Raw genomic sequence first — 54,981 nt, 5'->3', positions numbered from 1 at the left:
AGGCTGGGCTGGCAGCAGTTCGGCTAGGTGCCGACAGGCTCGGCCGTACGGGGGCGCAGCGCGGTGGCGGCCAGCGCCACGAAGGCGGCCAGCAGCGCCGGTACGCCCAGCGCCCGCGGCAGCCCGGACAGCTCCGCGAGCCCCCCGATGAGCACGGGCCCGGACAGGAACCCCAGATAGCCGATGCTCGCCACCCGCGCGAGGGCCCGCCCCGCGAACGCCGGATCACGGTGCCCGGCGGCGGAGAACACCTGCGGCACGATGCACGACAACCCCGCCCCGAAGCACCCGAACCCGGCCACGCCCGCAACCGGATGCCCGACCGTCAGCGCCAGTCCCAGCCCGGCGGTGGCCAGCAGCCCGCACCCGCGCACCAGCGCCACCGGCCCGAAGCGGACCGCCAGCCGGTCCCCGGCCAGGCGCCCGGCCGTCATCATGATGGAGAACGCGGCATAGCCCGCCGCCGCGAACCCCGCGGACGCGGCCAGGTCCTCTCGCAGGTAGACCGAGCTCCAGTCGGCCGCCGCCCCCTCACCCACCAGGCAGCAGAAGGCCAGCACGCCGAGGAAGAGGACCCCCTTGGGCAGCCCCGGCCGTACCCCGTCCTCCGAGGTCACCGGCGCGGGCCGGGAGCGCAGCGCCCAGGACGCCGCCCACGCGGCCAGCAGCGCGACCACCACGCCCACTGACAGGAACGTGGCGGCGGGGGAGAGCGCCAGATGCGCGAACAGCCCTCCGGCGGCCGCGCCCGCGAACCCGCCGATGCTGAACACCGCGTGGAACGACGACATGATCGGCCGCCCCCACGCCCGCTCCACCTCCACCGCGTTGGCGTTCATCGAGACGTCCAGCACCCCGTGGACCACGCCGAACCCGAACAGCGCGGCGGCCAGCGCGCCCAGGTTCACGGCGTAGGCGGGCAGGACGAGCACCACCCCCTGCAGCAGCGCGGCGGGGATCATGACGCGGCTGCTGCCGTAGCGGTCGACCAGGCGGCCGACCGCCTGCATGCCCACCACCGCCCCGGCGGCGATGGCCAGCAGCGCCAGGCTCAGCCGCCCGTCGCTCAGCCCGAGGTCCTGCTTGATGGCCGGTATCCGGGCCGTCCAGGTGCCGATGGCGGCCCCGGCGAGGAAGAACAGCAGGTAGACGGCGACCCGGGCGCGGTTCACCGGGCTTCCTGGACGAGACGGACGGTGACCCCGGCGGCGAGCAGGGCGTCGTGCTGTTCGCGCGGGATGCCGGCGTCGGTCACCACCACGTCGAGCCGCGAGATCGGGCAGACCGCGCCGAACGCCGTCCTGGCGAACTTGCCCGAGTCGCACGCCACGATCACCCGCCTGGCCGCGGCGATGGCGGCCTGCTTGACGGCCACCTCCGGCAGGTCGTGGGCGGTCAGCCCGTGCTCGGCCGAAAGGCCGCAGCAGCCGATCACCGCCGTGTCGAAGCGCAGGGCCTTGATGGAGGTCTCGGTCAGGGGGCCCATGAAGTTCAGCTCACCTTGGCGTACCTCTCCGCCGGGAAGCACCAGCCGTACGCGCGGCGCCGCGGTCAGCAGCGACACCGACTGGAGCGCCAGCGGGAGCACGGTCACCCGGCGGTCCAGCAGCGCGCGCGCCACCTCCAGCGCGGTCGTGCCGCCGTCGAGCAGCACCGCCTCGCCGTCGGCGATCAGCCCGGCCACCTCGGCGCCGATCCGCTGCTTGGCGTCGACCGCCTCGTGCTCCCGCACGCCGAACGGCGGCTCCTCGCCGCGCAGCAGCAGCGACAGCGCGCCGCCCCGGACCCTGCGCACCACCCCCTGCTGGGCCAGTTCGTCCAGGTCGCGGCGGATGGTCATCTCCGACACGCCGTGCTCGGCGGCCAGCTCGGCGACCGAGACGCTGTCGTGGGTGCGAAGGGTGTTCATGATGGCCAGCAAACGTTCCATGTGTTCATACAAACATGACTCATGTGCGCAATACAATGGGGGCATGCGCGCCAGCCGTCTGCTCTCCCTTCTGCTGCTCCTTCAGGCGCGCGGCCGGATGACCGCCACCGACCTGGCCGCGGAGCTGGAGGTGTCGGTCAGGACCGTCTATCGCGACGTCGAGGCGCTGTCGGCCGCCGGGGTCCCGGTCTACGCCGACCGCGGCCCGGCGGGCGGCTACCAGTTGCTCGACGGCTACCGCACCCGGCTGACCGGGCTGACGGCCGAGGAGGCGTCGTCGCTGTTCCTGGCCGGGCTGCCGGGGCCCGCGGCCGAGCTGGGGCTGTCCGAGGTGGTGGCGAGCGCGGAGCTGAAGCTGCTGGCCGCGCTGCCGCCCGAGCCGCGCTCGCACGCCTCGCGGATGCGCGAGCGCTTCCTGATGGACGTGCCCGGCTGGTACCGCGACGCCGACGACGTGCCGCACCTCAGCGAGGTGGCCGAGGGGGTGTGGACGCAGCGGCGGCTGCGGATGACCTACCGGCGCTGGGGCAAGCAGGAGGTCGAGCGGGTGGTGAACCCGTACGGGCTCGTGCTCAAAGGCGGCTCGTGGTACATGGTCGCCGCCCCCGCCGGAGCGACGCCGCGTACGTACCGGGTCGCGCGCATCCTGGCGCTGGAGACCCTGCCGGGCGGCTTCGACCGGCCCGAGGGCTTCGACCTCGGCGGCTTCTGGCGCGACTATTCACGCGAGTTCCGCGAGCGCATGTACACCGCCGAGGCCGTCATCAAGATCGCCCCCGGCACGGACAGCCTGCTCGCCTACACGATGGGCAACGACGTCGTCGCGGCCGCGCTGGCCGAGGGTGTCGAGCCCGACGCCGAGGGCTGGCGCACGCTCACCGTTCCGATCGAGTCGATCACGCACGCCCGGTGGCTGCTGCTTCGGCTCGGGGCGAGCGTCGAGGTGCTGGGACCGCCCGAGCTGCGCGCGCTGATGGCCGAGGCCGTCGCGGAGCTCGGAAAAATCTACGGCTAAATCCGGGCGATTCTGCCACGATGCCCCGCATGTATCTCATCGCATTCATTGGCGCGTGCATCCTGGTGGCGATGGTTCCCGGGGTCAGCACCGCGATCATCCTCAGACAGACGCTGCGGGCCGGGCGCGGCTCCGGCCTGGCCGCCACCCTGGGCAACGAGACCGGCATCCTGATGTGGGGGCTGGCCGCCGCGTTCGGCCTGTCGGCGCTGGTGCTGGCCTCGCAGGTGGCCTACGACGTGATGCGCGTCACGGGCGCGGTCCTGCTGGTCGTGATGGGGGCGCAGTCGCTCTGGCAGGCGCGCAAGGGTTCGCCGCCGGTCGAGGGGGTCGCGGTCAGTGGCCGGCGCAGGTCGTACCTGGCCGGGTTCGGGACCTGCCTGGCCAACCCGAAGGCGGCGGTGTTCGCGATGTCGTTCCTGCCGCAGTTCGTACCGCGGGGGCAGGATGTCCCGCTCACCCTCGTCACGCTCGCCGTCGTCTGGGTGCTCGTGGACCTGCTCTGGTACGGCCTGCTCATCTGGACCGTCGCCAAGGCCAAGGCGTTCCTCGGCCGCCCGGTCGTCAGGCGGCGGCTGGAGCAGATCTCCGGTGTCGTCCTCATCGGGCTCGGCCTGAGGCTCGTCCTGGACTCGCGATGAGCGGCCGCTGGACTACGTTGGGGGGATGACGAACGACCTGGCGACCCTGATGCGGCAGGCGCAGGACGAGGATCCGCTGCGAGCCCTGCAGGCGACCACCGCGTTGCGGCACGAGCTCGAACGCATGGAGGCGGTCCAGGTACGCCGGGCCAGAGTGGCCGGGCTGCCGTGGGCGCAGATCGCTCATGCGATCGGGGTGAGCAAACAGGCCGTGCACAAGAAGTACGGCCGGGGCTAGCCTGCGGCGAGCGCTCGGGTGCCGGAGCTCGGTCGTCAGCGCTCGCGCCACTCGGCGAGCAGCCGGGGCAGCCCTCGCTCCACGAACGCGAAGTAGTCGCGCATCCTGGCCAGGTTCGCGCCGGCGGTGGTGTCGTCGCCGCCGACCGCCTCGACCGCGGCCGACGCCTCGTCGGTGATCTGCCGGAAGATCGGCATCTTGGCCAGCGTGAGCTCATACCAGGCGTCGTCGGGCAGGCGGTAGACGTCACGGCGGGAGCCGGGCACCGGCTCCCGTACCACCAGGTGCATCTGCGTGAGCAGGCGCACCGCGCCGGAGATGGCGGCCGGACTGACGCCGAGCCGCTCGCCGAGCTCGGCGGCGGTCAGCGTCCGCTCCTCGGCCGCCATCATCGTGAACAGCACGCGCGCGGCCATGGGCGGCAGCCCCCAGTCGGAGAAGATCCGCGCCATCCGCTCGACCGCGTGGCGCACGGCCTCCTCGTCACGAGTCACAGGCGGGATTCTACGGGCTTCACAAACGCGCGAAACTCTCGGCGAACCATCTCAGCGCGATCTGCCAGGAATAGCCCCGGCGGATGCGCCCGGCCACGTCCGGCGGGAGCGTGTCGAGGCCGCGGTGCTCCAGCAGCACCTCGGTGCCGCCGTCGACCGCCGAGAACGCCACCTCGATCTCCATCTCGCCCTGGTCGTTGATCAGGTCGGCCCAGACCAGGCGCCGTGGCGGCTCCCAGACGAGGATCCGGCCGGTGTCGACGTGACCGCCATCGGACCACAGCTCGCGCAGGTAGCCACCCTCGAACCGGATGCCGACCGCGCGTGACGGGTCGACCCAGCTGTGGGGGCCGCGTACGTACCAGCCGTCGATCTCGTCGGTGAAGACCCGGAACGCGGTGGCCTGATCGACGGGGACGATGACGGCGGCCTGGACGGAGTTCATGGGGCAGTGCGTTCCACGTGGTCCTTGAACGAGCCGAGCTGCTCGGCCCAGAACGCCTGCACCTGGTCGAGCCACGCCTGAAGGGCGGTGAACGGCTCCTGGCGCAGCGTGTAGAGGCGCAGCCGGGCATCCTCGCCGCCCGCCTCCGCCTGGACCAGCCCGCCGGCCCGCAGCACTCGCAGATGCCTGCTCAGTGCGGGCGCGCTCATCTGGACGGCCTGCGCCAGCTCCCCGGCGGGGCGTGGGCCGGCGCGCAGCAGGTCGATCACCTTGCGCCGGGTGGGGTCGGCGAGGGCGGCCAACGTGGCATCCAGATCGTTGCTGTTCGCGTTAATTATTGCTCGCTTTCGTTATATGGTGATACTTAACGATAGCGGCAAATATTACGGAGGTCTGCACGTGGCTGTAGAGCTGGGTTACTACACGCTGTCCGTCGAGGACCTGGATCGGGCCGCCGCCTTCTACGGTGCGCTGTTCGGGTGGGAGTTCCGGCGCGAGCACGAAACGTACCTGCACGTGACGAACACCGCGGTGCCGATGGGCCTCACCGCCACCGGCCCCTCGTCGCAGCCGAACATGTACTACAGCGTCGGCGACGTCGACGTCGTGATCAAGCGGGTGCACGAACTCGGCGGCACGACGGGGGAGATCATCGAGAGCAAGTCGGGGCGAGGCTGCGCCTGCACCGACGACCAGGGCACGGAGATCAGCATCTGGCAGCCCGCACGCGGCTTCTGAGTGGTCCGGTCGGTCAGTCGGGCGCCTTCACCGTGGCGATACCGAGCGTGCTGGTCATCGGGAGGATTCCCGCCTCGAAGACGGCGCCCAGGACCGGCTGGATGAGCTGGGCCAGCCGGTCGGCGCGCTGCTCGCCGAACTGCCGCCACGGCTCGGCGGCCAGGACGTCGGTCATCCGCTCGACCTGGTCGCGCAGCTCCCGGCCCGCGTCGGTGGCCTGGCCGGCGGCGTCGACCAGGCCGCGCCCGGCCAGCCGATCCTGCGCGGCGGCCCAATCGTCCTCGCTCCAGCCGCGCCCGGCGAAGTTGGCCGCCGGGGCGGCGCCGATCGCGGCGAAGGAGACCAGCGACTCGCACGGGTCCAGCTCCGCCGCCTGGAGCGCCACCAGGTGGCCGTCGCCGCGGTGCTCGCGCAGCAGGGTGGCGGCGTGCCAGAGCACCAGGTGCGGCTCGTCCGGCCAGGGCAGGTCCAGGTTGGCGGCGGCGAGCGGCCGTCCGGCCACCGTCACGCTCTCGGCCGCCTGCCTGGCCAGCTCCGCGGCCTCGGCGATCTGTCCTGCCTTGTCACCGAGCAGCGCCCGATAGGTGCGGTCAACGGCCCGGTGGCGAGCCTCCAGTACCTGCTCAGGGGTGGCGGTGTCCCAGACGGCCGGAACGTGTTCGGCGATCGTCTGAGGGCTGAAGCTGTAGTAGGTGGCGAAGGCCAGGTTCGTGCCCGCGTGGCCCAGCGGCGCGGTGCGGTAGGCGAAGTAGCTCGGCCAGCGCGACTCCACGTCATAGCCGATCGCCGCGGCTTCCTCGAAGGCCTGGGGGGAGAAGTACAGCGCCGCGTGGATCGGCTCCAACTGGTGCCACATGCGGCGGGCGACTCTGCCATCGATGGACATGCCAATTCCTCACTGTCTAGGTAAGCTATGACAGTGACGATAGACTCCTGGCGCATCACTGGTCAATCCCAAATAGACAGTTATGTTGGCCGGTGGGTGGAGCTCGCCGTCCTCCTGGTGAACGAACTGGCCGTGGGTGAGGTGCGCGGGCGCGACCTCGCGCCGCCGGCCGACGGGGCTTCGCGCCGCGCCGCCGTGCTCGGCGCCACGGCCCGCCTCGACCGGCCGCCCGCCGGATCCCTGATCGCCGCCGACGCCGACCGCCTGGCGGAGGTGGCCGCCGAGCTGCGGCCCGTGTTCGGCGGCGGCCCCGATTCCGTCGTTTCGCTCAACGCGCTGCTGGTGCGGCACGCGGCCGTCGCCAACCTGCACGGGGAGCCGCCCATCCTGACCTTCCACCAGCCGGACGCCTCGCTGGTCGACGCCTGGGCCGCCGACGCCGGCACCGCGCTGGCCATGGTGATCGGGGTGGGGCAGGGGGTTCGGCTCCGGTCGTGCGAGGCGGACGGGTGCGCGCTGGTCTTCTTCGACATGACGCGGAACACCTCGCGGCGCTTCTGCGGGCTGTCGTGCCAGAACCGCGCCAAGGCCAGCGCGTACCGTGCCCGGCGGCGGGCCTGAGCTCGGCGGTGCTCTATCGGCGGCCGAGGGCGAGGGGCAGCACGATGTGGTCCACGAGCCGCCGGGCCAGCTCGTGGTCGACGGGCTCACCGCTGACCAGTGCCCGGAAGAACAGCACCGCCGGGCCCACCTGCCACAGCAGGTCGGTGTCGGCGCTGCGCGACAGCTCGCCCCTGGCCCAGGCCCGCTCGAACACCTCCAGCGTCAACCGGCGGCGGCCGGCGATGTAGTTCTGCTGCACCGCGCGGGCCAGGTCGGCGTTGTGCAGGATCTCGCCGACCAGCCCGGCGACGACGTCACCCAGCCGGGCCAGCTCGCCCACCAGCGACTCCATCAGCGCGAGCAGATCGCTCCGCAACTCACCCGTGTCGGGGACGACCGGCTGGTCGGAGACGGCATTGACGAACGCCGCCACCACCAGCTCCGCCTTGGACGGCCAGCGCCGGTAGACGGTGTGCTTGCCCGCCTTCGCGCGTGCGGCGACCGCGTCGATGGTCAGCCGGTCGTAGCCGGTTTCGCGCAGCACATCGAGCACGACGCCGAGTAACTCGGCCTCGCGCGCCGGCCCGCCCCGTAAGGGCGTAACGGACATGACTCCCAGAGTAGGCGTCAGCGCTGCCAGACTGTCAGGTCCATGGTGATGTAGTCACTGGCCCCTCCGGATACCTTCGTCACCTTGACGAGACCGATCGTGTTCTCGGCGAAGACGCACACCAGTCGGCCCTTGGCCTGGTCGACGGCGTAGTACCCCAGGTACTTGGTGTTGTCGACGCACGCCTTGTAAGTGCCGGTCTGTCCGGTTTCGAGCACGGCCATCTTCTCCGCCTCGAGGCCGACGGCGCTGTAGCTGACGTCATCGTCGTTGCCCTCCCTCGGGTGGGTGGGGTCGTCGGTGAAGTTGACCGAGTAGTAGATGGTCACATCGATGCCCTTGTACGTGCCGAGCAGCGTGCCCGCCTTCGCCCCGGCCACCGAGCCCTCGGTCGCCGTGCCTGCGGGGCTCGGCGTGGTCTGCGCGGTCTCGGTCTCGGGGGAGGCATCGGTGGTGGGCCTGCTCGCGGGCGCCTGTTCGGTGACCGTGACGGTCGCGGCGGGCTTGGCGATCGGGGTGCCGACGGCGGGGCCCTGGTCGAGCAGCACGGCTGTGGCCGCGCCCGCGATCAGCGCGGCGCCCGCGGCGGCGCCCGCCACGACACCCAACCCGAACGTCCTGCGTGAGCGGGCCGGGGGAGGAGAGGGCGGGGCCGCGTAGCCGGGCAGGGAGTGCGTGAGCTCCGGTGGCAGCCACTCCGGCCCCGTCTGCCCGTACCGTTCGAGCTCGGTCACCAGGGCGCGGGGCGTCGGCCGGTGCGCCGGATCCTTGGCCAGGCAGCGGGCGATCACCTCGCGCAACTCCGGCGGGCAGCCGTCGAGCTGAGGCTCGTCATGCACCACCCGGTAGAGCACCGCCGGGTCAGGGCCCTCTCCGAACGGTGTGCGGCCGGTCGCCGCGAACAGCGCCAGACCGCCGAGCGCGAACATGTCGACCGGCGGCGCGGCCGGGTGCCCGAGCGCCTGCTCGGGAGCCATGAACAGCGGCGTGCCGATGCGGATGCCGGTGCCGGTCAGCGGGGTCGCGTCGACGGCCTTGGCGATGCCGAAGTCGATGACGCGGGGGCCGTCGGGGGACAGCAGCACGTTCGACGGTTTGAGATCGCGGTGGACCACCTGGACGGCATGGATGGCCTGGAGCGCCTCGGCCACCCCGCAGACCATGGTCAGCACCGTGCGGGGAGGGAGCGGGCCGTGCCGGCCGACGGCCTTGTCGAGTGAGGGCCCGGGCACGTAGGCGGTGGCCAGCCAGGGCGTCTGGGACCGGGGATCGGCGTCGACGACGGGCGCGGTGTAGAGACTCTGCACCCGCTCGACCGCGGCGACCTCCTGCTGGAAGCGCCGCCGGAACTCCGGATCCCCGGTGAACTCGGCGCGGATCACCTTGATGGCCAGGCGCCTGCCGCTCTGGGTGCGGGCGAGGTAGACCTGCCCCATTCCGCCCGCTCCCAGCCGCGCCACCAGGCGGTAGCCGCCGATCTCGGGAGGGTCCTCAGGGGCGAGTGGTGTGAAGGGGGGATTCACCACCGCACTTTACCATGGTAGTAAATCTACAATGTAAAGGAGCGCGGATTGCCAACACATCTTCGCGAAGAACTCTTTGCGAAGATATGTTGGCAATCTATGGTGAGGGCATGACGTCAGTCGTAGTCCTCGATGCCAAGGGCCTGCGCGCCCTCGCCCACCCGGTGCGGGTGGAGCTCGTCCAACTGCTGCGTAAGTACGGCCCCTCGACGGCCACCCGCCTGGCCGAGCGCCTCAGCGTCAACTCCGGTACGGCCAGCTACCACCTGCGCAGGCTGGCGGCGGCGGGCTTCGTCGAGGAGGACACCGAACGCGGAAACGCCCGCGAGCGGTGGTGGCGTTCTGTGCACCAGGTGACCCGGCTGGCCGACAGCGAACTGGCCAGGCAGGAGCCCGAGGCCGTGCTGACATACCTGCGGTCTGTGGCGGCCGCGCACAGCCTGCTGACACAGCGCGCGCTGAACGAACTGCAGACCATGCCCCGGCCCTGGTACGACGAGCTGGACATCAGCCACTGGGCGCTGCGCCTCACCCTGGAGGAGGCCGGACGGCTGCACGAAGAGCTGCGGGCCGTGGTCGACCGCTACCGGCGCGACGGCCCCGAGGACGCGTCCGCCGAGGGCGCCGAGCGGGTGTCGCTGGTCATGCACCTGCTGCCGGAACCGGACGCATCGGAGCCGGACGTATCCGAATCGGACCTGCCATGACCGGCCGTCCTGTGACCGGCGTCCTGTGATCGGCCGTCCTGTGACCGGGCGGTCCTTACGCCCGCTGGCCGGGGTGCTGGCGGCCTTGGCCATGTCATTGACCGGCACTCGGGTGTCGGCCATCGCGTTGCCGTGGTTCGTGCTCGTCACGACCGGCAGCGCCACCATGACCGGGCTCGTGGCCTTCTGCGAGATGGCGCCGTATGTCCTGGTCAAGCTCTTCCTGGGGCCGCTGGCCGACCACCTGGGGCCGCGCCGGGTCTCGTGGGCCTCCGATGTGGTGAGCGCCGCCGGAGCCGGGGCCGTGGCTCTGCTGCACGCTCTCGGTCTGCTGGCCTTCCCGGTGTTGCTCGGGCTGGTGGCGCTGATCGGCGCGGCTCGTGGGCCCGGGGACCTGGCCAAGGAGATCATGGTGCCGGAGGCGGCCGAGCGCGGCCGGATCCCACTGGAGCGGGCCGCAGCGCTGTCGGGCGTGACGGAACGGCTGGCCGCCACCGTGGGTCCGGCGATGGGCGGGGCGCTGGTGGCACTGGCCGGCCCACTGGCGGGCCTGGCGGCCAGCGGGGCCTGCTTCGCGCTCGGCTCCGCCGTCATCGTGTGGGCACTGCCACGCGCCCGTACACCAGACGCGGGTCGCCCGGCCCCTGCCCGGGCGTCAACCGAGGGCCCACTTGCCGCCCAGACGTCACCCAAAACCGTTCAGGCGTCGGCCAAAGGCGCGGTCACCGTTCAGGCGTCACCCCAAGGCGCGGTCCCCGTTCAGGCGTCGGCCGAGGGTGTGGTCCCTCTCCAGACGGCGGACCATGGCCCGGGTCGCGATTCAGCGGGTGGTGCGGGGGAGCGGGCCGGCTACTGGCGGCGTTTCGCCGAGGGGATCGGGTTTCTGCGTGGCGAGCCGATACTGCTGGCCCTCGCCCTCATGGTCGCCGTGACGAACCTGCTGGACGCGGCGTTCGCCCAGGTGCTGGTGCCGGTGTGGGCCAGGGAGTCCGGCCACGGCCCGGCCGTGATCGGGCTGAACAGCAGCGTGATGGGGCTGGCGGCGGTCGGCGGGAGCCTGGTGGCCGCCGCGGTGGCGCATCGGATGCGGCGGCGGGTGGTGTTCTTCGTGGCCTTTCTGCTGGCGGGCCCGCCGCGGTTCCTGGTCCTGGCGATGGACGCGCCGGTGTGGGTGATCGTGATCGTGTTCGCGATGAGCGGGCTCAGCGGAGGGCTCATCAACCCGATTCTGGGCGCGATCTTCTTCGAGCGGGTGCCGCGACGGCTGCTCGGCCGGGTCAACGCGCTGACGGACTCGCTGGCGTGGGCCGGGATTCCGGTGGGCGGTCTCATCGCCGGTGCGGCGGTGGCCGCCGCCGGGTTGTCGCCGGTGCTGGTCGCATGCGGGGCGACCTACTTCCTCACCATCGGGCTGACCGGGTTGCGCAGGGAATGGCGGGAAATGGACCGGTCGCGTGGCGGGGGATCGCCTGCGGTGTCGGCGTCAGTGGACCGGTCGCGTGGCGAGGAATCGCCTGCAGTGTCGGCGTCAATGGATCGGTCGCGTGGCGAGGGCCCGCCTGCGGCGTCGGCGTCAATGGACCAGCCGGGCCGTGTGGAACCACCACCGCTGCGAGCACGGCCGCGAGGGGCGGATCGCTCAGGTGGTGCTGCGGGCGGGCAGCATGGCGGCGATCTCGCCGGCCAGGGTCGGATCGGCCGCGAACGCCTCGAGGATGGCCAGCCGTAACGCCAGATCGTCGCCGGAGTGGGCCGCCACCTGCTCGATCGCCCTCCTGGAGCCGGCGTCACCCCGCCCGAAGATCCGCTGCAGGATGCGGGTCCCGCGGGCGACGTTCGACCCGGCCGCGAGCTCGTTGGTCTTGGCGAGTACGGCACCGCCATAGGCGCCGATCGCCTCAGTGACATAGGGCATGACGTCGTCCGCGATGTCCACGGATACCTCCATGGGGACCTGCCGGGGGATGAAGGCGATGCTAGCCCCGAGAGCTTGTCCGGCGAGCACTAATCTGTGGACGTGTCCTCCTACCTCACCCTCAGCGCCGCCATCGAGCACGAGACGGAGGCCCGCCGCTCCCGCTTCGTCTGCGCGGTCGCCCAGGCGAGGACACCCGCGGAAGCCTCGGCCTTCATCGCCGAACGCCGCCACCTGCACCCGAACGCCTCCCACAACTGCACGGCCTACGTCATCGGCGACGACCGCAAGGGCGACGACGACGGCGAACCAGGCGGCACAGCAGGCACGCCGATGCTCCAGGCGCTCACGGGAAGAGGCTTCAACGACGTGGTAGCGGTGGTGACCCGCTACTTCGGCGGCATCCTCCTGGGCGCCGGCGGCCTGGTGCGCGCCTACAGCTCAGCGGTAACGGAAACCCTGGACCAAGCTGAACCAACCAGGATGATCCCGGCAACCCTCATCGAAGTAACAGTCGCCCACGACCAGGCAGGCCGCATAGAGAACGACCTGAGGGCATCAAAACACCCGATAAAGGACGTGTCCTATGGCAGCAAGGTCGTCTTCACGGTAGCGGTGTCAGACGACGAGACGGCGACCTTCACAGACTGGCTGGCAACCCTCACGGCAGGCAGAGCCCAGGTGACTCCGGGCAACAGAATCCACGTGGAAGGCTAAGAACACGGCCGTAACGGCGCCCGACCCCGTGCGGGCTCAGCGACCGTGTCCCTGGAGGCCCTCAGCCACGTACGGCGACTGGGCCCTCCCGTGCTGTGCCGTAAACACAAAAAGGTTTCTCAAGCGCATGCGGCCGTGTCCCTGGAGGCCCTCAGCCATGTACGGCGACTGGGCCCTCCCGTGCTTGCCGTAACGTAAAAAATCATCCCTCCAGCGCATACTGCATGACGCGAAACTTCGCTTGCGCCTCGGCGAGTTCGGAGGCCGGGTCGGAGTCGCCCATGATGCCGCCGCCCGCGAACAGCCGGGCCCGGCGGCCGCGGACGATCCCCGACCGCAGCGCGATCCCCCACTCGCCGTCCCCGTGAGCGTCGATCCACCCGACGGGCCCCGCGTACCCCGCGCGATCCATCCCCTCCAGCTCCCGGATCACCTTGATGGCGGTGTCGGTGGGCGTGCCGCCCACCGCCGCGGTCGGGTGCATGGCGGCGACCACGTCGAGCACCGACGCGCCGTCTGCCAGGCGACCCGTGACGTGACTGGCCAGATGCTGGACGTTGGGCAGCGTGAGCAGTTCGGGCTCGTCGGGGGTCTGCAGCGACGAGCACAGCGGGGCGAGCGTCTCGCGTACGGACGCGATGGCGCACTCGTGCTCGTGCCGGTCCTTGGCCGAGGCGAGCAGCGCGGCGCCGCGCGCCAGGTCGTCGGCCGGGCCGCTGCCGCGCGGCGTGGTGCCGGCCAGGACGAGCGACTCGATCTCCTGGCCGGTGCGCCGGATGAGCAGCTCGGGGGTGGCGCCGACGAGGCCGGCGACGGAGAAGGTGTAGCACTCGGGATAGCGGTGCGCCAGGCGGCTGAGCAGCAGGCGTACGTCGATGGGATGCTCGGCCGTGGCGAGCAGGTCCCGGGCCAGGACGACCTTCTCCAGCTCGCCGTCGCGGATGCGCCGCGCGGCCTGGGCCACGACGTGCTCCCATTCGGGGGCGGACAGGCTGCCGTCGCCGTAGCTGATGCGGCCCGGATCGCGGATCGGGGTGAGGGGTTCGAGGCGCGCGTCGCCGATGGTGGTGAGCCAGGCGTGGCCGTTGCGCCGGGCGAGTACGGCCTGCGGGACGACGAGGACGGAGCCGGCGGCGTTCTCGTCGAAGGTGAAGGAGCCGAAGGCGACGGGCCCGACCCCGGGCGTGCCGGCGGGCCCGTCGAGGTAGGTGTCCATGCGGGCGTCGCCGAAGAGTTCGCCGAGCCACCGCCGGGCCCAGGCGAACCGGCCGGGACCTGCGGGAACATTCACACGAGCGGCCTCACCCCAGCCGACGAGTCCTTCGCCGTGCCTGATCCAGGCATAAGGGGCGGGGGTCCGGGGCAGGGAGGCCAGCAAGTTACCGGGGTCACCTATGGGGGTGGTGCGAACCGGTAGCGGGCGGGTGGTTCCGAGCGCGACACTCACCCAAGACACTCTATGCGGGAACTGAACACGTTCGACTGGGACCCCCGTGAATGACCGGTTACGGTCAACGAACCCAGAAAAAGTGGGAACTCGCATGATATTCGGAGTGGCCGCATCCGATCCGGCCTGTCAAGCGGCGATATGAACACGGTCCTGAGATGGCAGATGTTGCCTTGACGACATAGTCGGCCTCCTCGCCCATCCCTACCTTGGGCCGCATGATCACTCGTCTCGCGCCCGTCTGCGTCGCTGCGCTCGTTCTTCTCGGTTCCGGTACGGCCCAGGCCGCCTCGGCGGAGCCTGTCCCCGAGGTCATGGCGGCGTTGGGCGATTCGGTCTCGGCCGGGTTCAACGCGTGCGGCTGGTACGTCTCCTGCACCTCCCGCTCCTGGTCGGCGGGCGACAACGCCCAGGTGACCAGCCACTACCTGCGGCTGGCCGGGCTGAGCAGGTCGATCCTGGGGCACAACCGCAACTTCGCGGTGCCCGGGTCCACGAGCGCGGACCTGCTGGGGCAGGTGAGGCAGGCGGTGGAGGCCAAAGCGAGTTATGTCACAATCCTCATCGGCGCCCAGGACGCCTGCAAGCCGGCGGAGAAGGACATGACGCCCGTGCAGGTCTACCGGCAGCGGCTCGACGCGGCTCTGGCGGAGTTGCGGGCCGGGATGCCGGGCGTCCGGGTGTTCGTCGCCAGCATTCCGGACCTGCGCCGGTTGTGGCAGGTCGGCAAGGGCAACCCGCTGGCGCGCTCGTTCTGGACGCTCGGCCACATCTGCCCCACGATGCTCGCCTCTCCGTCGTCGATGAAGGCCGCGGACGTGGCGCGGCGGGCCCGGGTGCGGGCGCGGGTGATGGCCTACAACCACGAGGCCGCCGAGGCGTGCGCGACGCTGGGTCCCGCGTGCCGTACGGACGGGGGCGCGGTGTTCGCCTACCCTTTCACGCTCGGCCACATCAGCAAGTGGGACTACTTCCACCCGAACGCCGACGGGCAGCGGGCCCTGGCCGCGCTGACGTTCAAGAACGGGTTCGAGTGGATGGACGTGCGCTGAGCGGCGGCGGTCAGCGGCACTGGGCGAGCATGGTGTTCTTGTCCTCGCGGGTGACGGGCAGGCCGTACTTACCCGCGACCTGGGCGAAGCGGGTGACGTAGGCGCAGCGGATGCGGTGTTGCGGCGGCAGCCAGCCGGCCGGCCCCGAGCCGTCCTTCTGCTCGTTTGCGGCGCCGTCGACGGGCAGGAGGTTGAGCGGGTCGTTGGCGAAGTCGAGGCGCTTGGCCATCGACCAGCGCGGCGTGCCCATCCGCCAGCCGTAGGCGAGCGGGATGACGTGGTCGACCTGGATCTCGTCGGCGTGTTCCTTGCGCCAGTCGATGGTCCTGCCGGTGTAGGGGTCGGTCAGTCGCAGGGAGACGACCTCGCAGCGGGAGCCCTGGCGATACTTGACGTCGAGGCCGTCACGGGCGAGCAGGTCGTCGCGGGTGCGGCAGCCGTTGCGGGCGTACGGGACGTCGGTGGCGGTGTCGGCCCAGTTGTCGCCGTATCTGGTCCGCTCATAACCTGTCTTGGGGCCGCGGTCCTTCACCCGGAGTCCCTTGATGAGGGTGCGGGCGCTGACTTTGTCGGTGTCTTTGGTGATGGGGGCGAGTCCTGGCAGGGTTCCGCTGGTGTTGTTCAGGGGGCTGGCCGCGGTGGCCGGGCTGCTCTTGGTGCCGCCGATGAAGGAGACGACCAGGACACCCCCCGCCAGCAGGGCGATCGTGTCCTTTGCGCTCAAGTACGCCTCCGAGATCTTGGGCACAGGTTCTCTAGAGATCAATTCCCGACATTGTGGTGTTTGACACGGTGAGAGGTTTGAGACGGCAGAGGGAGGGATCTATGACGGACGGTGCTGTTGATCCGGATGTGGATCTCCACGTCCCCGGGCAGCGGGCGGAGCTGTCGTGGGGCGTGCTCGGGGTCATCGCGGCCGGAGGCGCGCTGGGGGCGCTGGCCCGGTACGGGGTGCAGAGCGCGCTGCCCGCCTCGCCTGCCGGGTTCCCGTGGGCGACGTTCTGGGTGAACGTCTCCGGATGCCTGCTGATCGGGGTGCTCATGGTGGTGATCACCGAGGTACGGCGGGCGCATCGGCTGGTGCGGCCGTTCCTCGGGGTCGGGATCCTGGGCGGGTTCACGACGTTCTCCACTTATGTGGTGGATGTGCAGCGGTTGGTGACGTGGGACGCGCCGGTCGCGGGGCTGGTCTATCTGGCGGCGACGATGGTGGCGGCCCTGGTGGCGGTGTGGTGCGGGATGCGGGTGACGCGGTGGCTGGCGCGGAGGTGGGCCCGGTGACGATCCTCTTGATCGTGGTGGGCGCGGCGCTGGGCGCCCCGCTGCGGTATGTGGCGGACCGGGCGGTGCAGGCCTGGCACGACACGGTGTTCCCCTGGGGGACGCTGACGGTGAACGTGGCCGGGTCGGCGGTGCTGGGGTTCCTGGCGGCGCTGCCTGCCGGGGACGGGGTGATGGCGTTCGCGGCCACCGGGTTCTGCGGGGCGCTGAGCACGTACTCGACCCTGGGGTACGAGACCGTGCGGCTGGCCGAGGAGGGCGCCCGCTTCCACGCGGTGGCCAACGCGGTGGCGAGCATCGTGGCCGGGCTGGGGGCGGCCTACTGCGGGGCGGCCCTGGCGCAGGCGGTGAGCTGAAAAAGCTGGTGGCCGTTTTCTCAGTTGCGGAGTAATGATGTAAGCAACTGAGAAGGGGTAGTCATGGATGATTACTCCCGTGTCGTCTCATCGGTGGCGGCCGAGCTGCTGCCGAAGGTGGCCAGCGTGCGGGCGGAGCGGGGCAGCGGGTCGGCGGTGGTCTTCACGGCCGATGGGTTCCTGCTGACGAACGCGCACGTGGTGGGCTCGTCGAGGGCGGGCACGGTGGCGTTCGCCGACGGGTCGTCGGGTGAGTTCCTGGTGGTGGGGCGGGATCCGCTGTCGGATCTGGCGGTGATCAGGGCGCAGGTGCCCACGCCCGGGCCCGTCGTCCTGGGAGACAGCGACGAGCTGGTGGTGGGGCAGCTCGTGGTGGCGGTCGGCAGCCCGCTGGGGCTGGCCGGTTCGGTGACGGCCGGCGTGGTGTCCGGGCTGGGACGGTCGTTACCGGCCCGCAGCGGCCAGGCCGTACGCCTCATCGAGGACGTGATCCAGACGGACGCGGCGCTGAACCCCGGCAACTCGGGCGGGGCGCTGGCCGACTCGCGGGGGCGGGTGGTCGGCGTCAACACCGCCGTGGCCGGTGTCGGAGTGGGGCTGGCCGTGCCGGTCAACAGCACGACGCGGGCGATCATCGCCACGCTGATCAAGGACGGCCGGGTACGACGGGCCTACCTGGGGCTGGTGACCTCGCCGGCGCCGCTGGCCGAGCCGCTGCGGCGGCGGACCGGCCAGGACACCGCGCTGCGGGTGGTGGAGGTGATGCCCGGATCGCCCGCGGACCGGGCCGGCCTGCGGGCGGGGGATCTGGTGCTGAGCGCGGACCGCCATCCGGTGGGCGACGCGCAGAGCCTGCAGCGGCTGATGTTCGCCGACGCGATCGGGCGGCCCCTGCCCGTCACGGTGCACCGCAACGGGGCGCTGGTGGACGTCATCGCGGAGCCGGTCGAGCTGACGAGCCGTACCTGACCGTGCTGCCCGACCGTGCTGATCGTCCGCCTGGTGACGTCCGCCCGCGTCGAGCGGGGGCGCGGACGTCAGGCGGGCGGCGGGGCCTGCGCGGGGTCGGCCGCCGGTACCTGCGCGGGCGGGGCGGGCTCGACCTGCGCCTGTGCTTCTGCGGGCGGGGCCGGACGGACGTAGGTGCCGTTGCGGCGGGCCAGGAGCTCGGCGAAGAGGGCGTCCCACTGGGCGCCGATGGCGTCGACGTCGTAGGTGCGCGCGGTCTCCAGCGCCCCGGCCGCCAGGTGGCGGCGTAGTTGCTCGTCCTCGATGACGCGCAGGAGCGAGGTGGCGAGGTTGGCGTTGGTACGCGGCTTGACCAGCAACCCGTCGACCTCGTCGCTGATCATTTCCTTGGGCCCGTGCGGGCTGTTGAAGCTGACGATGGCCAGTCCCTTGGCCATGGCCTCCAGGATGGTCATCGGGAAGCCCTCGTGGCGCGAGCTGAGCACGAAGACGGACGCCTTCTCCAGCTCGGCGCCGACGTCAGCGGTGGCGCCGGGTAGTTCGATCTTGCCTTCGAGGCCGGCGTCGATCACCTGCTGGCGCAGGTTCTCCTCCTGGGGACCGGCGCCGAAGATGCGCAGCGTCCAGTCGGGGTGGGTCTTGGCGACCTCTTCCCAGGCGACGATGAGCCGGTGGAAGCCCTTGAGGCGGGTCAGCCTGCCGACGGCGATGACGACCTTGGCGTCGAGCTTGGCCACGTCGCCGCTCATGGGCGGCACGGCGTTGGGGATGCGGACCAGCCGCTTCGGCTTCTTGGGCAGGGTGGCGCGATAGTCGCGCAGGTCCGCCTTGGTGAGGGTGGCGAGGGCGTCGAAGCGGCGGTAGCGCCACTTGATGAGCTCCTGCATCGCCTCCGGCTGGGTGCGCAGGGCGACGTGCTCCTGGCCGATGGTGATGACGCTGGGCAGCGCTAACTGGGCCATCGCGAGGTTGAGGCCGGGCCTGGTGGAGATGAGGATCCCGGTGTCGAGCGAGCGGATGTAGCGGGCCAGCTTGAGGTCGGTCCAGAGGTTGAAGCGGTGGTAGGCCGACTCCTCCGGCGGGATGATCTTGCTCGGCATCTTCGACAGCATCGCGCGCACCGGGTCCGGGCCGGGGTTCATCCGGTCGTCCAGGAAGCGGAACTTGACCCGCGGGTCGATGGGGAAGAAGGGCTCCTCGGCCTCTTTCAAGATGCTGACGATCTCGACGTCGTGGTGCTCGGCCAGATAACTGGCGAGGTTGAACACCGTCCTGATCGTGCCGCCCATGCCGTACGCGTGCAGGATCAGAATGCTGACCTTGTCCGTGGACGGCGGCGGCGCCTTGCGCACCATGCGACGGTTGTAGCCCTTGTACAGCCGGACCATCGCCGACTTGCCCTTGCGTGCCAGTGCGCGCACCTGAGAAGTCCCCCTTGGACTGAGAGTGTCACTACACAAGTGGCCGATAGCGATACGTACCCGCTCGCCTCCGGCTTATTGTCCCGCTTCGGCGGAGTGTCCCGTCCATCCCCGAGGACTAACCCCACACATGATCTATAGACGTTGCAAATCGCCTTAAGGTTGCATCCGTGGCCGGTGTGTTGGATCCGGTGTGTGCGGGGGGTGTTCGGCCAGCAGGCCGAGTATCACGTCGATGGCCTTCTCGAGCTGGGTGTCCGTGCCCGCCGCGTAGTCCTGCGGGGTGATGTCGATCTCCAGATCGGGGTCGGTGCCGTAGTTCTCGACCCGCCAGCCCACGTCGTCGAAGGCGAAGGAGAACTCTGGCTGGGTGGTAAGAGTGCCGTCGGCCAATCGGTGCCGCGGCCAGATGCCGATGACGCCGCCCCAGGTTCGCTTGCCGATGAGGGGGCCGAGGCCCAGCAGCTTGAAGGTGTGGCTGAAGATGTCGCCGTCGGAGCCGGTCCACTCGTTGGTGAGGGCGACCAGCGGGCCGCGCGGCGACTCCGGCGGGTAGGGCGCGGGATCTCCCCAGCGGGGGTAGTCGTAACCGAGGCGGCGGCGGGCCAGCTTCTCCAGCAGCAGCGCCGAGACGTTGCCGCCGCCGTTGAAGCGGACGTCGACGATGAGGGCGTCGCGGTCGTACTCGGCCAGGAAACCGCGGTGGAACTCGGCGAACCCCTCCGTGCCCATGTCGGGAACGTGCAGGTAACCGACGCGGCCGTCCGAACGCTGATGGCACCGGGCGCGGTTGAGGTTGACCCAGTCGCGGTAGCGGGCGGGCCGCTCGTCGGCGATGGCGCGGACCGTGGCGGTGAAGAGGCGCTCGCCGCGGCGCAGAGTGAGCTCGACCTCCTCGTCGGCCAGGTTGACCAGGCGTTCGTTCGGGGTGGCGGTCTCCCCGATGGGGGCGCCGTTGATGGCCAGGACCGCGTCGCCCGGCCGTACGTCGAGACCGAGCCGGTTGAGCGGTGAGGTGGCATCGGGGTCCCACAGGTCGCCGATGACGATCGCGCCGATGTGGTAGACGCCGTCGCGGTGGTCCCAGTCGACGCCGAGCTTGCCCTGCGTGTATTCGGGGCCGGGCCGGTACTCGCCGCCGCTCTCGAAGGCGTGGCTGGTGGCCAGCTCGCCGTGGAGCTCCCACAGCAGGTCGGAGAACTCGCCCCGGGTGCTGACGCGCTCCACGAGCGGCAGGTAGCGCTCGTAGACCTCGGCCCAGTCGACGCCGGACATGTCCTCGGTCCAGAAGTTCTCGCGCTGCAGGCGCCACGCCTCCCGGAACATCTGCCGCCACTCCGCGGCCGGGCAGACCGACACCTTGATCCGCGACAGGTCGATCCACCCGCTCTCGCGGCCCGGGGTGTCGTCGTCGTCAGGGATCTCGGTGGCCTTCAGCACGCGCAGCCGATCGCCCGCCCGGTACAGGAGCGTCTTGTGGTCGCGGCCCAGCTCGAAGTCGGTGACGCCGCGGGCGAACGTCTCGCTCTCCCCCTTGGCGAAGTCGTACAGGTCCAGGACGTTGTCACCCTGCAGCGGGCTGCTGAGGATGAGGGCCTTGCCGGGCAGCCCGGCGATGCGCTCGTAGCGGCCTTCCGGCAGCGGGAACGCGGTGACGCGGCGGGCCAGCCCGTCGAGGTCCACGCGCAGCGGCTCGGGCTCCTCCTTCTCCTCTTCCTCGTCGTCCTCGTCCTTGGCCCCCAGGGGGCGCGGCTGCGGGACGAACGGGTCGGGGACGTCCCGGCGCAGCGCGATGGCGTAGGGGCGGGTGCCGAGCGGGAAGCCGAGGTCGAACTGGAGCTGGTCGTAGACGGGGGAGAAGACGCGCTGGCCGATGAAGTACAGGTAGCGGCCGCGCGGGTCGAAGGCGGGACGGGAGTCTTCGAGGAGGGGTTCGGTGGCGGGCACGGTCTGGCCGGTCGCGGGGTGGTGCAGCATGATCGCGGTGGTGTGGGCGTTCAGCGGGCTGGCGTACGCGAGCCACTGGCCGTCGTGCGACCAGGCGGGGTCCGCGGGCGGCCCGTGCGGGTTGGCCTCGACGAGTACGGCCTGCCCGGTGGCCAGGTCGACGAGGTACAGCTCGTCGCGGTGGTTGGTGACGGCGACGCGGTCATGGACGGGGTCGGGCATCAGCGCGGTGATCCGCCCGAGCCGGGCGATGCTCCGGGCGCTCGCGTCGCCGAGGATGACCAGCTGTTCCTCGTCACTGTCGTCACTGGCGGCGGCGATGAGGCGGCGGCCGTCGTTGAGACAGGTCAGGAACCGGTAGCGGACGCCGTCCGGCTCGCCATGCTGCCGGACCGGCCCCTCCCAACCGGCCATGGCGTACGCCTTGCCGCGCGCGGTGACGGCCAGGGCGCTGCCGTCGGGACTGAGCGTGGCGCTGTCGAGGTAGTCGTCGGCGTCCACGAACCTGCGGTTGCGCTGGGTCCTGGAGCTGGCCAGCCGCACGTCGATCCGGTGGGGCGCGTCCCCGGGATCGAGCAGGTAGAGGTCGGCGCCCGCGTGGTAGACGAGGCGGTGGCCGTCGCCGGACAGGTTGCGGGCGTAGTAGTCCTCGTGGTGGGTGTGCTTGCGCAGGTCGTCGCCGTCGGGAGTGCAGGAGTACACGTTGCCGACGCCTTCGTGGTCGGACAGGAAGCAGACGCGGTCGCCGCTCCAGCAAGGGGAGGCCAGATTGCCGGGCAGGCGGATGAGCCGGCGGAAGTGGCCTTCGCCCTCGGGGTCGATCCACAGGTCGCCGACGGTGCCGCCGCGGTAGCGCTTCCAGCGTGCCGGGTCGGCGGTGTTGCGGCCCAGGACGATCATGCCGTCCGGGCCGTGGGCGATGGAGTTCGCGGGGCCGTACGGCAGGCGTTGCGGCACGCCGCCCGGCGCGACGCGGTGCAGCCACTTGCGGCCCTCGAAGGGCTGGCTCTCGTCGCTGGCGTACAGGATGCGGCCCTCGGGGTCCCAGCCGGTGACGGCGCAGCGGGACCCGTGATAGGTGACCCGCCGGGCCGCGCCCCCGTCGGCGGGCATGACGTACACCTCTTCCTGGCCTTCCTCGCGTCCGACGAAGGCGAGCTGGTCGCCGCGCGGCGAGATGCGCGGGTATCCGGCCTCGGCGACCCCGGCGGTCAGGCGGAAGGCGCGCCCGCCGAGGGCGGAGACCATCCACAGGTCGTCCTCGGCGGCGAAGACGACGACGTCCTGGAAGACGGCGGGGAAGCGGAGATAGGCCGTCATGGTGTCGCTCCGTGGTCAGGCAGCCGGGACTCCGGCCGCGGCTGCCTGATCATTTCACCGGGTCACGCCACGTCGGGCTTCTTGGGCTCCTTCTTGGCGTCCTTGGACTCCTTGACCTGGCGGCTGGACTTGATCGCCTGTTTCTTGGATTTGCCGGTCTTGGCGGCCGGCTTCTTGTTCGCCATGGTTCCCCCGAACGGATGATGTTGGATTACCGCATCAACGCATTTAGTACCCATTTCAGGCATAAATCCGACATGTCGGTCACTTTGGGCGGAGGGATGGTGACCTATCGTCATCCGCGAGCGGGACGGTCACCGAAGGGCTGCGACCACCACACCCCCTCGCCGTGCGACAGCCCGGGCAGCGCCAGCTCGAACTCATGCACCGCCACGGCCGGGATCTCGCCGCTGACCAGCCACACCGCCTCCCGCCGCACGGCATCGGCCACCACGGCGCCCAGCGCCGCCAGGCGTACGGTCACCGCGCTCAGCGACTCCGGCGGCACCTCCAGCTCGAAGCGGTGGCACGGCTCGTACACCCGCGTGCCCGCCCGGCGCAGCGCGCGCCGCAGCACGATCGCCGTCCGCCCGCGGAAGTCGGCCGCGGTACTGACGGGGTGCGCTCGATCGCGAGCACCGTCGCTCCGACCGTCTCACCCGCGCTGCCACCAGACGCGGCCGTGGTCGGCGGCAACTGGAACCCGTCGAGCAAATCACCCACACCCCGCCTGGTCATCGCCGACCCGAACAGCGCCGGATGCAGCACCCCATCGGCGCACTGCCGAGCCATTGCCGCCCGCGCCTGCTTGCCATCAGGCACCTGGCCCTCGACGGGCAACTCCAGGATGCCGTCGTCATACTCGGTCATCCCGTCGGCGAGCGCGGAATCGCCGGAACCGCCCTCCTCGTCCGGGCCGATGGTGTGTGCCATGTGGGCGTTCGGGCTGCTGATCTCTCGTACGGTGTTCAAGGCGACACAGTATGGCGAGAGCCGCCGCCGGATGTCGTCCAGCAGTTCCGCTCTCGAGGTCCAGCCCGGTCGATCTTGCGAAGATCAGCGTAGGCGCCCGCAGCCTGCGCAGCGTCTTCGTCAGAACCCGCGAGTGCGGCTGGACCCCTTCGACGGCCGACGGCACCAGGGCGGGCGCCGTTGAGCGCGCCGAGCGCCCGTTCGACCTTGGCCACGAAGTGGGCGTGGCCGGGCGTGTCGATCAGTTTGCCCCGCAGGTCACCTACGGCGAAGGGGGCGAAGGTGGTACGGATGGTGATGGTGCGGCGCCGCTCGAGGTCCTAGTCAAGCAAGCAGGCCTTGCGTTTTAACGTGACGGGGTCGCCTTCTTGATCGCCGGGTGGCGTTGAGCCGGGGTGCTGGTGCGGCCTTTGGAGCGTCCCGGGCCTGCCTTGGAGGGTTTCGGCGGAGTAGCGGGTGTGCCGATGATCGGCAGTACTCGGGCGAAATCCCGGCGGACTCGTCCGGGCGAGAACCGACGGTGGTGGCGGCGTTCCCAAAGATAGCGTTGATCTTGGGCGAGGTGGCGAGCCAGCAAGATCTGGGCGTAGGCGGCCAGCAGCACCCAGGTCCAGCGCATCGCCTGGTCGGGGTGGCGCAGCGCCATGCTGGTCCAGCCGAGCACGCTCTTGAGAAACTTCAGATAGTGCTCGATGTCGAACCGGCGGAGATACGATCTCCAGCATCGTTCCAGGTCGGGGGTGCCTTGCCCGGACCAGAACAACCACATCGGCTTCGGCGCGGGGCGGCGGCCACCGGGCAGCCGTTCGACCTGAACGCGGATGACGGTGCCGGACAGGATCGGCGCTTCGGCCCGGTGGGCGAAGTGGCCCTTCTTGTCCAGCTTGGGGTGCAGGCCGTCCCAGGAGGTGACGGTGAGTTGGCCGTAGTACTCATCGGAGACGGTTAGCTGCTGGTCGGGTTCGCCCCAGGACTCGGGCCGGGCGCAGGAGAACTGCTCGCCGTAGCGGCGGGGCCGCCCGGCACGGCCGCCGTTGCCGGGCAGGCGGGGCGGCGGGTCACGATACAGCAGCCGGTCGTTGCGGATCCGCACCAGCACCTCAAGGTCGTCGTTGCCGACCGTGGCGTGCACCCCGCACAGCTGGTGGTGCGTCCCGGCGGGTAGCTCGGCGCAGTACTGGGCGTGCTCGCCGCTCACATCGCGTTCGCCGTGCAGTTCGTAGACCAGCACGGCCAGGTCATATCCGGCGTCGTGGACGAACAGCTTGCGCTCGGTGCAGTCGGCCGGCCAGGGCACCGAGCTGCTCCACGGCGGTCAGCGTCTGCGCCGGGCCGCCGATGGCCACCCGAACCGCGTCCATCGGCGCCACCCATGAATCGTGATCATCGTTGAGCTGCGTCACGTGCTGCCAGGCCCAGCCGGGCACCCCGCCATCCACCCCACCCGGCCCGGACAGGTGATGCCACTCCCGGCCGGGACTGGTCTCGGCGTAGGGGCGCGGGTGGGTGCTGGCATCCACCGCGAAGGTCAACGGCCACCCAGGCGGGCCGGCGGCCACCAGCAACTCACGCACCCGGTCGGAGTCGATCCGGCCTGCGGCCAGGGCGTCATACAGGCTGCCCCAACTGCGGCGGAAGACCGGCTCCAGGCTCAGATACGGCAGCGAGGTGATCGACGGTGCGGTCAGCACCGCGTCGGACAGCTCGAATAACGCATCCGCACGCGCGGTCAGGCAGTCATACCAGCCCGCACGGAACTCCGCCAGCTTCGCCATCGACGACGCACTCGTCGTCGAGGCCACTCCCGCGCAGCGGCGCACCCGTCATACTGGACCCCACGGCCATCGGTTTGGATCTTCGAGTTTCTTCGCAGAACAGAAGATCGACGATGGCCGTACCCATGTCACGACGCCGGGCCGAACATCCACTCAATCGTGATCAACCGGCACGGGCCACCTCAAAACGCAAGCTCAATCGAACCAGAGCGACTTCCAGTGCAGGGGTGCCAGGTCGCGCGAGGTGAACCACCCCGGCCGGGACCGGAGTTCCGCCTCCGACCACAGTAAGATCCAGTTGACGTGGTTGGGCATCATGTAGTCCTCGCGCGGGTTGTAGATGACGATCTCCCGCACGCCGAAGTCGTCGGCGAAGAAGCGCGGCTGCCGGAAGAAGAGGTTGTAGCTCGCGCCGCGGCGGGCGTAGAAGTACTTCTCCGCGCCGGTCACCGACGTCCCGTAGTCCCGGTTGACGGCCTCCAGCGACTCCGGATAGCCGCCGTACTGCGCCCTGTGCCGCTCGATGTCGGCGATCAACGGCGCGGCGGCTCTGATCGCCTGGTCCCGGCTCATATCCGTGACCGGCCCGGCCAGCGTGACCTGTGCCGCCAGCGACACCAGCGGTGCGACGACCAGGTACACCGGCACCGGGCTGAAGCCGCGCGACGGCTGCCGCACCTGCCTGACCCAGTGGGCCGCCAGCAGCCCCCACAGGCCTAAGGTGGCCAGGCCCAGCGCCCAACCGGCGACCAGGACCGCGAACGTCGCCACGATGATGGCGACCAGTGAGGCCAGCGCGAGCGACACCACGGCGAGCCGGCTACGACGCCCGCGCGCCTCCTGGATCACCCACGCGATGGCCACGGGAAGGAGGATCAGTCCGGCCAGCCCGAGAACCTGGGCCAGGAGGGACAGCGGCATGGCCACCGGGTCGTACTCGCCAGGCAGGAACGGGTAGAGAATCACGAGCACCAGCAGCGCTGCGCCCAAGGCGATGCGAACCACGGTGGGGGTCATGGGGGACACGGTAGGCGCGGCAGGTGCAGATGGCGAAGGCGACCCCGTCACGTTAAAACGCAAGCAGGCAGATCAGAACGTTATCGTTCACATGTTCTACCCGCCAAGGTCAACCGATGGTAATCTTTCAGTTGCTGATCGTGAGGTTGCGTTTCGGAGGGGTGGGGGTTCAGGCATGCGGGCGTACCGGCTCCCCTCCGATCGCGACGTGCTGAGCGCGTGGTGCACCTGTTGCCGCGACCGCCGCCCGGCCGACGCCCTCGTACCCGCATGTGGTCGCCGGCCGTCGAGCGGTGCTCAGGTGGCGGCCGATCTGCGCGCGGTTCGTCGCCTTCGGCCCCACTCCCGAGACGGGAGCGGTGCGTGAGTGAACTCACCGCGACGGCCTCTTGCACCGCCTATGCGGCGGTGGTGGAGGCGAGCGGCGAGGTCGTTTCGCGGGGCCTGCTGGTGCGGCGGGTGGGCTGGCTGGCTGGTCTGGCGCGCGACCTGACCGCCCGTCTGGTGGCGGCCCGGTGGAATGCGGCTGATCTGGGCGCTTTGGCGTCCGGGGTGGGGTTGGACGGGCGGGCGTTGCCGTCGAAGGGCTGGATGGCTGTCCGGCGGCTGGGCTGGGGTGTGGGCCCAGAGCCGGGCGTGTACGTCTGTGATCGGGTGGTGCGGTGCGCGCAGGAGCAGGCCGCTCGTGCCTTGCGGCTGGCGCTGTATCGGCGCCGGCTGGCGGCGGCGATCGTGGCCACCTGGCCGCGGAATACGAGTGCACGCACCGGCGCCGAATGGGACGCGCTGCGCGCGCTGCTGCCGGACAGGGTGAGCGCGGCCGACATCCGTAACCGGACCCGGCAGATCCGCGCGTATCTCGACCAGCATGAGGTGTTGCCGGCCGATCTGACCGAACTGGAGGAGCCGCCGAACGTCGCGGCGCAGATCGTGCTGGCGGCGGCCGACCGGCAGCTGCTCACCCTGCAGCGCACCGGCAGCCGCAGCGCCCGCTTGCGGGTGCGGCTTCCCCTGGTCGAATCGCCCGCCTCCGCTAGGGACTGGGCCTGGCATGTGCTGCCCGTCGGCTTGCCGCCGACGGTGCCGCCTGAGGCGGCGTTGTGCGCCCCCACTGTGCGGGTGGCCAAGGGTCGGGTACGCGTTGATCTGCCGTTTCAGATCCCGGTCGGCTTTGCGCCCGCTGCCGGTCATGTGATCGGGTGCGGCTTCGACTGGGGCGTCAACACGCTGCTGACCGGAGTGGCCGGGCGTCTGGCCGGTGGGCGGGTGATCAGTGATGGGCGGCCGTTCGCCTACGATGCGAGCGGCATCTGCGCCAAGCTGCACCGGCTGCGGGCCGAGCGTGAGCACCTGGCCGCCAAGCACCGGCACCTGGAAAGGCTGCTGGCGGGGATGACGCTTGCTGATTCCCGCTCCGTCGCGTTGAGTACGGCCTGGCAGCGCATCGGGGTTGAGCATGAGCGGCTGTGTGCCCGCATCCGGCAGCTGAACAAGGCGCTGGCCTGGTCGGCGGCCCGCTGGGTGGTCGATCAGGCCGCCGCCGCGAGGGCGACGGTCATCTATGTGGAGGACCTGGCCACCTTGGAGGCGCGTGGGCGCCGAGGCAGCGTGAACGCGCGCCTGTCGGGGCAGGTGCGCGGGCGGATTGTCGAGGCGATCCGGCACCTGGCGGCCAAGAACGCCATCGCGGTGGTCACCGTCCCGGCGCGTGGGACCTCCCGGTACTGCCCCCGGTGCGGGGAGGGCACGTCGGTGCTCAAGCATTGCCCGGCCCCTGATCGGCTGGCCGAGCGGGGCTGGCGGTGGGCCTACTGCCCGGCCTGCGGCCTGTCGTGTGACCGGGACTGGGCAGCGGCCGAGCGGATCCTCGCGCGCGGCCTGCTGGGCCAGAACGCCACCCGCACCCACCGCTCGACCGGGGCGCGTACCATCGCCACCGTCGTGGAGGGCAACGTGGCCCGCGCCCGCCGAAGACGCAAACCCACCCGGGCGGCCCGGCGCGCCCGCCGCACCCGAACAGACCTGCACCCCCGACCGGCAGCGCGGGACAGGGCCAAAAACCGTCCCACCCCGAAACGGCCCACCCGCACCTCAGCCAACCCACGAAACAACTCGATGACTTCCAGCCGTGTGCCCGACCGGCGTACGGTGCCCGCCCCACCGCCCACCGGCGGTGGACAGCGTCCGGCGGGCCATGCACCCAAGGCGGGACGGCGCCAGCCGTACCGGACAGGGCATGTCAGGAACTCTCACCATCGGACCGGCTTCCACCACGCCAAAGCCACCCCCGTGCTCATCGAGCACGGGAGCGGCCCAGGCCAGGCCACGCCCGTCCGAGTTACCTGACCCCTTCAGGCCACCACAGGGAATTCAAGACGCTGGTCTTACCCGCCGCGAGGATGCTGATGTTGAGGATGTGGATGTGTGGTCGAAGCCTCGAGAACTCTCGTGCCAATGGGGTGCTGGGAGACTCGGAGGCAACGCATCACATGCTCCTGCTGGTAGACGTCAGAGACGGCCAATAGTGTCCCCGGCGTAGGCCGCGCTGCCAGCGATTATTCAGCGGGGCTCACTCGTCCGGAAGCCCGGACGGCCTGGGGAGGCCGTCGGCACCCGGTTGATGATCGAACGGGCGTTGATCTCGTAGAAGGTCATCCCCTTGAACTCGGGCGTGTCGAACGTGCGGGTGACCGCGCCGCGGGCGAACAACGGCGCGGCCGGATCGTCCCGGCCGGAGTCGGCCAGACGCAGGTTGTCCCAGCGCATCCCATGATTAGAACAAAGGTTCGATGGTGATCGCAAATGGAAAGAGGTGGCAATTACCTGCTTGGGCGGGGGCTAATGATCTTCATGGTTGGGCAGAAACCCGGCACAGAGCTTGCGTTCCGGAGGTGCACCCATGGCCTGGTCGCAGGACGAGGAGCGGATGCTGGCGCAGATCGAGCAGCACCTCGTCGATGACGATCCGCGACTTGTGGCGCGGCTGGAGTCATTCAACGAGCGGGCCCGGCGCAGTGACGAGAAGGCCGAGGGAGGGTCCGGCGGAAGGCGTAAGGCACGCCGTTCGACGGTCATCATCCTGATCAGCTGGCTGCTGATCGCCACTCTGGTGGCCACGCTGCTGATCATGGTCCTGCGCCACGAGGCCGCCGCGGCCCTCGCGCTGGCCGCCTCTTTCTGACGCCCCTCCCGGAATTTCCGGCGTTTTGTGATGTCTGGGGTCGGCTGCGGGCATCACGCAGGGCTTGTTGACCAAATCCAGGGCCACCGGCTCTCCGGTCAGGGGCACGAGATCATTTATGTTGCTCATGCCTTAGATCCCTGATCGATATGAAGGGCATTAGCCATGACATTTCCCCTGGTCGCCCGGACCGCGCACCGCCACCTCGAGGTCGACGGCGTCCGGGTCTTCTACCGCGAGTCGCTTCCCGACCGGCCCGACGCGCCCGTGCTGCTGCTCCTGCACGGCTTCCCCTCGGCCTCCCACCAGTTCCGCCGCCTGATCGACGTCCTGGGTGGCCGCTATCGGCTGATCGCCCCCGACTACCCCGGCTTCGGGCACACCGAGGCCCCCGAAGGCTTCGCCTACTCCTTCGACCGGCTGGCCGACATCACCGAGGGCTTCGTCGAGGGGCTCGGCCTGACCCGCTTCACGATGTACGTCTTCGACTACGGCGCGCCGGTCGGCTTCCGGCTCGCGACGCGTCACCCCGAGTGGATCGCCGGGCTGATCGTGCAGAACGGCAACGCCTACGTGGAAGGGCTTTCACCGGTCGCCCGCGACCTCCTCGGGCTGCGGCCGGAGATCGAAGGCGCCGAGGAGCGGATCCGCGAGCTGCTCACCCTGGCCGGCACCCGCGGCCAGTACGAGAGCGGCACCGGCGACCCCGAGCTGGTCTCACCGGACGGCTGGACGCTCGACCAGCACTTCCTCGACCTCCCTGGCCGCAAGGAGGCTCAGGTCGCCCTCACCTTCGACTACCACTCCAACGTCGAACACTACGACGACTGGCAGGCCTGGCTGCGCGCCCACACCCCGCCCACGCTCATCGTCTGGGGCGCCAACGACCCGTTCTTCCCCGAACCCGGCGCCCGCGCCTACCTGCGCGACCTGCCCAACGCCGAACTCCATCTCTTCGACACCGGCCACTTCGCCCTTGAGGAGAACCTCCCGGAGATCGCCCCGCTCATCGCCGCCTTCCTCGACCACGCCACCACCTGACGGCCCGCTCGCACGCGCTCACCACGCCGTCGGCACCGCACTCAGGAGTTCGAAGCCTCGATATTGCCCTGGGAATACTCGTGCCCGTATACTCGTCCACGAATATTCGTCTACAAGGATGGTGTGGGTGGCGCAACGACGCAGAGTGGCCAACCTGTTGGCCCTCTCCGTGCTCACGGTGGTCGCGGAACGGCCGATGCATCCGTACGAGATGGCATCCGTCCTGCGGGCCCGTGGCAAGGATCGGGAGACTCCCATCAAGTGGGGTTCCTTCTACACGGTGGTACGCAATCTGGAGAAACACGGTTTGATCCGGGCCACGCAGAGCACCCGCCAAGGGGCCCGGCCCGAGCGGACCGTCTACCGCATCACCACCGACGGCCGCGAGGAGGCCGAGGACTGGACGCGCGAGCTCCTGGGGACGCCCGAGCGGGAGCACACGGGGTTCGAGGCCGGGTTGTCGGTGATGGCCGGGCTCGACCCCGACGAGGTCACCGCGTTGCTCCGGCGGCGGCTCGCCCTGCTCCGCGACCGGATCGCCGTCCAGCGCGCGAACCTCGAGGTCGAGCGTGGCGAGATACCGCGGTTGTTCCTCATCGAGTCCGAATACGCCCTGGCCATGAGCATGGCGGAGGAGGCGTGGACCGGGGCGCTGCTGGCGGAGCTGACGATCGGCACGTTCCCCGGCCTCGCCCAATGGCAGGGCTACCACCAGCCGAACCAGCTCCCGCCGACCACAGCGGACCCGACGGCAAGAGACCTCGCGGCAAGAGACCTCGCGGCAAGAGACCTCGCGACAAGAGACTTCACAACAGGAGACTTCACAACAGGAGACTTCGCGACAGGAGACTTCGCGCCGGAGAGAGGCCGCCCAGACGGAGGCGCCATGGGGGAGCGGGGCGGCCTGGCGGGCTGACCCCCGGAGAGCCGACCCCAGTGACGGCCCTCTGGTGACGGCCCTCCTGGAAAGCTGAGGAACCGGGCGTCACAGATGGCGCAGGAACGTGGCCGCCACCGGGGCCGCGACCTTGCCCCCGGTGCCGCCTCCCTCCACCACCACGGCGAAGGCCACATCTTCCTTGAACCCCATGAACCAGGCATGAGTCTGCAGCTTGTCCCCGGTGCCGTACTCGGCCGTGCCGGTCTTGCCGTGCGTGCCCGCGGGCAGCCCGGACGCCTTGGCGGTGCCCTTGGTGACGACGGCCGCCATCATGGCGTGCAGGTTGGTCTTGACGCCCTCGGGCAGCGGCTGCTCGCTCGCCTTCTGCTTCAGGTCGGGCACCAGCGTGGGCGGCCGCCAGGTGCCGTCGGCGATGGCCGCGGCGACCGAGGCCATCGACAGCGGGCTGGCGGTGATCCGGGCCTGCCCGAACGCCTCGGCGGCCAGCTCGGCGTCCGACTGCGCCCTGGGGAAGCTGGCCTTGGTGGCCGGCACCCCGATGTTCAGCGGCTGGTTGAACCCGACGTCCTCGGCCGTCTTCAGCAGCTTGTCGGCGCCCAGCCGCTGCTCGGCCAGCGGCGCGAACGTGGTGTTGCACGAGTGGGCGAAGGAGTCGAGGAACGACAGCGACCCGAACTCCTCCTTCTCCGAGTTGCGGATCTTCAGCCCGCCCACGGTCGCGTACATCGGGCAGGACACCTTGTCCTGCGGCGTCATCCCGGCCGCCAGCAGCCCGATCGCGGTGACGGCCTTGAACGTCGAGCCCGGCGGGTAGCGGCCGTCGAGCGCCCGGTTGAAGCCGCCCTGGTTGTTGACCACGGCCAGGATCTCGCCCGTGCTCGGCTTGATCGCGACCATCGAGGTGGGCTTCTTGACGTCCTTGACGGCGGCCACCGCGGCGGCCTGCGCGCGCGGGTCGAGCGTCGTCTTCACGTCCTCGCCCGAGCTGCCCTCGATCGTCTGCAGCGTCTTGTCGCCGACCTTGATCTCGGTCGCCGGGACGCCGGCCAGCTGCTTCTGGAACGTCTCCTGCAGCCCGCCCCTGCCGACGGCCTGGCCGACCTGGTAGGAGGAGCCGAGCTTGGCCACGTCCTTCTTGGTCGCCTTGTCGAGGAAGCCGACGAGCTGCTGCACCGACCCGCCGACGTCGCCGTTGTCGATGCGGCCGCCGTCGGAGTCGGTGATCTCGGCCCGGCCGGGCCAGCGCGTCTTCAGCGCGAACGTGGCGCCGGCGGTCAGCGACGGATGCAGGGTCTTGGGCGTCCAGTCGACCTTCCAGGTGCGCTCGGCCACCTTCAGGTCGATCTGTCCCTGGTAGGTCCACTCGCCGATGTTCTTCAGCGTCAAGGTCGTGGTGTACGGCACCTTGGCCCGGTCGTCGCCGGACTCGGTGACGGCGCCGAGCTTGACCGAGGTGGACTCGACCGCCAGGCCGGTGCGCAGCTGGTCGTACGGCGTCAACTGCTGCGGCGCGGCCAGCACGGCGCTCATGGCCGCCTTGTCACCCGACTGCCAGGCGGCGGCGAAGAGCCGCGCCGCCTCGGCGGGTGTGCCTCGGGTGTGCAGCACGTAGTACGCGCCACCGGCGGCGGCCCCCACCGCCAGCACGGTGACGCAGGACACGATCGCGATGGTGCGGCCACGCGCCACTGGTCAGCCCCCTGGTCATCAACGGATTGCCGAGCTTAGCGACAAATCAGGACATATTGCTGGCAGCTTTGAAGCTCGACGCATAGGTCGGCACGTATTCCTGCCCGGACAGCTCCCGGATCGCGGCCATGATCTCGTCGGTCACCCGGCGGCGGTCGCGGGCCTTGGTGTGGTCGCCCTCGAACCGCATCGGCGCGCCGATCGTGATGCCGATCTTGGCCGGGCGCGGCACCTTGGCGCCGACCGGCAGCACGCGTTCGGTGCCGCTGAGCGCCACCGGCAGCACGGGCGCGCCCGTCCTGAGCGCCAGCCAGGCCACGCCGATCTTGCCGCGGTAGAGGCGGCCGTCGGGGGAGCGGGTGCCCTCGGGGTGGATGCCGAACAGCTCGCCGCGCTCCAGCAGGTCGGCGGCGGCGTCGAGCATCTCCTGCGCGGCGTGCGCGCTGTCGCGGTCGGTGGGCAGACTGCCGCCCAGGCGCATGAACCAGCTGGAGACCGGATTGCCGGAGAAGTACTCCTTCTTGGCGGCGAACGTCACGTGCCGCGGCAGCAGCGCGGGCAGCAGGTAGGAGTCGAGCACCGACAAGTGGTTGGCGGCCAGAATCGCCGGTCCCGTCCTCGGCACGTGCACCGCGCCCGAGATGTGCGGGCGGCACATCGCGTGGGCGATCGGCGCAGCGGCGAACTTGACCACTTCATACAGCAACGGGCTCTCCTGGGTGATCGGCGGTCCGGCCACCCCACCCTAGAGCAGGCGCCCCGGCCGAGACCGGGGCGCCTGAAAAGCCTAAGGCCGATGTGGCGGTCGCCTCCTCGGCGAGATGCACAACACGGCTCCAGCCGAACGGTATTCCGTGAAGGCGGTAATTTGCGGCCCGGGGGACACAGACCACATCGGCCATTCGATGCTAACGGACATCCGGCGGCACGTATTCCACCGACCCAAAAGATTCGGTCAGGTTCTGGTCCAGTGTGGCTGTGCCACGTCGAATACCCGCAGCTCACGGCCCCGCAGGGCCACCTCCGCGAACTGCCACAAAATAGCTCCGGTCGGCGCGTGGACCACGATCGAGGGCCCCAGCGGCATCTGCAGCAGCCCGCCGCGCCAGCGCGGCACCCCCGGCGCCAGGAACCGCTCCAGCGGCACCGCGTGCACCGAGGCCACCTCGTGCGCGTCGGCGACCGGCTGCTGCCCGTCGCCGAAGGCCACCACCGGCGTGATGACGAACCCCGAGTCGGTGACGAAGTCGTCGAGCAGCCCCGCCACCACGACGCCCGTGACGGCCGTCTCCTCGGCCAGCTCCCGCAGCGCCGCCTCGACCGGCTGCTCGCCGTCGTCGAGCCGCCCGCCCGGCAGTGCCCACTGCCCGGGATTGCGCCCGCGCGCGGCCCGCCTGATGAGGACCGTGTACGGCAGGCCGGCGGTGTCCCTGAGTACGCACACCGTCACGGCGGCCCGGCGTACCCCCTCGGCCGGCGGCACCTCCCGGCGGTCGAAGGCGGTCAGACGGGTGGTGACCAGCTCACGGAGCTCGTCGATCGGAGGAAGCACCAGCCCAGGATCTCACGCCCGCAATAAGCGCCTTTATCAGTCGAGTCCCCGCTTGCCGGGCGTCCAGAAGGGCTTCGTCCGGACGTCCCCGCGCTGCCAGCCCCGCTCGCGCACCAGATGCACGCGGACGGCCTGGATCGTCCGGGCCTCCCCCGCCAGGTAGGCAACGCCGGGCTCGTCCGGCAGATCGAGCTTCCTGACGGCCTCCACCAGCAGCTCCGAGCTCGCGGCGGAGGCTCCGTCGCGGCAGACCCGGGTGAGGTCGCGCGGCAGGTCCAGGTGGTCGCCGGGCCCGTCGGCCTCCACGGCCCCGAACACCGCCTCGCTCTCGGGCAGCGCGCGCAGCATCGCGCCGAACGCGACCGACGCCGTCTCCTCCCCGGCGAACAGGTGGTAGGGCGCGGGCCGTACGACGAGACTGCCTTCCGGCTTGGTGAAGGCGATCTCCTGACCGGGCCGGGCGTTCCTGATCCAGGTCGTGCCGGGGCCGTCGCCGCCGTGGTCGAAGCCGATCAGCTCGATGGTGTTCCAGGTCGGGTCGTGGTGCCAGATCGAGTACGTACGCAGGGCGTTGGTGATCTCGCCGCGCAACCACGTACGCGCCGCGAAGATGTCGTTGACCGCGAGCCGGACGTGCTGCCCCGGCGTCCATTTCAGCCCCGCCAGGGCGTCGCCGCCGATTCTGATCTTCCGCATGCGCGGTGTGAGCTGTTCGGCCTCCAAGACCTCCCCGACGACGAACAGCCGGTCGCGCAGCGCGTGGGTGATGGTCGTCTTCACGTCAACAGCACTCCTCGTGAACAAGGCGGTCAGCGGCGGGGGTCCAGCTGCTCGATCCTGCGGCGGGCCTCGATGAAGATCGCCTGGATCTCGTCGACGACCCGGGGGTCGCCGTGCGCGTGGGCGAGTGTCTTGACGGCGGCCTTGACCAGGCGCAGAGCCGGGCCGATGATCTCGGCCGCCTCGGGCTCGCGGAACATCCCCCACTCGCTCCGGCTGGCCGCCCGCGCCCAGAGCCGGTCGATCTCCTCGGCCTGCTCGCCGACCACGCCCAGGCCCGCCTCGGTGATGTGGTGCACCTTGCGGCCCTCGGCCGCCTCGATCCGGAGGAGGCCCTCGTCCTCCAGCAACTGCAGCGTCGGGTAGATGGAGCCCGCGCTGGGCTCGTACGTCCCGTTGAACCGGTCGGCGAGGCGGTTCATCACCTGGTAGCCGTGGCCGGGCTGCTCGGCGAGCAGGGCGAGGATGGCCAGGCGCAGCTCACCCGGCCCGAAGAACCGCCCGGTCGGCCCGAGACCGCCTCCGCCGGGCGCGCGGCGTGCGTTCATCATGGATCGGATGCTATATCGAACGATATAGCGAAGTAAACATCAGCTCCCGGCGGTGAAAACAAGCCCGTGCTCGTCGTGGCGAGCGGTGAGGGTGACACCGCTGCGGTCGCAGCGGACCGCCTGGAGCAGGGGAGTGTTGGACAGCACGGTGACGCCGGGGTCCGCCCGGCGCGCGGCCGTCGCCGCCGCGTCCGCGCCGGGCAGGACCAGGCACGCGTACGTGGCGCCCGCCGGCCGCGGGCCGTGGTCGAAGCCGACGGCGAACACCTTGGCGGTCAGCCTCTCGGTGGACCCGGTCGCGGTGATGTCGGACCAGCTACCGGTGCGGCGCTCCACCCGCGTCCACATCGGCTCCCGATCGGACAGCGGCACGTAACCGATCCGCCCGTGATGCGCATAGGGGCCGGTCGTCACCGGGCCGGTCGCCAGGCGCTGGTCGATCGTCGTCACCACCGGGTAGTCGGCCGCCGGCGCGGTGATCCCGGCGCCGAGCGCGACGAACACGTCGTCGAAGCAGAACCACGCCTTCCACCCGTCCGCGATCCGATCGGTCCCCGCAAGGCGCATCACGGCGATGCCGTGTCGCCCGTCCGTCCAGCCGCCGACGTCCGGTGAGCCGCCGTGCCGGTCGTTGGGACGGGGAAGGAGCGCCGCCGGGCCGGGCGGCTGCTCGGCGGTCACGCCCGGCAGCCGCGCCCAGTCCCACAGCGGGATGACCGCCCGGTAGCCGTCCTCCGGCCCGTCGCCGATCCGGATGGGGGTGACGCCGTCGCCGAGGTGACGGCCGCGCAGGTTCTCGCCGTTCATGCTCTCGGTGGGCGCGGTACGGCTCGACGACATGCGCACCGACACCGACCAGCCGGGTCGCCGATGCACGAGATAGTCGGAACGCGGGTAATAGCGACAGCCGACGGGCCCGGCGGCGGGCCGCCCGGCTTCGGCCTCGGCCAGGTGCCGTTCGAACGCCGCCAGTTCGTCCTGCCGAGGCGCACCGGCCGCGCGCAGGCGGCGGATCGCCGTCCGCAGGTCGGCGGTGGGCCGGTGGGCGTCCGCGCGGGTGATGTTGCGGCCCATGGTGGTGAAGTCGAAGGCTCCTCCGTGCATCGCCCACTGCAGGCCGTCCAGCAGGAAATCGGTGAAGAAACCCACCTCGGCCGTACCGAATGCCCACGGAGTGCCGTGCACCACATAGATCCACAGACCCAGGTCGGCGGCCAGCGCGAAGCCGTAGCCGCCGGAGTAGAGCTGCGCGCCGTGCTGGTGGAAGCTGAAGTCGTCCTGGATCCCCTCGCCGCGGGTCGCCCGCAGGGTCGTCGACATCCGCGCGACCGCCGAGGAGACCAGGCCGGCGTCGTCCACCAGCAGGCCGTGACGGAGCACGACCGCCTGGGTCCAGACGAGGTTCTGGCCGGTCATCTCGACGGGGCCCGCGCGGCCGGCCAGCCAGGCGCCCCAGGCCGCCCGTTCGGCCGGGCCGAGCCGGTCGGCGAGCAGCAGGAGGGCGTCGCCGGCCAGTTGCGGCGCGGCGATCTCGTTGTACCACCAGTTGGCGCTGCGCGGGTCGTGGCGGCGCCAGGCGTCGAGGGCGGTGAGCGCGGTGGGCCGGTGCTGTCCGGAGAGCGCCAGTGTGAGGGTCCTGGACAGGTGGTCCAGCGGCGCCCAGTTCCGGCCGTCGCCCCGGTCGGCGTAGTCGAGGTCCGGCCACGTGCCGTCGGCGCCGGGCTCGTCCGCCAGGGGGCCGGGCCCGGCCAGGCCGGAGGCCGCGCCGATGGCGGTGGTGCCGGAGGCGGAGTCGAGCAGTTCGTGCAGCAGCCGGGCTCTGGCCGTCGCGAGGGTCGTTCCGGGATCTGGCATGTCGCTCCTCAGAGGTCTGGCATGTCCCTTCTCAATCGTGGCGCAGCAGGGCGAAGGCGTGGTCGGCGCGGCGTACGGCCGCCGGCTCGACGTCTTCACCACAGGGTCAGGCGAGCGGCCGGGCGGCGGGTAGGCGGATGCGGTCGACGGCCTCGCGGCGGGTCTTCTCCGGGCGGCGGTCATAGCGGGCCGTGGTGGCCGGAGACGAGTGGCCGACCAGGGCCTGGGCGGTGGCCAGGTCGACGCCCGCGTCCAGCAGCTCGCCGATGAAGGTGCGGCGGAAGTCGTGCGCCGTACGCCGGGACGCCCCCGCCTCACCCAGCCGCCTGGCCAGGATGTCGGCGATGCCCTGCCCGGTCAGCCCGACCGGCCGGCCGTCGCGCAGCCGTAGCCGGCCCATCCTGCTGATCGGGCTGAACAGCGCGCCCGCCGCGCCGCCCCGGACCGCCAGCCACCGCTCGACCAGGCCGATCGCGTCGGTCGTCAGGTAGACCATCCGCTCCTTGTCGCGCTTGCCGCGGACCCGGAGCGAGCGGGCGCCCGGGTCGTAGTCGGACAGCGACAGCCCGCCGATCTCGGCGCGGCGGCAGCCGGTGGAGTAGAGCACCGCGATCAGCGCCGCGTCGCGGATCCCGGCGGGCGAGTCGTCGCAGGCCGACAGGGCCGCTCCGACGACCTCCGGCGGCACGTGGTGGCCGGTGGGCAGGCGGGTCTGGCGTACCGGGGCCAGGTCGGAGGCGCGCGCGTAGTCCTCCGCGCTGCTCTGCCCGAGCCGCCACGCCTCCTTCAGCACCCGGCGCAGCGCGACCAGGTGCTTGTTGACGTAGGCCGCCGACCACCCCTGATCGGTCAGCAGGGTGCGGATGCGCACCGTGTGCTCGTAGCGCAGCAGATGCCACGGCTGTCCGGCGCCGCTGGCCGTCTGGTCGCCGGTGAGCAGCCGGGCCAGCCGGTCGAGGCAGCCGCGCATCGTACGGCGCGACTCGGGGCTGGTCAGCGAGTCGAGGTAGACGTGATAGGGGTCGCGGGCCGGCTCGACGAGCGTGGTCGGCAGGCCCGGCAGGGCGGGCAGGCTCACGCGGCGATCTTAGCCCTGGAGGCGGGCCACTCCCTGCAGCAGCCGGTCGACGTCCGAAGGGTCGTTGTAGTGCACCAGCCCGGCGCGCACCGCGCTGCCGGAGTCGCGGATGCCCAGCGCGCCGGTGAGCTCCCAGGCGTAGCTGTGACCGTTCCACACGTTCACGCCGCGTGCGGCCAGCGCCTCCGCCACCTGGCGAGGGGTACGCCCGGCGACGGTGAAGTAGGCGGTCGCGGTGCGCCGGGCGGGCTTGCCGTACAGGGTGACGTGCGGCATCGACTCCAGGCCCTCCAGCAGCACGGCGAACAGCTCCAGCTCGTACGACTCCGCGGCCGACAACGAGGTCAGCAGCCGCTCCCTGCGGGTGCCCGTGCCCGGGACCATTTTGGCCAGGTGGTTCACGGCGGCGGTCACCCCGGCCAGATCGGCGAAGGCGGACGTGCCCCTCTCGAACCGCTCGGGCACCGTATCGGCGGAGGAGGCCAGCTTGTCCGGTCTGATCGTCTCCAGCAGCGCCGGGTCGGCGACGACCGCGCCGATGTGCGGTCCCGCCCACTTGTAGGCGCTGGTGGCGTAGAAGTCGGCGCCCAGCGCCACCATGTCCACGGGACCGTGCGCGGTGGCGTGCACCCCGTCCACGTAGGTCAGCGCCCCCGCCCCGTGCGCCAGCGCGGCGATCGCGGCCACGTCCGGGCGGGTGCCCAGCACGTTGCTGGCGGCGCTCACCGCCACCAGCCGGGTGCGCTCGCCGATCAGGTTCGCGTACTGCTCCACCGGCAGTTCCCCGGTCGCCGGGTCCACCTCGGCCCAGCGGACCGTCGCCCCGGCCCGCGCCGCCACCTGCGTCCAAGGCCGGACGTTGGCGTCGTGGTCGAGCCGCGACACCACCACCTCGTCGCCGGGACCCCAGTCCTTGGCGAGCGCCCCGGCCAAGCGGTAGGTGAGCGTGGTCATGTTCGGCCCCAGGATCACCCCGTCCGGTCGCCCGCCGACCAGGTCGGCCACGGCCGCGCGGCAGGCCGCCACGATCTCGTCGGAGCGGTGGCTGGCCTCGAAGGCGCCGCCCACGTTGCCGATGCCCGTGCGGTAGGCGACCACGATGGCGTCGATGACCGACTGTGGCGTCTGGGTGCCCGCCGCGCCGTCGAGGTAGGCGTGGCCGTCGTCCAGCGCGGGGTAGGTAGCGCGTACCGATTGAACCGGAAATTTAGTAGCAAAGGGCATGATGTGTTCATGCTCACCCTGAGGGAACTCAACCGGGCAACCCTGGCCCGGCAGCATCTTTTGCGGCGTCACCAGGGCGGCGTGACCAGCGTCGCGCATCGCCTCGCCGGCCTGCAGGCGCAGGAGCCCCGCCCCCCGTACCTGGGAATGTGGACCCGGCTGGACGGGTTCGCCCGCGATGACCTGCACGCGGCGCTGCGCGCGCGCACGCTGGTGCGCGCCACCATGATGCGGGCCACCCTGCACCTGGTGACCGCGGCGGACTTCGCCGCGTTCCGTCCCCTCTTGCACCCCCTGCTCGCCGGCGCGGCGCGCCGCTTCCCCGAGATCGACTTCGACGCCGTCGCGACGGTGGCGGAGCGGCTGCTGGCCGAGGGGCCGCACACGTTCAACGAGCTGCGGCCGCGGCTGGAGAACGAGTTCCCCGGCGCCTACGATCGGGCGCTCGGCTACGCGGTGCGCATGCTCGTCCCGCTGATCATGGTGCCGACCGAGGACCCGTGGAGCTTCCCGCGCGAGTCCGCCTTCGCCCTGCCGGGCATCGAGCTCGCCGCCGAGCCGGACCTCGGGACGCTCGTCGAGCGGTACCTGGCCGCGTTCGGGCCGGCCAGTGCCGCCGACATGCAGACGTGGTCGGGGCTGACCGGGCTCAAGAGCGTCCTGAACGGCATGCGCGACCGGCTGGAGGTGATGGTGGACGAGCACGGCAAGGAACTGTTCGACCTGCCCGAGGCCCCCAGGCCGGAGGGTGACATGCCGGCGCCGGTCAGGTTCCTGCCCGACTTCGACAACCTGATGCTCGGCCACGCCGACCGCACCCGCGTGCTGCCCGAGGAGTACCGCGGCCAGGTCGTCACCAAGAACCTGCGCGTCCGCGCCACCTACCTGGTCGACGGCTTCGTGGCCGGGACCTGGCAGATCAAGCGCGCGGGCAGGAAGGCCAAGCTGCTCATCACGCCTTTCACGCCGGTCTCGCCCGAGGTGCTGGAGGAGGAGGGGATGGCCCTGCTGGCCTTCGCCGAGCCCGACGCGGAGGCGCGCTCACTTGAAGTAATGAGCTGATTCTGGTTGGTTCGGGACGGAGGTGTGAGCCATGCCGCAGCTAACAGCCCTGGACGCCCAGTTCCTCCATTTCGAGACGGCCACGAACATCGCCAACATCGCCGGACTGGCCATCCTGGACGGCGACCTCAACCGCGCCGACCTCCAGGCTCTGCTGGAACGGCGGCTGCCGTACGTGCCCGCGTTGCGCCGCAAGCTGGCGCTCGTGCCTCTCGGACTGGATCACCCCTACTGGGTGCAGGAGGACGACCTCGACCTCGACTATCACGTACGCGAGATCGGGTTACCGCCGCCCGGCGACGACAGGCAGCTGGCCGACCAGGTGTCCCGGCTGCACGCCCGCCGCCTGGACCGCCGCCGACCCCTGTGGGAGATCTACCTGATCCACGGCCTGTCCGGTGGCCGCATGGGGCTCTACACCAAGATCCACCACGCGGCCGTGGACGGCATCGGCGGCGCCGACGTGCTGGCCGCGCTCCTCGACCTGGGCCCCGTACCCGCCCCGACCCCCACGGTCGCGCCCGAGCGCGACTCGCCGCCGCCGGGATCGGCCGAGATGATTCTGCGCGGGCTCGCCAGGCTGGCGGGCAATCCGGCGCAGGCGGTACGGTTCGCCGCCCGGGCGATGCCGCACCTGGACGAGATCCCCGTCGTGTCGTCGCTTCCGGGCAGCCGGATGATGTCCGGACTGGCGCGCAAGGTCGCCGGCTCCGGACAGGCCCCCGACCTGCCGTCGCTGCCCGCGCCCAAGACGCCGTTCAGCGGGCCGGTCTCCGAGCACCGGCGCTTCGCGTTCGTCTCGCTGCCGCTGGAGGAGATCAAGCAGGTGCGCAAGGCGTTCGGGGTGACGGTGAACGACGTGGTGATGGCCGTGTGCGCGGGCGCGCTGCGCCGGTGGCTGGCCGCGCACGGCGGCATCCCACGCCAGCCGCTGGTGGCCGGGGTGCCGTTCTCGCTGCGGGAGCCGGGGGCGGGGGGCAACCAGGTGACGTTCATGACGGCGCCGCTGGCCGTCCACCTCGACGACCCCGTCGCGCGGCTGCAGCAGGTGCGGCTGGCCATGCAGCGGATCAAGGACAGGTTCTCGCTGGCGCCCGCGCGGTGGCTGCGCGAGCTGAGCGAGTCGATGCCCGCCGCCCTCATGGGACTGGCCTCCAGATCGGCGTTCGGCCTGGTCGGACAGACCGCGCCGCCCGTCAACGTGGCCATCTCGAACGTGCCGGGCCCGCAGTTCCCCCTGTACGTGTGCGGGGCGCGGCTGCTCACCCACTACCCGGTCTCGGTGATCACCGACGTGAGCGGCGGCGTGAACATCACCGCCTTCTCCTACGACGGCTCGCTGGACATCGGGGTGATCACCGACAGGGAGATGGTGCCCGACGCCTGGGAGCTCGCCGACGATCTGCGCGCGGCACTCGACGAGCTGCTCAACGCGGAAAGGGACCTGCCGCAATAGTGCGGTCTTGCCGGACGCGCGGGCGCCGGAGCCAGATGGCCTTCCTGGTCTTTCTGGTCGGCTCTGGTCGGCTCTGGCCGGCGGAACTGTCGGTGGCATGTGGGAGCTTGAGGACGGCGTGCCGCGTCGAGGAGGGGAGCTTCGCATGGCAGCGTTCCTTCGCCGACGGCTGGGCCGGGCCGAGCATGGCCGGGCAGCGGGTAGCTTGGATATTGATGGCGGGATCGAGCAGGCCGGACACACGTCTCGTCGCCTTCTCCACTACGGCGGCGGGCACGATCCCGCCTTGCCCCGCACCACCACCGCGAACCTCTTACGACGGACGGGTGCTGAATCCCCCACGCGCGGGAAGTAACCGATGATGGCCGTCTTCGCCCCCCGGGCCGCGGTCGTCCAGCCGGGCCCGCACATCAGGAGCAGATGGGCAGCGTGGTCCGCGACGACCTGCCCGCTCTCCCGCTCCCTCGCCCCCGAGGGATTTCTAGGTCCGACATCGATATTCGCCAGTCGAACGACCCGAGCGAGGAGAGTGTCTTGTCCCAAGCGGCAGAGGTTCTCGAGCTAGACGAAAACATCGCCGACGGTGCCGCCGTCGTCGGCGCTGATTCGGTCAAGGCATATCTGAAGGAGATCGGGCGGGTGCCGCTGCTCACCGCCGAGCAGGAGATCGACCTCGCCAAGCGGATCGAGGCGGGCCTGTTCGCCACGGAGCGCCTCAGCACGGAGACCAACCTGCCCACTGAGCTGCGGGCCGACCTCGAATGGATCGCCGACGACGGCACGCGGGCCAAGGAACGCATGCTGGAGGCCAACCTGCGCCTGGTGGTGTCGATCGCCAAGCGCTACACCGGCCGCGGCATGCTCTTCCTCGACCTGATCCAGGAGGGCAACCTGGGGCTGATCCGGACGATCGAGAAGTTCGACTACCGGCTCGGCTTCAAGTTCTCCACCTACGCCACGTGGTGGATCAAGCAGGCCATCACCCGGGCGATGGCCGACCAGGCGCGGACGATCCGCATCCCGGTCCACATGGTCGAGATGATCAACAAGGTGGCGCGGACGCAGCGGCGGTTGTCCGGCGAGCTCGGCCGCGAGCCCACGCCCGAGGAGATCGCCGCCGAGACCGAGCTGCCCATCGACCGGGTCTCCGAGGTGCAGGGCTACGGCCGCGAGCCGATCTCCCTGCACACGCCGCTCGGTGAGGAGGGCGACAGTGAGTTCGGCGACCTCATCGAGGACACCGAGGCCGTCTCCCCGGCCGACGCGGTCTCGTTCATCCTGCTCCAGCAGCAACTGCGGGCCCTGCTCGACGAGCTGTCCGAGCGGGAGGCGGGCGTCATCACCATGCGCTACGGCCTCGCCGACGGCAAGCCGATGACCCTCGACGAGATCGGCAGGATCTACGGGGTGACGCGCGAGCGGATCCGGCAGATCGAGGCCAAGACCATGTCCAAGCTCCGCCACCCGTCCAGAGCCCTGGCACTGCGCGAATACCTCAGTTAGGACGGGCGGCCAGCCACGTCCGATCGGGGTTAGGCCAGGCGGTCGGGCGCGTCCGGTTGGGGGTCGGGACGGGCGGCCAGCCATGTCCGGTCGGGGGTCAGGAAGCGGTCCACGATCAGCCCGGCGCCGGCCAGGGCGGCGGTGAGCTGGTCGTCGCTCAGCGGACGAGCTCGCCCGCGAGATCGGTGGTGGGCAGCTCGACGTCGAAGGGGCAGCCGCTCACCACCGCGCGGGCGACCCCGCCGTCGGCGGGGAACCTCATGCGTAACGCGACGTGCCGGTCGGCCAGCGCGCCGAGGGCCCGGCGCAGCGCCGCCACGTCCAGCCGTCCGCGCAGCTCGTAGCCCCGGAAGACGTTGTACTGCGGCGAATCCGGCGCGAGCTGCTGGAGAAACCACAACCGCTGCTGCGCCGGTGACGGCATCGGCTCGTGTTCTTCCGGCATCGTCTCCTCACCCGTTAGGGAGGCGAAGTGGCTGGTGGGCCGGAGATCTCTGCAAGGAGGCTCTATCAGCCCCCCGAGCTTGTCAAGCGGCCGGTCGGCGCAGGCCCTCCAGACAGACCTGGATGATCGGCTCGGCCAGCTCCGTCGCGGGCAGGCCGGGATCCACCAGGCACTGGAGCAGGCAGCCCTCGAGGGCGCCCACGATGACGGTCGCGTGGTGCTCGCTCACGCCCGCGCGCAGCGCGCCTTCCTTGTCGGCCTGGCGCAGGAGTTCGGCGATCGCCGCCCGCATATCGCCGTAGACGGCCGCCATGTCCACCGGCGACTTCTCCGCCTCCCGGGACGCCGCCCACAGATCGACCATGATCCGGGCCGGTTCGCGCTGCGCGGCCAGCACGTCGAGCACCGCGTGCACCAGCCCGCCCAGCCGCTCCAGCGCGGGGCCGGGGCCGTTGACCGCCCGGTCGAAGATGTCGGCCGACATGGCTCTGTAGGCTTCGAACGCGGCTTCCAGCAGCGCGTCCCTGCTGTCGTAGTAGAGGTAGACGCTGCCCTTGGCGATGCCCGCCTCGGCGGCGATGTCGTCGATGCGGGTGGCGGCGAAGCCCTTGCGGGCGAACAGCTTCACCGCAGCGGTGAGGATCTCTTTGCGTCGCGCGGCCTTGTCGACCTTCCGGGGGGACATGCGGCCATTATGACTGACCGGTCAGTCAATGGCAAAACCGAGATGCGGGCCGTCCGGGCTGGTGACTAGGGTGCTGACAGTGAGAGACGTACGGCTGCTGCCCAAAGCCCACCTGCACGTTCACCTGGAGAGCACGGTCCGGCCCGAGACCTCGCGCGAGTTCGGCGGCCCGGGGGTCCGGGGCGGGCCGTTCGCCACGTTCCGCGAGTTCGCCGACCATCGGGCGCTGACGCGCGGGCGGCTGCGCACGGCCGAGCACTTCCGGCGGGTGGCGCTGGAGTTCTGCGAGGACGAGGCCGCTCAGGGCACCCGCTACGCGGAGGTGTCGTTCACCGCGGCCTCGCACGGCGAGCGGCTCGGCGCGCCGGAGATGCCGCTGGAGGCGGTGCTCGACGGGCTGGCCGAGGGGTCGCGCCGCTACGGGATCGAGTGCCGGGTGCTGCTCGACCACTCGCGGCGGCGTTCCGTCGAACGGTTCTGGCAGACGCTGAAGCTCGCCACCCGTTACGAGGCGGTCATCGGCATCGGGCTGGCGGGTGACGAGAGCCACCCGTTGGCGCCGTTCGCGGAGGTGCTCGACGCGGCCAGGGACACCGGGGTGCACCTGGTGCACCATGCGGGGGAGTTCGGCGGGCCGGAGAGCATCCGGGTGGCGCTCGTGGCCGGGCACGCCGAGCGGATCGGGCACGGCGTCCGCGTTCTGGAGGACGACGCGCTGGTCGCCGAGATGGGTGAGCGCGGGGTTCCGCTGGAGGTCTGCCCCACGTCGAACGTCCTGCTCGGTGTCGTGCCCAGCCTGGCCGAGCATCCGCTGCGGCGGCTGCGCGAGGCGGGGCTGGCCGTCACGCTCAACACCGACGGCGAGACCGACCTCGCGGAGGAGTACACGCGGGCGCGGGAGGTCTTCGGGTACGACGACGCGGAGCTGGCCGGGTTCGCCCGGGCCTCGATCGACGCGTCGTTCGCCGAGGAGGAGCTCAAGGTGGGGTTGCGGGCGGGGGTGGCCGCCTGGCTGGCGGGCACGGGTCGCTAACGTGTTTCACGGAATGTGGCGGCGCGCTGACCGTCGGGGGCGCGGTCAGCGCTCGCGGTCCCCGATCAGTCCCCTTCGCTGTCCTTGGTGACCTTGCCGTCGATCGCGTCAACCGTCATGTTCTGCTTGTTCCCGTCGGAAGCGACCACCTCCACCTCCCAGACGATCTTGTCTCGGTGGCTGTCCAGGTTCAGTTCGGTGATGCGGCCGCCCGGTACGGCCGTGGCGATCTTGTCGGCGGCCTGCCGGTAGTCGAGCTTGGCGGCCTTGATCCGGTCGAGGTCCTTGGCCTTGTCCTTGGAGCCGTCATCCTCCGCCGACGGGCCGCTGACGACCTTCGCGGTGCCGGACTCTACGTCCATCTGGTGTTCGGTGCCTTTGGCGTCGACCACCCGCACCTCCCACAGGCTGCCGTTCTCCTCGGTCTCCATCGAGACGAGCGTCGAGCCGGGCACGGCCTTCAATGCGGCCTGCCCCACCTCCTCCAGTTTCTTCACCCCCGAGTGCTTCTTCGAGTCGGCCTCCGCGTACGGGGATGTGGTAGCGGCGCTGTACGGCGTGGGAGTATCGGCGCCCTGCGCGGACATCTGACGGGCGTCGGCCCCGCAGGCGGCCGCCGCGAGCAGCGCCGCACCCGCCAGAGCGCCCCCGATGATCGTTTTCCTCATGTGGCGACACTTATCATTTCCGCAGGTCGAACGGTGCGAACGACATGAGCGTCTCCTCATACCCGCCGCGCGGTCCGGCATTGGCACGCGGGTCCGCCGCCCCCGATAGTGGCGGCATGGCTCCTGCCCTGCTCGTCGCCGTCATCGGCGACTTCGACCGGACGTTCGCCCCGCACACGGCCACGAACGACGCGCTGGCTCACGCCGCGACGCGGCTGGGGATCGAGATCGAGATCCCGTGGCTGGCGACCGAGCCGCTGGAACGAGACCTGTCGGCCGTACGCGCCGCCGACGCGTTGTGGTGCGCGCCCGGCAGCCCGTACCGCAGCCTGGCCGGGGCCCTCGCCGCCCTGCGTCACGGCCGCGAGCACGGCGTGCCGACGCTGGGGACCTGCGGCGGCTTCCAGCACATGGTGATCGAGTACGCCCGCCACGTGCTCGGCTTCGAGGACGCCCAGCACGCCGAGTACGACCCGTACGCGTCGCACCTGTTCGTCTCCGCGCTGACCTGCTCACTCGCCGGGAAGACCCTGCCCGTCAGCCTCGCGGCGGGGTCGCGGGCGGCGGAGTTGTACGGTGTCACGGAGGTCGAGGAGCGCTACTACTGCGACTTCGGCCTCAACCCCGGCCACCGGCGAACCCTGCACGACGGAGGGCTGCGGGTGACAGGCGTCGACGCCGAGGAGGAGGCACGCGTGCTGGAGCTTCCCGGGCATCCCTTCTACGTGGCCACCCTGTTCGTGCCGCAGGCCCGATCGACGCCGGAACAACCGCATCCGCTGGTCACCGGGCTGCTGCGGGCGGCTCTCCGGGCCCGGCGCCGGGCATGACGTTCGGCCAGCTTCGGGTGCTGCGCGCCGTCGCCAGGACCGGGAACATGACGCGCGCCGCCGAGGAGCTCGGCACCACCCAGTCCGCCGTGAGCCACGCGCTGGGCAGCCTGGAGCGGGAGCTGGGGCTGGTCCTGTTCGTCAGGGGCAGCGGCGGGGTCACCCTGACCGCCGCGGGCCGTACCGTGAGCAGGCGAGCGGACCTCATCCTGAGGCAGCTCGAAGCACTCGACAAGGAGGCCGCCGCCGCACGCGGCGAGACCGGCGGGCGGTTGCGCGTCGGCGCGATCCCCAGCGCGAACGCCCGGCTGCTGCCGCGGATCCTCCGGGCGTTCGAAGCCGCGCACGAGCGGGTGCGGCTCACCGTGATCGAGGGATCCGACGCCGAGGTCGCCGAATGGCTGCGGACCGGGGCGGTCGACGTCGGCACCGTGACGGCCGAGGCGCCCGACCTGGTCACCGTCCCGCTCGCCCGCGACCGGCTGCTCGCCGTCCTGCCGGCCGGCCATCCGCTGGGCGTCCGGGCCGCGACCACCATCGCCGAGCTGTCGCGCTATCCCTTCATCATGTCGACGGGCGGGTGCGAGCCGCTCATCACCGAGCTGGCACGGCGGGCCGGCGTCCGGCTGCGCTGCCACTACGAGGTACGCGACACCACCAGCATCCTCGCCATGGTCGCGGAACACCTGGGCGTCTCCGTCATGCCGGAACTGTCCCTGCCCCCGGAGCACGCCGGGGTGTGCGCCGTACCGCTCGAACCTGAGGAACTGCGGACGATCCTGCTGGGGGTCCCGGCCGAGGGCGAGCCGCTGCCTGCCGCTACCGCGTTCGCCGAACTGGCCGTGCGGGAGAGTGCCGCGACGCGGCGGGTGCCCGGGTGAGACGGCGACCCCTGGCGCGCAGGCAGGGTCAAGCCGGCGGGCCAGGAGCCGTGGCGCAGGCGATGATCGAAGAGGTCAGATCGCGCAGCGGGGTCAGCAGGCGTGGATAGTCGGCCGCGTTGAGCGCGTACAGGCGGTAGGCGCCGTCGCGGCGCACGGTGAGCAGCCCCGCGTCACGCAGGATCTTCAGATGGTGCGACACGGCGGGCTGGGACAGGCCCAGGTGGTCGGCGATGTCGCCCACGTTGCGCGAAGCGCCGGATTCGAGCAGGAACACGATGATCTCCTGCCTGCGTTCGTCGCCCAGCGCGGTGAACAGCGGCCGGGTCGTGGCGAACAGGGCCAGGACGTCCCGCGCGGCGGCATGGCCGGTCATGCGGACACCTCGGCACGCAGCTCCGTGAGGTGGGTGACGGGCAGGCCACGGGCCGCCCCTTCGGCGATCCAGCCCGCCAGCATCAGGCGCGTCTGCGCGCTCACCTTGGTGAAGTGCGTCTCAAGGTAGCGCGGCAGGTCGAAGGGCACGAGCAGCGGCAGCGCGCGTAGGGCCAAGAACACGGCCCAGGCCGGGATCGCGAGCGGGGCCCGCCTTCCGTGCCCTGCCGCGGCGATCGCGAGGGCCTCACGGCTCGCCCGTGCCGCGCGCGCGTACCGGGTGGTCGCGATCGACCAGCCCGCGCTCTCCAGCGCGGCGATGTACGGCATCATCCGGGCGGCGGTGAGGTCACTCGCCCCCGGCCGTCGGGTGCGTCTGGCACGCGCGCCGCCCGCCCGGAGCGCGGCGATCACCTGCCGGGCGCGCGGTTCCGCGCCGAAGACGCCGAGCGCCGCCCCGGGTGGCGCCCAGTAGGCGATGCCGGGCTCGCATACCTGCCCGGGCATCGGCGCCTGGTAGGCGAGAAGGGCCGGCATCACCTGGACGATCTGCTCCGCCGGCCAGGTCCGGGTGAGGACCGCGTGGTCCTGCGGTGCTTGGCTGATGGTGACCACGGTCGCGCCGCCGGTCGCGGCGTGCAGGTCTCCCATCCAGGAGCCGGGCAGCGCGGTGGAGTCCACGCACAGCCACACCATGTCCCACTCTCCGGCCACCGGCTCAGTGACCACCTGGTACGGCGTCAGTCGCCGCTCGACGGCCCGTCCGCGCCGGCGCAGCCGGTACAGCAGCGCGCCGTCCCCGTCCGCCCAGTGCTCTCTGCCGGGCTTGACCAGGTAGCTGACCTGGGCGCCGCCGGCCGCCAGCCACATTCCGAAGACCTGCCCAAGTGCTCCCGCGCCCACCACCAACACCTTCACCCGAACTCCATCCTTGAGAATATTTAAATATTTCGATGGATAGAGTATCTCGAGATGCGGCCAGAAGCACATGAGAGGAGGGGCGTATCACGCCGTACCGCCGACGCGCCTGTGGGCGTTGCCGGCCACAGGCGCGTCGTGAGACATCATCGGGAGGATCGGTCCCGGGTCTTGTCGGCTACTTCACCCTGACGACGACGGTGCCGGCCAGCTTGTCGTGCAGGCACTGGTGCAGCGGCTTGTCCCAGAACTGCCAGAGCACGTTCACGAGGTAGGCGAGGTAGGCGACGAATCCGATGACGGGGATGAAGTTGAGCGCCAGCGGGCCCCAGAGCACACCCGCGCGGGTCATGACGGCGTTGGAGGACAGCGGTTCGGCGGCGTGGTTCGAGGGTACCGGCACCACGCGGAGGCCCATCACCTTCTTCCCGACCGTCTGCCCGCTGCCGCGGAGCATGAAGAACTCGTAAGCGAAATAGATCGCCGCACCCAGGACCGCGTTCAGCAGGGCGGCCAGGAAGACGCCGCTGCCGTCGGCGCTGACGAGAATGGGCGTCAGGATCATGCTGAGAATGGCGGTGACGATTCCCAGAATGACCCCGTCAATGATGCGGGCGACCAAGCGCTGCCACCACTCTGCGAGCGGGAGGGCGCCCGGGGCCTGGCCGGATCCCTGCGGCGCTCCGTATGGAGACGATCCGGCCGGCGTCGAGTGCTGGCCCGGGTCGTTCTGGTGATAGGGCGACGTGCCGCTGTTGGTCATGTCAGTTCACCTCGGAATGAATGTGTGGTATATGGGCGGCCGCAGCTGCCTGCGACGATTGAGCGCAGCCGACAACGGAGGGAGTCGTTTTTCGCTGCCTCCGAAATAGGGGTGCATCCTCGCCGCTCAGGAATCTGTGGACTCCGGCCGGCGAGTGCCCCGGACTCACGGGCGTATGTACGGCCTCCGTCGAGCGGGCACGCTGGGGCGGCGCCACTCACGGCCACCGCGTGCACACGCTTTCCCGCCCAGGCTTCGGGCGGCTACTCTTCCACGGGCCGAGTCCGCCTGCATCAGCAAAACTACCTAGTGCGGATACGTAGATGTCCCGCGTGGGCCGACCGTACGGGCTGCCGTCCGACTCGTGCGGCCGACCTGCCGAAGCCGTTCGGATATCGGCCTGTGCGGCAATGTCGCAAGGTGCCGAAGTGGCGCCCCGCTGCCATGGCAATGAGCGACGAAATCAGCGTTGATATTAGGGAACTCTGCGAAAGCGGTGACAGCTCGACTGGTGCTTCACTTTGCAGTGTCGTTCATTTTCATTGACAGCGCGTGGTAAGTGACATCATGACAGCATCGTGAGCCGAGCGTGCGGCACATCACTGGTCGGTCGTGCTCGATACGGAGGGCCGGCGGCGGCGTGACCAGCCGATAGGGCGTGCCGGGTGGGGTGCGTGGCCGCTGGGGAAGTTCCGCCCATCTGGTGCCTTCACACAGTGATCCGGCTCCCCAGAGGATCGCCTGCCGCCGGGTACCTGCGGGAGGAAGGATACGATCGGGTCCATCCGGAAATGTCACTGACCCAATCTATGCTTGGGCTCGAATCGAGTCGGCGTATGTATTCCGGCTCCGGGAACTGACCGCCGGCATGGGTTGACGCAGTCGAGGCCGGGCTTGACTCCCCGGTTGTGGGTCTCGACGGACGCGGCCGGGAGGGGCATACGTGTTCGCAGGGACATCGCACGAGCGACTGGTGGGACGAGACTCGGAGATCGCGCGGCTCGAGGACGTGGTGAAGGCTCTGACCGCGGGCCGCGGCACGGTGGTCGAGATCGCCGGAGACCCCGGGATAGGCAAGACGAGCCTGCTGGGCGTTCTGGAGGCGCTGGCCGGTCAGGCGGGGATCCGGGTGTTACGCGCTCATGCCGTACGAGGTGCGCGGGTCCACCGGCAAGCACCCGGCCGCCGCGTGCCGTACCAAGTGTTCCGCGACGCCTGGGGCGACCGGCCGAGCATGGAAGCCGTGGTCGAAGATCGGGCTCCCGGGGCCGCGGGCGCTCCCACGCATCCCCGCTTCCGGGTGGGCCGTGCCGTCCGTACTCTGCTCGCGGACTGGGCGGCGGATCATGGCGGCGTGCTGATCTTGGACGATCTTCAGTGGTGCGACGAGGATTCGGCGGACCTGGCCGCCCAACTGGTCCGCACCCCTGTGCCAGGCCCACTCGTCCTCGCCGTGGCGCACCGGCCCCGGCAGACCCGGCCGCTGCTGCTGGAGGCGCTGGACCATGGTGCGCAGACCGGGACGGTGGTCCGTCTCGAACCCGGACCGCTGGTTCCCGACGCGGTGGCCTCCGTGCTGGAAGGGCTGCACAAAGCCGGCGACGCTCCCGCCGTGCCGACTTCGGATCAGGGCTCCGTCGGCGTGCGCTCGTACCAGCACCTCGAGGCTCGCAGGTACGCCGAGCACCTGCACGAGGCCTGCGGCGGCAACCCCCGCAACCTGCGCATCCTCGCGGCCGCCGGGTGGCATCCCGACAGCTGGCCGGATCGCGCGGGGGCCGACCGGGACGCGCTGCTCCGCGAGTCGGCGACGCTGATCGCCGAACTGGATGAGCTCACTCCCGACGCGTCCATGACGCTCGGCGCGGCCGCCGTGCTCGGCGACCCGTTCCGGCCTGAGGATGCCGCTGTGGTCTCCAGGCTCGGCCTGGACCGGACCCTCGACGTGCTGGCTGAGCTCACCAGCGGTGACCTGGTGCGTCCGCTCGCTTCTGGCGGGCGGTTCGCCTTCCGTCACGGCGTGCTCGGGCACGTCGTCCAGCAACGCGCCGTCCCTTCTTTCCTCTTGCCCGCCCATCGCAGAGCGCTCGGCCTGCTGTCCGCGCGAGGGGCATCGGCCGCCGATCGAGCCAGGCACGCGGAGCATCTGACGGGCACTGACGGCGTGCCTGCCCTCCAGGTGCTCGCCGAGGGCGCGGCCGAGGTCGTCGGCCAGACCCCCGCCACCGCAGCTCGCTGGCTGCGCCTGGTGTTGGATTCCTCCCCGCGTGGCGACCGGCTGACTCCGCACCGCGCCACCCTGATGCTCTCGTGCTGCCAGGCCCTCACCGCCGCCGGCCGGTTGGAAGAGGCCCGCGCCCTTGCCCACGAGGTGCTGCGTGACCAGTCGCACCTGCCCGCTGACATCCGCCGGTCGGCGTACGCGGCCTGCTCCGACGTCGAGCGCCTGCTGGGCCGGTACGAGGAGGCGGAGGCCATGGCGCACGCGGCGCTCGAAGGGCTGCCGCGGCCACTGCCCGATCCGCTTCCCGCCGGCATCGCCGAGCTGGCGTTCAAGTACGGGCTGGTGCACATGCTGCGTAACACCTACCGTCAGGCGCGCCCGCTGGTCCGCGAGGTCGCCGGCGCGGCGGAGGAAAGGGGGGACCTCACACAGCTGGGCGTGCAGGTGCTCGCCGCGTTCGGTGACGCCTACCTCGCCGAGATGAACACCGCGATCCCCGAAGTCGCGGCGTGCGCCAGGCTCGTCGACGGATTACCCGACGCGGCGGCCGCGCGCATTCCAGAGGTGCTCGCCATGGTGGGCTGTGCGGAGATGTACCTGCAACGGTTCGGGGATGCCTACCGGCACCTGCGCAGGGGGTTGAGAGTCACGAGCGGCGGTGCGCAACAGCACATCGCGACGCACCACCTTCTCGGGCTGGCGGTCCTGGACCAGTGGACGGGCCGGCTGGACCGAGCGGTGGAGTGGGCGCTGGAGGCCGAGCGGGTGGCCCGCGCCATAGGCGCTGACGATGCCGCGGGGTTCGCGATGACGACGCGTGCCACGTCGCTGATGTGGGCGCGCAGCCGCCGGGACGCCGCTGAGATCGTCGCGCTCGCTGAGGAGGGCTTCCGCACCACGTCCCCGGGCCAGGGCTGGTGGGGAGGTGCGGCGGCGGGGCAGCTCGCCCAGATCCGGCTGATGAGCGGGGACGCGCGGGGCTGCGTCCGGATCTTGCTGGAGGAAGGAGGCGGCGCGGGGTTGCCGCTGGCCCAGCCGCAGTCCCGCGCTGAGCTGCTGGCACTGCTCTCCACGGCGGCGCTGCGGTGCGGAGACCGCGACACCGCCGACCGTTCCGCCGACGATGCGGAGACGACAGCGGCCCAGCTGGGCCTGTCGGTCCAGCGGGCGAGCGCGTGGCTGGCCAGAGCCGTGCTGCACCAGACCGACGGCGAACACGACGCGGCGGTGAAGCTGTTCGAGGATGCGGCGGACGGTTTCCGGCGGGCCGGCATGCCGGTGCGGCACGCCTGGACGCTGGTGTCGGGAGCCCGCTCAGCCGCGGCGGCCATGGGCCAGGAAGTGGCGCTGAGCTGGCTGAACTCCGCTGTGTCCGGGTCCAGGAGTTGCGGGGCGGTCAGGGTGCGCGAGGAGGCGGTACGCGTGCGGGGCGAGCTGGCGGCCCCCGTGCCCGGCCCAGGAGTGGTCGTCGTTCGGTCACACCTGCTGGGCCTGCTCACCGAACGGGAACGGGAGATCGCGGAGCTCGCGGCCGAGGGGAAGCGTTCCCGTGAGATCGCGGACCAGCTCTACCTGAGCACCAGGACGGTGGAGGCTCATCTCGCGAGGGTCTACCGCAAGCTGGAGGTCTCCTCTCGAGCCGCTCTCGCGGCCGTCCTCCTGCGCATGTCTGACGTCACGGACAGGTGACCTCGGGGCGTTGTCTCGGAAACCCTCGCCCATGGCCTTCACCATCGAGCGGACGGACGTCCCCGGACGCGGCCTTCCGGGCGCGCTCCGCCGTGACGGCCAGGTTCGCCTCGTTGACGTCGTAGGTCGCGACCGAGCAGCCTTCGACGCCAAGGCGCGCTCATGAGAGTGAGTGGTGCGGCGGTGAGCTGATGACGTGCGGCACCGGCGCGCCGTACCGTGGCGGACAGAGCGGGGATGCCTTCCCTCGGGCGCACTGCATGACGGAGTCTCTGCTAGGGGTAACTGGAGATCGAGGGCTTATGAGCGACGAAGATGATGCGCGCGCCGAGCTGGAGGAATGGAGTGAGTTCGTCGGCCGGATCCGCTATGACGGTCCACGTCCGGATGATGGCCGCGACGAGCGGTTGGCCGATGAGGCGGTGGTCAGCGAATTCTCCGGCTGGGGGCGTTTGGACGGCTCGGCCGAGATGAACAACCTGGTCTGCCGCGCCTTGGAGATCGGCTACCTGCGAGCTCTGCAGGACGTACGCGAGCGACGGATCGCCGGGCTGGGCCCCACCAACTGACCTGCGGTTC

The 54,981-nt window shown here is 70.8% G+C and carries 58 protein-coding genes and 1 pseudogene (1 of these 59 cut by a window edge); 25 read left to right on the top strand and 34 right to left on the bottom strand.

Annotation, left to right across the window (positions count from 1 at the left end; genetic code table 11):
* A protein-coding gene (locus tag AB0F17_RS19625; protein WP_358024656.1) for a TSUP family transporter crosses the window boundary here: on the top strand, nt 1-27 show its final stretch. 735 nt of this gene lie to the left of the window's left edge; only the last 27 of its 762 coding nucleotides appear in the window; its start codon lies beyond the left edge, outside the window; its stop codon occupies nt 25-27.
* On the opposite strand, the gene AB0F17_RS19620 is transcribed toward AB0F17_RS19625, so the two are convergent.
* Complete coding sequence (locus AB0F17_RS19620) at nt 24-1,172, bottom strand: MFS transporter (RefSeq protein WP_358024653.1); 1,149 nt, start codon at nt 1,170-1,172, stop codon at nt 24-26. The two genes, AB0F17_RS19625 and AB0F17_RS19620, sit on opposite strands and share 4 nt — an antisense overlap.
* Entirely contained in the window at nt 1,169-1,930 is a 762-nt protein-coding gene (locus AB0F17_RS19615; RefSeq protein WP_358024650.1) for a DeoR/GlpR family DNA-binding transcription regulator, read from the bottom strand. The genes AB0F17_RS19620 and AB0F17_RS19615 overlap by 4 nt, the downstream gene beginning before the upstream one ends.
* Nucleotides 1,931-1,973: 43 nt before the next feature.
* Here AB0F17_RS19615 and AB0F17_RS19610 point away from each other — a divergent pair, with 43 nt between their 5' ends.
* Genes AB0F17_RS19610 through AB0F17_RS19600 form a run of 3 tightly spaced genes read left to right on the top strand, consistent with a single transcriptional unit; the run spans nt 1,974 to nt 3,824 of the window.
* Entirely contained in the window at nt 1,974-2,945 is a 972-nt protein-coding gene (locus AB0F17_RS19610) for a YafY family protein (protein WP_358024648.1), read from the top strand.
* Between the two features lie 29 nt (nt 2,946-2,974).
* A complete protein-coding gene (locus AB0F17_RS19605) occupies nt 2,975-3,586 on the top strand; it encodes a LysE family translocator (protein ID WP_358024645.1) in 612 nt (203 codons plus the stop codon).
* A gap of 25 nt (nt 3,587-3,611) precedes the next feature.
* Nucleotides 3,612-3,824, top strand: coding sequence for a hypothetical protein (locus tag AB0F17_RS19600; RefSeq protein WP_214636418.1), 213 nt, complete (start codon nt 3,612-3,614; stop codon nt 3,822-3,824).
* A 35-nt stretch (nt 3,825-3,859) separates the two neighbouring features.
* On the opposite strand, the gene AB0F17_RS19595 is transcribed toward AB0F17_RS19600, so the two are convergent.
* Genes AB0F17_RS19595 through AB0F17_RS19585 form a run of 3 tightly spaced genes read right to left on the bottom strand, consistent with a single transcriptional unit; the run spans nt 3,860 to nt 5,065 of the window.
* Nucleotides 3,860-4,318, bottom strand: coding sequence for a MarR family transcriptional regulator (locus AB0F17_RS19595; protein WP_358024641.1), 459 nt, complete (start codon nt 4,316-4,318; stop codon nt 3,860-3,862).
* 19 nt (nt 4,319-4,337) lie between these two features.
* Nucleotides 4,338-4,763: an SRPBCC domain-containing protein gene (locus AB0F17_RS19590; RefSeq protein WP_358024638.1), complete on the bottom strand. Its 426-nt coding sequence runs from the start codon at nt 4,761-4,763 to the stop codon at nt 4,338-4,340.
* Nucleotides 4,760-5,065, bottom strand: a complete 306-nt coding sequence (locus AB0F17_RS19585; protein ID WP_358024635.1) for a metalloregulator ArsR/SmtB family transcription factor — start codon at nt 5,063-5,065, stop codon at nt 4,760-4,762. The genes AB0F17_RS19590 and AB0F17_RS19585 overlap by 4 nt, the downstream gene beginning before the upstream one ends.
* A gap of 97 nt (nt 5,066-5,162) precedes the next feature.
* Here AB0F17_RS19585 and AB0F17_RS19580 point away from each other — a divergent pair, with 97 nt between their 5' ends.
* Nucleotides 5,163-5,501, top strand: coding sequence for a VOC family protein (locus AB0F17_RS19580; RefSeq protein ID WP_358024632.1), 339 nt, complete (start codon nt 5,163-5,165; stop codon nt 5,499-5,501).
* Between the two features lie 13 nt (nt 5,502-5,514).
* Here AB0F17_RS19580 and AB0F17_RS19575 read toward each other — a convergent pair whose 3' ends face one another.
* Nucleotides 5,515-6,387 (bottom strand): hypothetical protein, encoded by an 873-nt coding sequence (locus AB0F17_RS19575; protein WP_358024629.1) that lies wholly within the window; start codon nt 6,385-6,387, stop codon nt 5,515-5,517.
* Nucleotides 6,388-6,483: 96 nt separating this feature from the next.
* On the opposite strand from AB0F17_RS19575, the gene AB0F17_RS19570 reads away from it, so the two are divergent.
* Nucleotides 6,484-7,008, top strand: coding sequence for a CGNR zinc finger domain-containing protein (locus tag AB0F17_RS19570; RefSeq protein ID WP_358024627.1), 525 nt, complete (start codon nt 6,484-6,486; stop codon nt 7,006-7,008).
* A 13-nt stretch (nt 7,009-7,021) separates the two neighbouring features.
* Here AB0F17_RS19570 and AB0F17_RS19565 read toward each other — a convergent pair whose 3' ends face one another.
* Together AB0F17_RS19565 and AB0F17_RS19560 are read right to left on the bottom strand one after the other, a co-directional pair.
* A complete protein-coding gene (locus AB0F17_RS19565) occupies nt 7,022-7,600 on the bottom strand; it encodes a TetR/AcrR family transcriptional regulator (protein ID WP_358024624.1) in 579 nt (192 codons plus the stop codon).
* 17 nt (nt 7,601-7,617) lie between these two features.
* On the bottom strand, nt 7,618-9,123 hold the full coding sequence (locus tag AB0F17_RS19560; RefSeq protein ID WP_358024621.1) for a serine/threonine-protein kinase: 1,506 nt from the start codon (nt 9,121-9,123) through the stop codon (nt 7,618-7,620).
* Nucleotides 9,124-9,233: 110 nt separating this feature from the next.
* On the opposite strand from AB0F17_RS19560, the gene AB0F17_RS19555 reads away from it, so the two are divergent.
* Both AB0F17_RS19555 and AB0F17_RS19550 read left to right on the top strand, forming a co-directional pair.
* A complete protein-coding gene (locus AB0F17_RS19555) occupies nt 9,234-9,830 on the top strand; it encodes a helix-turn-helix domain-containing protein (RefSeq protein ID WP_358024618.1) in 597 nt (198 codons plus the stop codon).
* 40 nt (nt 9,831-9,870) lie between these two features.
* Entirely contained in the window at nt 9,871-11,559 is a 1,689-nt protein-coding gene (locus AB0F17_RS19550; RefSeq protein ID WP_358024615.1) for an MFS transporter, read from the top strand.
* On the opposite strand, the gene AB0F17_RS19545 is transcribed toward AB0F17_RS19550, so the two are convergent.
* Nucleotides 11,470-11,766 (bottom strand): hypothetical protein, encoded by a 297-nt coding sequence (locus tag AB0F17_RS19545; protein ID WP_358024612.1) that lies wholly within the window; start codon nt 11,764-11,766, stop codon nt 11,470-11,472. The two genes, AB0F17_RS19550 and AB0F17_RS19545, sit on opposite strands and share 90 nt — an antisense overlap.
* An 81-nt stretch (nt 11,767-11,847) precedes the next feature.
* Here AB0F17_RS19545 and AB0F17_RS19540 point away from each other — a divergent pair, with 81 nt between their 5' ends.
* The gene (locus tag AB0F17_RS19540) at nt 11,848-12,462 is read left to right on the top strand and encodes a YigZ family protein (RefSeq protein ID WP_358024610.1); all 615 of its coding nucleotides are present in this window, start codon (nt 11,848-11,850) and stop codon (nt 12,460-12,462) included.
* 202 nt (nt 12,463-12,664) lie between these two features.
* Here AB0F17_RS19540 and AB0F17_RS19535 read toward each other — a convergent pair whose 3' ends face one another.
* Nucleotides 12,665-13,909, bottom strand: a complete 1,245-nt coding sequence (locus tag AB0F17_RS19535; RefSeq protein WP_358024607.1) for an isochorismate synthase — start codon at nt 13,907-13,909, stop codon at nt 12,665-12,667.
* Between the two features lie 218 nt (nt 13,910-14,127).
* Between AB0F17_RS19535 and AB0F17_RS19530 the strand changes: the two genes are divergently transcribed.
* A complete protein-coding gene (locus AB0F17_RS19530; protein ID WP_358024604.1) occupies nt 14,128-14,961 on the top strand; it encodes an SGNH/GDSL hydrolase family protein in 834 nt (277 codons plus the stop codon).
* Between the two features lie 10 nt (nt 14,962-14,971).
* Here the strand turns inward: AB0F17_RS19530 and AB0F17_RS19525 are convergent, their stop codons facing one another.
* On the bottom strand, nt 14,972-15,685 hold the full coding sequence (locus AB0F17_RS19525; protein ID WP_358024601.1) for an HNH endonuclease family protein: 714 nt from the start codon (nt 15,683-15,685) through the stop codon (nt 14,972-14,974).
* Between the two features lie 101 nt (nt 15,686-15,786).
* Between AB0F17_RS19525 and crcB the strand changes: the two genes are divergently transcribed.
* The 3 genes from crcB to AB0F17_RS19510 all read left to right on the top strand — a co-directional run bounded on the left by crcB (nt 15,787) and on the right by AB0F17_RS19510 (nt 17,567).
* Nucleotides 15,787-16,242 carry a fluoride efflux transporter CrcB gene (gene crcB, locus AB0F17_RS19520; protein ID WP_358024599.1) on the top strand — a complete coding sequence of 152 codons (456 nt, stop codon included), beginning with the start codon at nt 15,787-15,789 and terminating at the stop codon, nt 16,240-16,242.
* Nucleotides 16,239-16,598 carry a CrcB family protein gene (locus AB0F17_RS19515; protein WP_358024596.1) on the top strand — a complete coding sequence of 120 codons (360 nt, stop codon included), beginning with the start codon at nt 16,239-16,241 and terminating at the stop codon, nt 16,596-16,598. Before crcB ends, AB0F17_RS19515 begins: the two co-directional genes overlap by 4 nt.
* 63 nt (nt 16,599-16,661) lie before the next feature.
* A complete protein-coding gene (locus tag AB0F17_RS19510) occupies nt 16,662-17,567 on the top strand; it encodes a trypsin-like peptidase domain-containing protein (RefSeq protein ID WP_358024593.1) in 906 nt (301 codons plus the stop codon).
* 68 nt (nt 17,568-17,635) lie between these two features.
* On the opposite strand, the gene AB0F17_RS19505 is transcribed toward AB0F17_RS19510, so the two are convergent.
* The 8 genes and pseudogenes from AB0F17_RS19505 to AB0F17_RS19470 form a co-directional block, all read right to left on the bottom strand.
* Nucleotides 17,636-18,988, bottom strand: a complete 1,353-nt coding sequence (locus tag AB0F17_RS19505) for a glycosyltransferase family 4 protein (protein ID WP_358024589.1) — start codon at nt 18,986-18,988, stop codon at nt 17,636-17,638.
* A 156-nt stretch (nt 18,989-19,144) separates the two neighbouring features.
* Nucleotides 19,145-22,255 carry a S41 family peptidase gene (locus AB0F17_RS19500; RefSeq protein WP_358024586.1) on the bottom strand — a complete coding sequence of 1,037 codons (3,111 nt, stop codon included), beginning with the start codon at nt 22,253-22,255 and terminating at the stop codon, nt 19,145-19,147.
* 62 nt (nt 22,256-22,317) lie between these two features.
* The gene (locus AB0F17_RS19495) at nt 22,318-22,440 is read right to left on the bottom strand and encodes a hypothetical protein (RefSeq protein ID WP_358024583.1); all 123 of its coding nucleotides are present in this window, start codon (nt 22,438-22,440) and stop codon (nt 22,318-22,320) included.
* Nucleotides 22,441-22,550: 110 nt separating this feature from the next.
* Entirely contained in the window at nt 22,551-22,832 is a 282-nt protein-coding gene (locus AB0F17_RS19490; protein WP_358024580.1) for a hypothetical protein, read from the bottom strand.
* 391 nt (nt 22,833-23,223) lie between these two features.
* A pseudogene (locus tag AB0F17_RS19485) lies at nt 23,224-23,532 on the bottom strand (GTP-binding protein); the annotation flags it as partial.
* Nucleotides 23,533-23,573: 41 nt separating this feature from the next.
* The gene (locus tag AB0F17_RS19480) at nt 23,574-24,524 is read right to left on the bottom strand and encodes a hypothetical protein (RefSeq protein WP_358024577.1); all 951 of its coding nucleotides are present in this window, start codon (nt 24,522-24,524) and stop codon (nt 23,574-23,576) included.
* On the bottom strand, nt 24,466-25,002 hold the full coding sequence (locus AB0F17_RS19475; RefSeq protein ID WP_358024574.1) for a transposase: 537 nt from the start codon (nt 25,000-25,002) through the stop codon (nt 24,466-24,468). Before AB0F17_RS19475 ends, AB0F17_RS19480 begins: the two co-directional genes overlap by 59 nt.
* Nucleotides 25,003-25,197: 195 nt before the next feature.
* Nucleotides 25,198-26,019 (bottom strand): hypothetical protein, encoded by an 822-nt coding sequence (locus AB0F17_RS19470; protein WP_358024571.1) that lies wholly within the window; start codon nt 26,017-26,019, stop codon nt 25,198-25,200.
* 363 nt (nt 26,020-26,382) lie between these two features.
* On the opposite strand from AB0F17_RS19470, the gene AB0F17_RS19465 reads away from it, so the two are divergent.
* A complete protein-coding gene (locus AB0F17_RS19465; protein ID WP_358024568.1) occupies nt 26,383-28,365 on the top strand; it encodes a transposase in 1,983 nt (660 codons plus the stop codon).
* A gap of 213 nt (nt 28,366-28,578) precedes the next feature.
* On the opposite strand, the gene AB0F17_RS19460 is transcribed toward AB0F17_RS19465, so the two are convergent.
* Nucleotides 28,579-28,785, bottom strand: coding sequence for a hypothetical protein (locus AB0F17_RS19460; RefSeq protein ID WP_358024565.1), 207 nt, complete (start codon nt 28,783-28,785; stop codon nt 28,579-28,581).
* A 133-nt stretch (nt 28,786-28,918) separates the two neighbouring features.
* Between AB0F17_RS19460 and AB0F17_RS19455 the strand changes: the two genes are divergently transcribed.
* From AB0F17_RS19455 to AB0F17_RS19445, 3 genes are all read left to right on the top strand, one after another.
* Nucleotides 28,919-29,200 (top strand): DUF3040 domain-containing protein, encoded by a 282-nt coding sequence (locus AB0F17_RS19455; RefSeq protein WP_358024561.1) that lies wholly within the window; start codon nt 28,919-28,921, stop codon nt 29,198-29,200.
* 165 nt (nt 29,201-29,365) lie between these two features.
* Nucleotides 29,366-30,241, top strand: coding sequence for an alpha/beta hydrolase (locus tag AB0F17_RS19450; RefSeq protein ID WP_358024557.1), 876 nt, complete (start codon nt 29,366-29,368; stop codon nt 30,239-30,241).
* Nucleotides 30,242-30,368: 127 nt separating this feature from the next.
* A complete protein-coding gene (locus tag AB0F17_RS19445; RefSeq protein WP_358024554.1) occupies nt 30,369-31,157 on the top strand; it encodes a PadR family transcriptional regulator in 789 nt (262 codons plus the stop codon).
* A 69-nt stretch (nt 31,158-31,226) separates the two neighbouring features.
* Here AB0F17_RS19445 and AB0F17_RS19440 read toward each other — a convergent pair whose 3' ends face one another.
* The 8 genes from AB0F17_RS19440 to AB0F17_RS19405 all read right to left on the bottom strand — a co-directional run bounded on the left by AB0F17_RS19440 (nt 31,227) and on the right by AB0F17_RS19405 (nt 39,870).
* Nucleotides 31,227-32,804 (bottom strand): penicillin-binding transpeptidase domain-containing protein, encoded by a 1,578-nt coding sequence (locus tag AB0F17_RS19440; RefSeq protein WP_358024551.1) that lies wholly within the window; start codon nt 32,802-32,804, stop codon nt 31,227-31,229.
* A 73-nt stretch (nt 32,805-32,877) separates the two neighbouring features.
* Nucleotides 32,878-33,537 carry a lysophospholipid acyltransferase family protein gene (locus tag AB0F17_RS19435; protein WP_358024547.1) on the bottom strand — a complete coding sequence of 220 codons (660 nt, stop codon included), beginning with the start codon at nt 33,535-33,537 and terminating at the stop codon, nt 32,878-32,880.
* A gap of 249 nt (nt 33,538-33,786) precedes the next feature.
* Nucleotides 33,787-34,383, bottom strand: a complete 597-nt coding sequence (locus AB0F17_RS19430) for a CoA pyrophosphatase (protein ID WP_358024544.1) — start codon at nt 34,381-34,383, stop codon at nt 33,787-33,789.
* A gap of 36 nt (nt 34,384-34,419) precedes the next feature.
* Entirely contained in the window at nt 34,420-35,163 is a 744-nt protein-coding gene (locus AB0F17_RS19425) for a siderophore-interacting protein (protein ID WP_358024541.1), read from the bottom strand.
* Nucleotides 35,164-35,192: 29 nt separating this feature from the next.
* Nucleotides 35,193-35,714: a PadR family transcriptional regulator gene (locus AB0F17_RS19420; RefSeq protein ID WP_358024538.1), complete on the bottom strand. Its 522-nt coding sequence runs from the start codon at nt 35,712-35,714 to the stop codon at nt 35,193-35,195.
* Nucleotides 35,715-35,753: 39 nt separating this feature from the next.
* Complete coding sequence (locus AB0F17_RS19415) at nt 35,754-37,568, bottom strand: polysaccharide lyase family 8 super-sandwich domain-containing protein (protein ID WP_358024535.1); 1,815 nt, start codon at nt 37,566-37,568, stop codon at nt 35,754-35,756.
* Nucleotides 37,569-37,674: 106 nt separating this feature from the next.
* Nucleotides 37,675-38,646, bottom strand: a complete 972-nt coding sequence (locus AB0F17_RS19410) for a tyrosine-type recombinase/integrase (protein WP_358024532.1) — start codon at nt 38,644-38,646, stop codon at nt 37,675-37,677.
* Nucleotides 38,647-38,655: 9 nt separating this feature from the next.
* Entirely contained in the window at nt 38,656-39,870 is a 1,215-nt protein-coding gene (locus AB0F17_RS19405) for a cysteine desulfurase-like protein (RefSeq protein WP_358024529.1), read from the bottom strand.
* 9 nt (nt 39,871-39,879) lie between these two features.
* Between AB0F17_RS19405 and AB0F17_RS19400 the strand changes: the two genes are divergently transcribed.
* The 3 genes from AB0F17_RS19400 (at nt 39,880) to AB0F17_RS19390 (ending at nt 43,891) form a co-directional block, all read left to right on the top strand.
* On the top strand, nt 39,880-40,932 hold the full coding sequence (locus AB0F17_RS19400) for a winged helix DNA-binding domain-containing protein (protein ID WP_358024526.1): 1,053 nt from the start codon (nt 39,880-39,882) through the stop codon (nt 40,930-40,932).
* A gap of 31 nt (nt 40,933-40,963) precedes the next feature.
* On the top strand, nt 40,964-42,388 hold the full coding sequence (locus AB0F17_RS19395; protein WP_358024523.1) for a wax ester/triacylglycerol synthase family O-acyltransferase: 1,425 nt from the start codon (nt 40,964-40,966) through the stop codon (nt 42,386-42,388).
* A 420-nt stretch (nt 42,389-42,808) separates the two neighbouring features.
* Nucleotides 42,809-43,891, top strand: coding sequence for an RNA polymerase sigma factor (locus tag AB0F17_RS19390; protein WP_358024520.1), 1,083 nt, complete (start codon nt 42,809-42,811; stop codon nt 43,889-43,891).
* Nucleotides 43,892-44,048: 157 nt separating this feature from the next.
* Here AB0F17_RS19390 and AB0F17_RS19385 read toward each other — a convergent pair whose 3' ends face one another.
* Nucleotides 44,049-44,336 (bottom strand): condensation domain-containing protein, encoded by a 288-nt coding sequence (locus AB0F17_RS19385; protein ID WP_358024516.1) that lies wholly within the window; start codon nt 44,334-44,336, stop codon nt 44,049-44,051.
* An 82-nt stretch (nt 44,337-44,418) separates the two neighbouring features.
* Nucleotides 44,419-45,021 carry a TetR/AcrR family transcriptional regulator gene (locus AB0F17_RS19380; RefSeq protein ID WP_358024513.1) on the bottom strand — a complete coding sequence of 201 codons (603 nt, stop codon included), beginning with the start codon at nt 45,019-45,021 and terminating at the stop codon, nt 44,419-44,421.
* A 70-nt stretch (nt 45,022-45,091) separates the two neighbouring features.
* On the opposite strand from AB0F17_RS19380, the gene add reads away from it, so the two are divergent.
* Complete coding sequence (gene add / locus AB0F17_RS19375) at nt 45,092-46,054, top strand: adenosine deaminase (protein WP_358024510.1); 963 nt, start codon at nt 45,092-45,094, stop codon at nt 46,052-46,054.
* Between the two features lie 65 nt (nt 46,055-46,119).
* Here the strand turns inward: add and AB0F17_RS19370 are convergent, their stop codons facing one another.
* The gene (locus AB0F17_RS19370; protein ID WP_358024507.1) at nt 46,120-46,722 is read right to left on the bottom strand and encodes a PepSY domain-containing protein; all 603 of its coding nucleotides are present in this window, start codon (nt 46,720-46,722) and stop codon (nt 46,120-46,122) included.
* A 116-nt stretch (nt 46,723-46,838) separates the two neighbouring features.
* Here AB0F17_RS19370 and AB0F17_RS19365 point away from each other — a divergent pair, with 116 nt between their 5' ends.
* Both AB0F17_RS19365 and AB0F17_RS19360 read left to right on the top strand, forming a co-directional pair.
* Nucleotides 46,839-47,552 carry a hypothetical protein gene (locus AB0F17_RS19365; protein WP_358024504.1) on the top strand — a complete coding sequence of 238 codons (714 nt, stop codon included), beginning with the start codon at nt 46,839-46,841 and terminating at the stop codon, nt 47,550-47,552.
* Entirely contained in the window at nt 47,549-48,433 is an 885-nt protein-coding gene (locus AB0F17_RS19360; RefSeq protein WP_358024501.1) for a LysR family transcriptional regulator, read from the top strand. The genes AB0F17_RS19365 and AB0F17_RS19360 overlap by 4 nt, the downstream gene beginning before the upstream one ends.
* A 28-nt stretch (nt 48,434-48,461) precedes the next feature.
* Here the strand turns inward: AB0F17_RS19360 and AB0F17_RS19355 are convergent, their stop codons facing one another.
* The 3 genes from AB0F17_RS19355 to AB0F17_RS19345 all read right to left on the bottom strand — a co-directional run bounded on the left by AB0F17_RS19355 (nt 48,462) and on the right by AB0F17_RS19345 (nt 50,489).
* A complete protein-coding gene (locus AB0F17_RS19355) occupies nt 48,462-48,809 on the bottom strand; it encodes a metalloregulator ArsR/SmtB family transcription factor (RefSeq protein ID WP_358024497.1) in 348 nt (115 codons plus the stop codon).
* Nucleotides 48,806-49,726 (bottom strand): 2-dehydropantoate 2-reductase N-terminal domain-containing protein, encoded by a 921-nt coding sequence (locus AB0F17_RS19350; protein WP_358024494.1) that lies wholly within the window; start codon nt 49,724-49,726, stop codon nt 48,806-48,808. The genes AB0F17_RS19355 and AB0F17_RS19350 overlap by 4 nt, the downstream gene beginning before the upstream one ends.
* Before the next feature lie 178 nt (nt 49,727-49,904).
* Nucleotides 49,905-50,489 carry an RDD family protein gene (locus AB0F17_RS19345; protein ID WP_358024490.1) on the bottom strand — a complete coding sequence of 195 codons (585 nt, stop codon included), beginning with the start codon at nt 50,487-50,489 and terminating at the stop codon, nt 49,905-49,907.
* Between the two features lie 973 nt (nt 50,490-51,462).
* Here AB0F17_RS19345 and AB0F17_RS19340 point away from each other — a divergent pair.
* Entirely contained in the window at nt 51,463-54,402 is a 2,940-nt protein-coding gene (locus AB0F17_RS19340) for an AAA family ATPase (RefSeq protein WP_358024487.1), read from the top strand.
* A 302-nt stretch (nt 54,403-54,704) separates the two neighbouring features.
* The gene (locus AB0F17_RS19335) at nt 54,705-54,971 is read left to right on the top strand and encodes a hypothetical protein (RefSeq protein WP_358024484.1); all 267 of its coding nucleotides are present in this window, start codon (nt 54,705-54,707) and stop codon (nt 54,969-54,971) included.
* The last annotated feature ends 10 nt before the right edge of the window (nt 54,972-54,981 follow it).

The sequence above is a fragment of the Nonomuraea sp. NPDC026600 genome, assembly GCF_040638335.1.
Lineage (GTDB): Bacteria > Actinomycetota > Actinomycetes > Streptosporangiales > Streptosporangiaceae > Nonomuraea.
Note: the sequence above shows the minus strand (reverse complement) of the source record. Positions and strands in the feature narration are given on the sequence as shown.

Bases quoted from the DNA above. Each gene is read 5' to 3' on its own strand.
- AB0F17_RS19345 (WP_358024490.1), bottom strand. From the start codon at position 50,489: ATGACCAACAGCGGCACGTCGCCCTATCACCAGAACGACCCGGGCCAG.
- AB0F17_RS19555 (WP_358024618.1), top strand. From the start codon at position 9,234: ATGACGTCAGTCGTAGTCCTCGATGCCAAGGGCCTGCGCGCCCTCGCC.
- AB0F17_RS19365 (WP_358024504.1), top strand. From the start codon at position 46,839: ATGGCTCCTGCCCTGCTCGTCGCCGTCATCGGCGACTTCGACCGGACG.
- AB0F17_RS19455 (WP_358024561.1), top strand. From the start codon at position 28,919: ATGGCCTGGTCGCAGGACGAGGAGCGGATGCTGGCGCAGATCGAGCAG.
- AB0F17_RS19565 (WP_358024624.1), bottom strand. From the start codon at position 7,600: ATGTCCGTTACGCCCTTACGGGGCGGGCCGGCGCGCGAGGCCGAGTTA.
- AB0F17_RS19405 (WP_358024529.1), bottom strand. From the start codon at position 39,870: ATGCCCTTTGCTACTAAATTTCCGGTTCAATCGGTACGCGCTACCTAC.
- AB0F17_RS19530 (WP_358024604.1), top strand. From the start codon at position 14,128: ATGATCACTCGTCTCGCGCCCGTCTGCGTCGCTGCGCTCGTTCTTCTC.
- AB0F17_RS19385 (WP_358024516.1), bottom strand. From the start codon at position 44,336: ATGCCGGAAGAACACGAGCCGATGCCGTCACCGGCGCAGCAGCGGTTG.
- AB0F17_RS19355 (WP_358024497.1), bottom strand. From the start codon at position 48,809: ATGACCGGCCATGCCGCCGCGCGGGACGTCCTGGCCCTGTTCGCCACG.
- AB0F17_RS19610 (WP_358024648.1), top strand. From the start codon at position 1,974: ATGCGCGCCAGCCGTCTGCTCTCCCTTCTGCTGCTCCTTCAGGCGCGC.
- AB0F17_RS19500 (WP_358024586.1), bottom strand. From the start codon at position 22,255: ATGACGGCCTATCTCCGCTTCCCCGCCGTCTTCCAGGACGTCGTCGTC.
- AB0F17_RS19600 (WP_214636418.1), top strand. From the start codon at position 3,612: ATGACGAACGACCTGGCGACCCTGATGCGGCAGGCGCAGGACGAGGAT.
- crcB (WP_358024599.1), top strand. From the start codon at position 15,787: ATGACGGACGGTGCTGTTGATCCGGATGTGGATCTCCACGTCCCCGGG.
- AB0F17_RS19590 (WP_358024638.1), bottom strand. From the start codon at position 4,763: ATGAACTCCGTCCAGGCCGCCGTCATCGTCCCCGTCGATCAGGCCACC.
- AB0F17_RS19575 (WP_358024629.1), bottom strand. From the start codon at position 6,387: ATGTCCATCGATGGCAGAGTCGCCCGCCGCATGTGGCACCAGTTGGAG.
- AB0F17_RS19450 (WP_358024557.1), top strand. From the start codon at position 29,366: ATGACATTTCCCCTGGTCGCCCGGACCGCGCACCGCCACCTCGAGGTC.
- AB0F17_RS19605 (WP_358024645.1), top strand. From the start codon at position 2,975: ATGTATCTCATCGCATTCATTGGCGCGTGCATCCTGGTGGCGATGGTT.
- AB0F17_RS19400 (WP_358024526.1), top strand. From the start codon at position 39,880: ATGCTCACCCTGAGGGAACTCAACCGGGCAACCCTGGCCCGGCAGCAT.
- AB0F17_RS19335 (WP_358024484.1), top strand. From the start codon at position 54,705: ATGAGCGACGAAGATGATGCGCGCGCCGAGCTGGAGGAATGGAGTGAG.
- AB0F17_RS19510 (WP_358024593.1), top strand. From the start codon at position 16,662: ATGGATGATTACTCCCGTGTCGTCTCATCGGTGGCGGCCGAGCTGCTG.
- AB0F17_RS19615 (WP_358024650.1), bottom strand. From the start codon at position 1,930: ATGGAACGTTTGCTGGCCATCATGAACACCCTTCGCACCCACGACAGC.
- AB0F17_RS19360 (WP_358024501.1), top strand. From the start codon at position 47,549: ATGACGTTCGGCCAGCTTCGGGTGCTGCGCGCCGTCGCCAGGACCGGG.
- AB0F17_RS19420 (WP_358024538.1), bottom strand. From the start codon at position 35,714: ATGATGAACGCACGCCGCGCGCCCGGCGGAGGCGGTCTCGGGCCGACC.
- AB0F17_RS19390 (WP_358024520.1), top strand. From the start codon at position 42,809: ATGGGCAGCGTGGTCCGCGACGACCTGCCCGCTCTCCCGCTCCCTCGC.
- AB0F17_RS19395 (WP_358024523.1), top strand. From the start codon at position 40,964: ATGCCGCAGCTAACAGCCCTGGACGCCCAGTTCCTCCATTTCGAGACG.
- AB0F17_RS19380 (WP_358024513.1), bottom strand. From the start codon at position 45,021: ATGTCCCCCCGGAAGGTCGACAAGGCCGCGCGACGCAAAGAGATCCTC.
- AB0F17_RS19460 (WP_358024565.1), bottom strand. From the start codon at position 28,785: ATGCGCTGGGACAACCTGCGTCTGGCCGACTCCGGCCGGGACGATCCG.
- AB0F17_RS19415 (WP_358024535.1), bottom strand. From the start codon at position 37,568: ATGCCAGATCCCGGAACGACCCTCGCGACGGCCAGAGCCCGGCTGCTG.
- AB0F17_RS19470 (WP_358024571.1), bottom strand. From the start codon at position 26,019: ATGACCCCCACCGTGGTTCGCATCGCCTTGGGCGCAGCGCTGCTGGTG.
- AB0F17_RS19370 (WP_358024507.1), bottom strand. From the start codon at position 46,722: ATGAGGAAAACGATCATCGGGGGCGCTCTGGCGGGTGCGGCGCTGCTC.
- AB0F17_RS19495 (WP_358024583.1), bottom strand. From the start codon at position 22,440: ATGGCGAACAAGAAGCCGGCCGCCAAGACCGGCAAATCCAAGAAACAG.
- AB0F17_RS19475 (WP_358024574.1), bottom strand. From the start codon at position 25,002: ATGGCGAAGCTGGCGGAGTTCCGTGCGGGCTGGTATGACTGCCTGACC.